Source organism: Pseudoxanthomonas sp. LARHCG66, from assembly GCF_052871755.1.
Map to the genome: position 1 here is coordinate 1 of NZ_JBIXJW010000009.1, position 57,671 is coordinate 57,671.

General features: G+C 66.4%; 45 protein-coding genes (1 of these 45 running past the window's edge). 15 read left to right on the top strand and 30 right to left on the bottom strand.

What is annotated here, in order from left to right:
* Positions 1–123 precede the first annotated feature (123 nt).
* The 3 genes from ACIPRS_RS18025 to ACIPRS_RS18035 all read right to left on the bottom strand — a co-directional run bounded on the left by ACIPRS_RS18025 (position 124) and on the right by ACIPRS_RS18035 (position 2,594).
* Complete coding sequence (locus ACIPRS_RS18025) at positions 124–426, bottom strand: hypothetical protein (protein WP_446539542.1); 303 nt, start codon at positions 424–426, stop codon at positions 124–126.
* A 63-nt stretch (positions 427–489) separates the two neighbouring features.
* Positions 490–924, bottom strand: a complete 435-nt coding sequence (locus tag ACIPRS_RS18030) for a hypothetical protein (RefSeq protein ID WP_446539543.1) — start codon at positions 922–924, stop codon at positions 490–492.
* A gap of 509 nt (positions 925–1,433) precedes the next feature.
* Positions 1,434–2,594 (bottom strand): IS30 family transposase, encoded by a 1,161-nt coding sequence (locus ACIPRS_RS18035; RefSeq protein ID WP_446539544.1) that lies wholly within the window; start codon positions 2,592–2,594, stop codon positions 1,434–1,436.
* 330 nt (positions 2,595–2,924) lie between these two features.
* Here ACIPRS_RS18035 and ACIPRS_RS18040 point away from each other — a divergent pair, with 330 nt between their 5' ends.
* Positions 2,925–3,707 carry an autotransporter outer membrane beta-barrel domain-containing protein gene (locus ACIPRS_RS18040; protein WP_446539545.1) on the top strand — a complete coding sequence of 261 codons (783 nt, stop codon included), beginning with the start codon at positions 2,925–2,927 and terminating at the stop codon, positions 3,705–3,707.
* Between the two features lie 241 nt (positions 3,708–3,948).
* Here ACIPRS_RS18040 and ACIPRS_RS18045 read toward each other — a convergent pair whose 3' ends face one another.
* The 5 genes from ACIPRS_RS18045 to ACIPRS_RS18065 all read right to left on the bottom strand — a co-directional run bounded on the left by ACIPRS_RS18045 (position 3,949) and on the right by ACIPRS_RS18065 (position 8,581).
* A complete protein-coding gene (locus ACIPRS_RS18045; protein WP_446539546.1) occupies positions 3,949–4,362 on the bottom strand; it encodes a (R)-mandelonitrile lyase in 414 nt (137 codons plus the stop codon).
* 155 nt (positions 4,363–4,517) lie between these two features.
* On the bottom strand, positions 4,518–5,039 hold the full coding sequence (locus ACIPRS_RS18050) for a cyclophilin-like fold protein (protein ID WP_446539547.1): 522 nt from the start codon (positions 5,037–5,039) through the stop codon (positions 4,518–4,520).
* 27 nt (positions 5,040–5,066) lie between these two features.
* On the bottom strand, positions 5,067–6,278 hold the full coding sequence (locus ACIPRS_RS18055) for an MFS transporter (protein ID WP_446539548.1): 1,212 nt from the start codon (positions 6,276–6,278) through the stop codon (positions 5,067–5,069).
* A gap of 205 nt (positions 6,279–6,483) precedes the next feature.
* A complete protein-coding gene (locus ACIPRS_RS18060) occupies positions 6,484–7,518 on the bottom strand; it encodes an alpha/beta hydrolase (protein ID WP_446539549.1) in 1,035 nt (344 codons plus the stop codon).
* Positions 7,519–7,531: 13 nt separating this feature from the next.
* The gene (locus ACIPRS_RS18065; protein ID WP_337731829.1) at positions 7,532–8,581 is read right to left on the bottom strand and encodes an NAD(P)-dependent alcohol dehydrogenase; all 1,050 of its coding nucleotides are present in this window, start codon (positions 8,579–8,581) and stop codon (positions 7,532–7,534) included.
* A gap of 139 nt (positions 8,582–8,720) precedes the next feature.
* Between ACIPRS_RS18065 and ACIPRS_RS18070 the strand changes: the two genes are divergently transcribed.
* The 5 genes from ACIPRS_RS18070 to ACIPRS_RS18090 all read left to right on the top strand — a co-directional run bounded on the left by ACIPRS_RS18070 (position 8,721) and on the right by ACIPRS_RS18090 (position 14,974).
* Positions 8,721–9,608 carry a LysR family transcriptional regulator gene (locus ACIPRS_RS18070; protein WP_446539550.1) on the top strand — a complete coding sequence of 296 codons (888 nt, stop codon included), beginning with the start codon at positions 8,721–8,723 and terminating at the stop codon, positions 9,606–9,608.
* 89 nt (positions 9,609–9,697) lie between these two features.
* Entirely contained in the window at positions 9,698–10,723 is a 1,026-nt protein-coding gene (locus tag ACIPRS_RS18075) for an XdhC family protein (RefSeq protein ID WP_446539551.1), read from the top strand.
* A 331-nt stretch (positions 10,724–11,054) separates the two neighbouring features.
* The gene (locus tag ACIPRS_RS18080; RefSeq protein WP_446539593.1) at positions 11,055–11,798 is read left to right on the top strand and encodes a 2Fe-2S iron-sulfur cluster-binding protein; all 744 of its coding nucleotides are present in this window, start codon (positions 11,055–11,057) and stop codon (positions 11,796–11,798) included.
* Positions 11,785–12,777 carry an FAD binding domain-containing protein gene (locus ACIPRS_RS18085; RefSeq protein WP_337731832.1) on the top strand — a complete coding sequence of 331 codons (993 nt, stop codon included), beginning with the start codon at positions 11,785–11,787 and terminating at the stop codon, positions 12,775–12,777. The genes ACIPRS_RS18080 and ACIPRS_RS18085 overlap by 14 nt, the downstream gene beginning before the upstream one ends.
* A gap of 10 nt (positions 12,778–12,787) precedes the next feature.
* Positions 12,788–14,974, top strand: coding sequence for a xanthine dehydrogenase family protein molybdopterin-binding subunit (locus tag ACIPRS_RS18090; RefSeq protein WP_446539552.1), 2,187 nt, complete (start codon positions 12,788–12,790; stop codon positions 14,972–14,974).
* A 290-nt stretch (positions 14,975–15,264) separates the two neighbouring features.
* Here the strand turns inward: ACIPRS_RS18090 and ACIPRS_RS18095 are convergent, their stop codons facing one another.
* The 7 genes from ACIPRS_RS18095 to ACIPRS_RS18125 form a co-directional block, all read right to left on the bottom strand.
* The gene (locus ACIPRS_RS18095; RefSeq protein WP_446539553.1) at positions 15,265–15,774 is read right to left on the bottom strand and encodes an HIT family protein; all 510 of its coding nucleotides are present in this window, start codon (positions 15,772–15,774) and stop codon (positions 15,265–15,267) included.
* Positions 15,775–16,199: 425 nt separating this feature from the next.
* Positions 16,200–17,555, bottom strand: coding sequence for an NTP/NDP exchange transporter (locus ACIPRS_RS18100; RefSeq protein ID WP_446539554.1), 1,356 nt, complete (start codon positions 17,553–17,555; stop codon positions 16,200–16,202).
* Between the two features lie 61 nt (positions 17,556–17,616).
* Positions 17,617–18,558, bottom strand: a complete 942-nt coding sequence (locus ACIPRS_RS18105) for an SDR family oxidoreductase (RefSeq protein WP_337731836.1) — start codon at positions 18,556–18,558, stop codon at positions 17,617–17,619.
* Positions 18,559–18,671: 113 nt separating this feature from the next.
* Positions 18,672–19,526 carry a DUF2306 domain-containing protein gene (locus tag ACIPRS_RS18110; protein ID WP_446539555.1) on the bottom strand — a complete coding sequence of 285 codons (855 nt, stop codon included), beginning with the start codon at positions 19,524–19,526 and terminating at the stop codon, positions 18,672–18,674.
* A 124-nt stretch (positions 19,527–19,650) separates the two neighbouring features.
* Entirely contained in the window at positions 19,651–20,706 is a 1,056-nt protein-coding gene (locus tag ACIPRS_RS18115; protein ID WP_446539556.1) for an SDR family oxidoreductase, read from the bottom strand.
* 106 nt (positions 20,707–20,812) lie between these two features.
* Entirely contained in the window at positions 20,813–22,228 is a 1,416-nt protein-coding gene (locus ACIPRS_RS18120) for an NTP/NDP exchange transporter (RefSeq protein ID WP_446539557.1), read from the bottom strand.
* 39 nt (positions 22,229–22,267) lie between these two features.
* The gene (locus ACIPRS_RS18125; protein ID WP_446539594.1) at positions 22,268–23,272 is read right to left on the bottom strand and encodes an SDR family oxidoreductase; all 1,005 of its coding nucleotides are present in this window, start codon (positions 23,270–23,272) and stop codon (positions 22,268–22,270) included.
* 344 nt (positions 23,273–23,616) lie between these two features.
* On the opposite strand from ACIPRS_RS18125, the gene ACIPRS_RS18130 reads away from it, so the two are divergent.
* The 5 genes from ACIPRS_RS18130 to ACIPRS_RS18150 all read left to right on the top strand — a co-directional run bounded on the left by ACIPRS_RS18130 (position 23,617) and on the right by ACIPRS_RS18150 (position 36,363).
* Positions 23,617–24,282 (top strand): response regulator transcription factor, encoded by a 666-nt coding sequence (locus ACIPRS_RS18130; RefSeq protein WP_446539558.1) that lies wholly within the window; start codon positions 23,617–23,619, stop codon positions 24,280–24,282.
* Positions 24,282–25,682, top strand: coding sequence for a HAMP domain-containing sensor histidine kinase (locus ACIPRS_RS18135; RefSeq protein ID WP_446539559.1), 1,401 nt, complete (start codon positions 24,282–24,284; stop codon positions 25,680–25,682). The genes ACIPRS_RS18130 and ACIPRS_RS18135 overlap by 1 nt, the downstream gene beginning before the upstream one ends.
* 216 nt (positions 25,683–25,898) lie before the next feature.
* The gene (locus ACIPRS_RS18140) at positions 25,899–34,601 is read left to right on the top strand and encodes a GH36-type glycosyl hydrolase domain-containing protein (RefSeq protein WP_446539560.1); all 8,703 of its coding nucleotides are present in this window, start codon (positions 25,899–25,901) and stop codon (positions 34,599–34,601) included.
* Positions 34,598–34,852, top strand: a complete 255-nt coding sequence (locus ACIPRS_RS18145) for a hypothetical protein (protein WP_446539561.1) — start codon at positions 34,598–34,600, stop codon at positions 34,850–34,852. Before ACIPRS_RS18140 ends, ACIPRS_RS18145 begins: the two co-directional genes overlap by 4 nt.
* An 86-nt stretch (positions 34,853–34,938) precedes the next feature.
* Positions 34,939–36,363 carry a nicotinate phosphoribosyltransferase gene (locus tag ACIPRS_RS18150; protein ID WP_446539562.1) on the top strand — a complete coding sequence of 475 codons (1,425 nt, stop codon included), beginning with the start codon at positions 34,939–34,941 and terminating at the stop codon, positions 36,361–36,363.
* 4 nt (positions 36,364–36,367) lie between these two features.
* Here the strand turns inward: ACIPRS_RS18150 and ACIPRS_RS18155 are convergent, their stop codons facing one another.
* The 15 genes from ACIPRS_RS18155 to ACIPRS_RS18225 form a co-directional block, all read right to left on the bottom strand.
* Positions 36,368–36,967 (bottom strand): NapC/NirT family cytochrome c, encoded by a 600-nt coding sequence (locus tag ACIPRS_RS18155; RefSeq protein WP_337731845.1) that lies wholly within the window; start codon positions 36,965–36,967, stop codon positions 36,368–36,370.
* A 3-nt stretch (positions 36,968–36,970) separates the two neighbouring features.
* The gene (locus ACIPRS_RS18160) at positions 36,971–37,528 is read right to left on the bottom strand and encodes a nitrate reductase cytochrome c-type subunit (protein ID WP_446539563.1); all 558 of its coding nucleotides are present in this window, start codon (positions 37,526–37,528) and stop codon (positions 36,971–36,973) included.
* Between the two features lie 10 nt (positions 37,529–37,538).
* Positions 37,539–40,031, bottom strand: coding sequence for a periplasmic nitrate reductase subunit alpha (gene napA / locus ACIPRS_RS18165; protein ID WP_446539564.1), 2,493 nt, complete (start codon positions 40,029–40,031; stop codon positions 37,539–37,541).
* Positions 40,028–40,345 carry a chaperone NapD gene (locus ACIPRS_RS18170; RefSeq protein ID WP_337731848.1) on the bottom strand — a complete coding sequence of 106 codons (318 nt, stop codon included), beginning with the start codon at positions 40,343–40,345 and terminating at the stop codon, positions 40,028–40,030. Before ACIPRS_RS18170 ends, napA begins: the two co-directional genes overlap by 4 nt.
* Positions 40,342–40,854 carry a ferredoxin-type protein NapF gene (gene napF / locus ACIPRS_RS18175; protein WP_446539565.1) on the bottom strand — a complete coding sequence of 171 codons (513 nt, stop codon included), beginning with the start codon at positions 40,852–40,854 and terminating at the stop codon, positions 40,342–40,344. Before napF ends, ACIPRS_RS18170 begins: the two co-directional genes overlap by 4 nt.
* 3 nt (positions 40,855–40,857) lie before the next feature.
* Positions 40,858–41,028, bottom strand: coding sequence for a periplasmic nitrate reductase, NapE protein (locus tag ACIPRS_RS18180; RefSeq protein ID WP_337731850.1), 171 nt, complete (start codon positions 41,026–41,028; stop codon positions 40,858–40,860).
* Positions 41,029–41,126: 98 nt separating this feature from the next.
* On the bottom strand, positions 41,127–41,687 hold the full coding sequence (gene mobA, locus ACIPRS_RS18185) for a molybdenum cofactor guanylyltransferase (RefSeq protein ID WP_446539566.1): 561 nt from the start codon (positions 41,685–41,687) through the stop codon (positions 41,127–41,129).
* A complete protein-coding gene (locus ACIPRS_RS18190) occupies positions 41,684–42,928 on the bottom strand; it encodes a molybdopterin molybdotransferase MoeA (protein WP_446539567.1) in 1,245 nt (414 codons plus the stop codon). Before ACIPRS_RS18190 ends, mobA begins: the two co-directional genes overlap by 4 nt.
* 121 nt (positions 42,929–43,049) lie before the next feature.
* Positions 43,050–43,799, bottom strand: coding sequence for a uroporphyrinogen-III C-methyltransferase (cobA, locus tag ACIPRS_RS18195; protein WP_446539595.1), 750 nt, complete (start codon positions 43,797–43,799; stop codon positions 43,050–43,052).
* 64 nt (positions 43,800–43,863) lie between these two features.
* Complete coding sequence (locus tag ACIPRS_RS18200; protein WP_446539568.1) at positions 43,864–46,626, bottom strand: nitrate reductase; 2,763 nt, start codon at positions 46,624–46,626, stop codon at positions 43,864–43,866.
* A complete protein-coding gene (gene nirD / locus ACIPRS_RS18205; protein ID WP_446539569.1) occupies positions 46,626–46,991 on the bottom strand; it encodes a nitrite reductase small subunit NirD in 366 nt (121 codons plus the stop codon). The genes ACIPRS_RS18200 and nirD overlap by 1 nt, the downstream gene beginning before the upstream one ends.
* 1 nt (position 46,992) lies before the next feature.
* Positions 46,993–49,449, bottom strand: coding sequence for a nitrite reductase large subunit NirB (gene nirB, locus ACIPRS_RS18210; RefSeq protein ID WP_446539570.1), 2,457 nt, complete (start codon positions 49,447–49,449; stop codon positions 46,993–46,995).
* 11 nt (positions 49,450–49,460) lie between these two features.
* Positions 49,461–50,630 carry a nitrate/nitrite transporter gene (locus tag ACIPRS_RS18215; RefSeq protein WP_446539596.1) on the bottom strand — a complete coding sequence of 390 codons (1,170 nt, stop codon included), beginning with the start codon at positions 50,628–50,630 and terminating at the stop codon, positions 49,461–49,463.
* Between the two features lie 418 nt (positions 50,631–51,048).
* Positions 51,049–52,128 (bottom strand): CmpA/NrtA family ABC transporter substrate-binding protein, encoded by a 1,080-nt coding sequence (locus ACIPRS_RS18220; RefSeq protein ID WP_446539571.1) that lies wholly within the window; start codon positions 52,126–52,128, stop codon positions 51,049–51,051.
* A 24-nt stretch (positions 52,129–52,152) separates the two neighbouring features.
* Positions 52,153–52,725, bottom strand: coding sequence for an ANTAR domain-containing response regulator (locus ACIPRS_RS18225; protein WP_337731933.1), 573 nt, complete (start codon positions 52,723–52,725; stop codon positions 52,153–52,155).
* Positions 52,726–52,821: 96 nt separating this feature from the next.
* On the opposite strand from ACIPRS_RS18225, the gene ACIPRS_RS18230 reads away from it, so the two are divergent.
* The 4 genes from ACIPRS_RS18230 to ACIPRS_RS18245 form a co-directional block, all read left to right on the top strand.
* Positions 52,822–53,799 carry a precorrin-2 dehydrogenase/sirohydrochlorin ferrochelatase family protein gene (locus ACIPRS_RS18230; RefSeq protein WP_446539572.1) on the top strand — a complete coding sequence of 326 codons (978 nt, stop codon included), beginning with the start codon at positions 52,822–52,824 and terminating at the stop codon, positions 53,797–53,799.
* Positions 53,800–53,902: 103 nt separating this feature from the next.
* Positions 53,903–55,300 carry an oxygen-independent coproporphyrinogen III oxidase gene (gene hemN, locus ACIPRS_RS18235; RefSeq protein ID WP_446539573.1) on the top strand — a complete coding sequence of 466 codons (1,398 nt, stop codon included), beginning with the start codon at positions 53,903–53,905 and terminating at the stop codon, positions 55,298–55,300.
* A gap of 19 nt (positions 55,301–55,319) precedes the next feature.
* Positions 55,320–56,075 (top strand): helix-turn-helix domain-containing protein, encoded by a 756-nt coding sequence (locus ACIPRS_RS18240; RefSeq protein WP_337731858.1) that lies wholly within the window; start codon positions 55,320–55,322, stop codon positions 56,073–56,075.
* Between the two features lie 210 nt (positions 56,076–56,285).
* Positions 56,286–57,671, top strand: partial view of a nitric-oxide reductase large subunit gene (locus tag ACIPRS_RS18245; protein ID WP_446539574.1) — the 5' portion only. 888 nt of this gene lie beyond the right edge of the window; the window shows 1,386 of its 2,274 coding nt (coding positions 1–1,386); the start codon lies at positions 56,286–56,288; its stop codon lies beyond the right edge, outside the window.

Consider the following 57,671-nt stretch of genomic DNA (forward strand, 5'->3'; position numbering starts at 1 on the left):
GCAGAACATGAGGATGAGTGCGGTGCGTGCAGCCTTGATCACAGGAAACTCCGTGTCACTTGCATAGGTGCCTAACGCCTGAATTAAGCCGACCCGCGAAGCGGGTTCGGCTTGAATGAATTGTTAGGCACCATACTCGTCTTGGTAGTAGTTCTCTAGAGCTTGGCCAGCCGCGTAGAGCTCCGTTGAAACGCCAAACTCTCCTAGTGCGCGAGTGATGCCGAGACCTGCACCTTTACTCGGTGGGAGACGGCCAGAAGCAGCCTGCTCACGGATGGCGCGAAAGTTGGCGATGGTGAGATCGCAGTCCTCGACCAGCCAAGTCTGTCCGGCGGTAGCTGCCGATGATTGCGCCTTCTGAGCAGCGTCAATTGCCGCGTCAGCGAGTTGAATCATGCGGATAGCTTTTGGATCGCCTAGATGCATGGAATGGTGCCTAACACCTTGAGTTAAGCCGACCCGCGAAGCGGGTTCGGCTTGAATGAATTGTTAGCCATCAGCCCGACGAGCCTCACGAACTGCAATCTTGTAGGTGACCGGGAATGGCAGTTCGCTAGATGTTTCATTACACGAAATCTGGAAGGGATGTTTAGCTCCGGGCAACACCCTGCCGAAGATAGTTGTTTCGCACTCACTAATGCTTTTCCCAGATGCAGAGATATCAATGACGATTCTTGGCGCGTACCACTGAGAAGTGCCTGAGTTGTAAAGAACACCGATGACGGTGAACTTGTCTACATCATTCACTAGAGAGTGGCGAGTGATCCTAAGTCCAGTTGGACGAGCGACCAAAGACGGGTCGGATGTGACAGATCGTTGCTTGTCTGTGTAGGCCGTGTAACCAAGAATGCTGAGGAACAGAATAAGCATGAAGGTCAGCGCACCGAGGGCTGTTCCGGCAACTGAGATGAGTACTTGTCTCATATGATGGCTAACACCTGAATTAAGCCGAGCCGCGAAGCGGCTTCGGCTTGAATGAATTGTTAGGTGTCTTGCCGACCATGTCTCAACCCTCGCCAACCGAAGCCGATGATAAGGGCGGAGCCGATCAGCACTGCGCCATAGATTACTGCTGCCTCCATGCCGTGAGCAGTGAATCCGTACTTGCTGGACGAGAACTGCAACGTTCCCGCGGCGAATGACGTTACGGCTTGGCTGAGTGCCATGAGCATAGCTGCGGAGCCGCCTGCAATGTACGTCCAGCTCCAGAATTTGCTTGAACTGCCGGTGGCTTTCATAGACACCTAACTACCCAATAGCCGGATCCCTGGGTCCGGTTATACGACTTATCCACAGCACACCGTATGGTGGACTATCCCCTTGATACGGCTCGATCTTAGGGCGACTGGCTCCGGCTAACAAGCCGATGCATAACCGGACCGAGCAAGGTTCAGAGCTTGCGCAGCCGCGAATGTCCGCTTTGGGTCTTGGATTCAACCGATCGACGCAACAGTTTTCCGATATCGCTGTGCCGGTGTTTCGTAGCCCAGCGTCTTGCGTGGCCGCTCGTTGAGTTGGCGTGCCACGGCATCCAGCTTGGCCTGCGAGACGTCTGCCAGGCTGATGCCCTTCGGGAAGTACTGACGGAGTAGACCGTTGGTGTTCTCGTTGGAGCCACGTTGCCAGGGATGATGCGGGTCGCAGAAGTAGACCTGTATGTCCGTGGCCAAGGTGAAGCGACGGTGTCCTGCCATTTCCTTGCCCCGGTCCCAGGTCAGCGATCGGTAGAGCTGCTTCGACAGGCGACGTGCGTTCTTGATCAGTGCATTGACCACGGTCTCGGTGTCCTTGCCTGCCACCTTCACCAGCATCAGGTAGCGGGTCTGTCGCTCCACCAGCGTAGCGATCTGACTGTTCCGGTCACCGAACAGCAGATCGCCCTCCCAGTGTCCCAGCACAGCCCGATCTTCGGCATTGGCCGGCCGCTCGCTGATCGAGACGGTGTCGGTGATCCGACCGTGGTTCTCTGTCTTCTGGGTGTGGTGTCGCGAGCGACGCATCGCCCGCGTGCGCCTCAGATGCGCGAGCAGTTCCTGTTTCAAGGCTCCGCGCGATTGGATGTAGAGCGTGCGATAGATCGTCTCGTGGGACACCTGACGGCTCGCATCATCGGGATAGGTGCGTTTGAGCCAGCCGGCCACCTGCTCAGGCGACCACTGCCGCTGAATCTTCTCTGCCACGCGAGCGGCCAAGGCTCGATGCAGCGCCAGCTTACAGGGCTTGGGACGCCGCGCCCGGTCCCAAGCAGCCCGGTCGGCCTGGCTGGCGCGGTAGCCTTCAGCGCCTTCGTTGCGACCGATCTCGCGGCTGATCGTGGATGGCGCCCGCTCGAGTAACGCAGCGATCATGCGGATCGATCGTCCCGCTGCCAGGCCACGGGAAATCTCCTCACGCTCGGCCAAGCTCAGCACCCTCGCGGACCGTCGCCTTGTCGGCGGACGAATGCCGCCGTGCTCGGCCAGGATGTTCCGGACTGAGCTGTGGTGCCGGTCAAACAGGGACGCGATCTGGTGCAGCGACTCGCCCTGCTGCCAGCGATCCCACATCAGTGCCTTCTGGGTGTCGGTGTAATAGATCCTCTTCCTGCGCTTCATCCGCAACACTCCTGCTGCCTATGCAGCTATCCGTGTGTTGCATCGATCATATGAATCCGCGGTCGGAAGCGGACATCCCTGGCGTGTGCAGCGCAGACGGCGTGCAGCGTCTGGCGTGAGACATGCGTCGCCCCATGCACGTCGGATGCAGCAGCCGAACCAAACCGTGGTGCGCGGACAAACGGCAAGTGCGTACAGCAACGTGGACGCGGTGTGAGGACTCTGAAAGGGCGCTTACGTCCGGCGCCTCGTTGAATCCACATCCACCCTTCTTGCGTAAAGCACGTGCCTACAGTGGGTAGGCGTCACCCGTTCTGATGGGAGAGGCACATGCAGATCAAACTTCTTGGCGCTGCCTTGCTGATGGCGGCAGGACCGGCATTCGCGGCAGGTCCCGCGCAGGGAAAATTCTCGATGTCGGTGTTGGGCGGCGTCGACATGCCGGTCAGCGGTGACGTCCATTCCGGCGCCGTGGCGCCGGTGCCGGATCTCGGTCCATTGAATCCCGCGCTGGCAGGCGTCAGCGCGGAATTGCGCATTCGCTCCCGGAGCCACGACCAGATCTACGGCACGGCCAGGTCGTTGGGCCTGGAGGCGGCCTATGGACTGAGCAACCGGAGCGAAGTATTCATTCAGGCTAGGGAGACCAGCGCCGATGAGGGGCGCGTGCGCGTCGGTGCCGCCTACGTGCCGGCGCTCGATACCGAGCTCGACGTCTTCGGCCGGTTCTCGGACTATGACGCGTACACGTGGGAGGTGGGTTACCGGCACTTCTTTCGAGACGGTGGCCGGGTCAGGCCATTCATCGCGGCGCGACTGGGTGCTACCGAAACCGATGTCATCCGGGCCACCTTCGAGATTCCCGACGCCGCGATCACGATCCCGAACGCGCCGTTCTACGAGAAGGACTGGGCGCTGAGCGGCGGGCTCGAAGCCGGTGCGCAGATCTCGTTCACCGAGCACTTCAGCATGACGCTCGCCGCAGGAGTGAACTACATCGGCGATCTTTCCGACGACGATTCCGCGATCGCCGGGCTCGGCCTGGCGGCCATCAACGATACCGGCAGCCGCGTCTCGATGCCGCTGTCCATCACCGGCCGCTGGGACTTCTGAAAACGTCCAACGGCGGGCACGATAACGTGCCCGCCGCCCACGCCTGACGTTATCAGCGAGGATCAAGCTGCAGGGGTCATCCCGGTTTCCACGGACGGTAGGCTAAAAGCCAAAGCTCAACGTCAATTCCTGACGCAATGGAGGCGCCTACCAAGCAGGTGCCTCCGTTCAACTGGATCAATGTCCGCTCTCGGTCTTGGATTCAAGCGGACATCGCACTCAAATGGCGTTCCGGTCTCCCTTAGTCGCTCATCGGCGGGCGAATTCGATATTCTTCGTCGCTCACACGTTCCATCCATGTGACCACCTTCCCATCCAGTGCTTCATGGATAGCAACATGGGGCATTGCAGTAGTGGGCGTGGCGCCATGCCAATGACGGTGACCAGGCGGGCACCATATGTGGTCTCCGGGGTTGATCTCGATGATCGGTCCGCCTTCGCATTGCGTCCAGCCCTTGCCGGAGATGACTATCAGCGTTTGACCCAGCGGATGGCTATGCCAAGCCGTACGTGCGCCCGGCTCGAACCTTACTGTTGCCCCGGAGACACGGGAAGGTACTTCTCTCTGGAACTGCATGTCTATCCTGACACTTCCGGTGAAGTACTCCGAAGGGCCCGCGCTGGACGGCAACGTTCCGTTCCGATCTATACGCATGTTTTCGGCCCCCTCCGATGATGCGAGCGAGAGTGGAATCGTCCCAAGGCCAACCAACAGGACGAGAAGTGCTGAGTAAGGCGACCGTGAGGTTGGAATCCGCATAGGAACCGACACTCCATTCCGATAAGGTTTGTAAGGCATGGAGGGCCGGCTTAGTTGGCGGAGAACACCACTCGGCTATTGCGCGTTCCCAGCACTTGGCTGAGGCCGTTGGGGTCGTCAACACGCCCCAGCCGTGTATACGAGTACGACGAGCGGAATGTCTTGTAGAAGATGACAACCGTACTGGAGCCGTAGAGCATCAGATCGCCGTTCTGTATCGTGCCTGGACGTGCTGCGTGGGTTGGTAGCGCTTGCGGCAGATCGGCGTGCTTCTCATTGCCATTGAGCTCTGCCATATCGAGCGTCAAGGGAAGTCTGTCCACGAACGCGCGCGCGGCCGCAGTATCGGCCAAGGCTATGGCGAAACGACGTTCTCCGACGGTCATCCACATGCGAGCATCCTCCGAAGTAGGGGATGCACGACCTGCATCCTGGGCAACGATGACGGGTGCCTCGAACTGGCTGGCCTTGCAACCCCCGAGGATCGTCAGACCGAGCAGAACGCCCAGCCCGCGCGGGCATCCACGTTTCGCTGAGCGGTTCTGAGTGGGAACAGTGGTACTTGAGCTCATGACACGATTCCTTGAAGGATGAACCGCTTACACCGAGAGCTGCATGTGTGAGCGCGCGACCAACCGTGTCAGAAGGGCAGCAACCAGCAGCAAGGCGGCGCTCACTACGAAGGTGGCCTGGTAGCCGGCGTGGTCAAACAGCAACCCGCCCACGGTTGAGCCTAGGGCGATGGCCAGTTGGACCACTGCCACCATCAATCCGCCCCCAGCTTCGGCATCCTTGGGCAACTCCTGCGCAATCCAGCTCCACCAGCCAACGGGGGCGGCAGTGGCCATCAGCCCCCAAAGACCAAAAAGGGTCGCTACGCCAGTCACCCAGGCACCCAGCGGGATGAGCGCAAGCGCGATGAATGCCATCACCAACGGGATGCCAATGAGGGTTCGATACAGGCCGCGCTTCAGGAAGGTGCCGATGACGGCGGTGCCGATGAAGCCGGCCACACCGATCACCAGAAGGATGAGAGAAAGCGTGGACACCTGCACGTGCGTGACCGTTTCAAGGAATGGCCGAACGTAGGTGAACAATGCGAACTGCCCCATGAAGAACGCTCCGCACGCGGCCATACCCAGTGCAACGGGTCGACGCCAAAGCAACCGGAATGCGTTGGCAGACGTGGACGCGCTCGCGGAGGGCATGGTCGGCAAGCTGACCCATTGCCAGACCAGTGCGATGACCGCCACGGGCACAAGGCAATAGAACGCACCGCGCCAGCCGATGATCGAGCCCAGATAGCTACCCAATGGCGCAGCAATCACGGTGGCCAGCGCGTTGCCGCCGTTGAAGATGGCCAAGGCACGCGGCACTTGCGGTGGTGGCACCAGGCGCATGGCGGTGGCGGCGGACATCGACCAGAAACCGCCGATCACCACACCCAGGAGTGCGCGGCCGAGCATGTAGGTGGGGTAGTTGGGCGCAAACGCCACGACAGCACCTGAAACAGCCATCAGGCCCGTCAACGCCAGCAGCAGCGTCTTGCGGTTGATGCTGCCGGCCACGATGGAGATCGACAGGCTGGTCAGCACCGCGAACGCGCCGGAAATCGCGATACCGTATCCCGCCCACCCCTTGCTGACCGCAAGGTCGGCGGCGATTGGCGTGAGTAGACTGACGGGCATGAACTCGGAGGCGATCAGAGCGAACACACACAGCGTCATGGCGAAGACACCTCCCCAGTGGGCGGATTGCGGGGCAGCGCCGGTGCGTTCGGCGTCTGCTTGGATGCCTGTCAGAAGGGTCATGGTTTCGCTCTGCATGATGATGGGTGAGTAATTCGTAACCGCATGGAGGCGAGTGCGGCGGGAGCGCTCTCAGTCCTGGCCGATCTGATCCATGTGCTTGGCATCCATGCGACCGCCATGAGCGGTGAGCACGGCGAACGCTGCCCTGATCTCTCGCAGGTCTACGTCCACTGTCTCGTCTCCGGGAGATGGCAAGGCTAATGCCTCAGTTCGCGCCCAGGTTCTGCTTGAAGAAGGAAGTCAGCTTGTCGAACGGAATCAGGTCCGTGCGGTCATAGAGATCCACGTGGCCAGCACCCTTCACCCAGTAGAGCTGCTTGGGTTGACCTGCCAGTCGATAGGCTTCTTCGCTGAATTCCTTCGAGTGCGCCTGATCGCCAGTGATGAACAGCATGGGCCGTGGCGAGATGGTCTCGATGTCGTTGAACGGGTAGAAGTTCATGAACTTGACATTGCTGGTGACGGTCGGCTTCGTGGTTCTCTGGTCCGAGGCGCCAGGAGGGGTGAACTCGCCTCGCGAGGTGCGATAGAAATCGTAGAATTCGCGCTGGATGGGATGGGTATCCTGGGTCAGCTCCAGGTCCGTGCCGCCCGATACCGCAACTACCCCGCCTTCGAACTCTGCGTAGCGTTGTTCCGCCGCTGCGGCGATGATCTGCTTGCGCTGATCGAGCGTCTGTGAGTGGTTGAGCGCGTTGCGGTTGGCGGCCCCCATGTCGTACATGCTCACGGTGGCGATGGCCTTCATGCGCGGGTCGATCTTTGCCGCACTGATGACGAAGCTGCCGCTACCGCAGATGCCGAGCACGCCAATCCGCTCGCGGTCCACGAACGTCTGGCTGCCCAGGTAGTCCACGGCTGCACTGAAGGCTTCCGCATAGAGATCCGGCGCTACCGCGTTGCGTGGCTGACCCTCGCTCTCGCCCCAGAACGGCAAGTCGATCGCCAGGGTAATGAAACCCTGCTCGGCCAACTTCTGCGCGTACAGATTGGAGCTTTGCTCCTTCACCGCGCCCATCGGGTGGCCCACGATGATTGCCGGATACCGGACGCCCGCTTTGCGGTCCTTGGGCAGGAACAGGTTGCCGGCGACTTTCATCCGGTACTGGTTGTCGAAGGCGATCTTCTCCGCGACCAGTCGATCACTCTTGTAAAAGTTGTTTGCACCATGTGACATGTCTTGCCCCAACGCAGTGAATGAGCTGGCCAGCAGGGCCAATGACAGCAATGTCTTCTTCATGTTTGTTCCTCGATTACTCGGACAACGTGGCGCTGTCGATGACGAAGCGATACTTGACATCGCCCTTGAGCATCCGCTCGTAGGCATCGTTGATTTCATCGGCGCGGATGAGCTCGATATCCGCGACGATGCCGTGCTCAGCACAGAAATCGAGCATCTGCTGGGTTTCCGGGATGCCACCGATGGCCGAGCCCGCAATCGATCGGCGCTTCAGGATCAGATTGAAGACCCCGGGCGACGGGTGCGGGATGGCAGGCGCACCGACAAGGGTCATCGTCCCATCGCGCTTGAGCAGCAAAAGGAAGGCATCCAAGTCATGCGGCGCGGCCACGGTGTTGACGATCAGGTCGAAGCTGGTGGCGTGCGCGGCCATTTCCTCAGCGTTACGCGAGACCACCACCTCGTCGGCGCCGAGATCCAGGGCTGCCTGGCGTTTGGAATCGGAGGTGGTGAAGGCCACGACATGGGCACCCATTGCATGTGCCAGCTTCACGCCCATGTGGCCCAAGCCACCAATGCCGACGATTCCCACCTTCTTGCCTGGGCCGGCGTTCCAATGACGCAGAGGCGAGTAAGTCGTGATGCCTGCACAGAGCAGCGGAGCGACAGCGGCCAACTGCTCCTCCGGATGACGCACGTGCAGCACATATCGCTCGTGCACCACGATCTGCTCGGAGTAACCGCCCAGCGTGTGGCCAGGCGCATCGGCGGAAGGCGAGTTGTAGGTCAGCACCGTGCTGTCGCAATAGTTCTCCAGCCCGCGCTCGCAGTCCTCGCAGTGCTGGCAGCTGTCGACCAGGCAGCCCACGCCGACCAGGTCGCCGACGGCGAAGCCCGACACCTGCACACCGACGGCGGACACCCGACCCACGATCTCGTGGCCCGGCACGCAGGGGAACAAGGTGCCGGCCCATTCAGCGCGGACCTGGTGCAGGTCGGAATGGCAGATGCCGCAGTAGGCGATGTCGATCTGGACATCGTGGAGACCAGGGGCCCGGCGGGTAATCTCGATGGGTTCCAGCGGCTTGTCGCCTGCGTGGGCGCCATAGGCGTTGACAGTCATGTCGGCTCCGGAGGGATGGCGTGCCTGGTGGCACGGGTATCGGAGGTCATTCTGTCGGGCGCGCGCCGCTTTGATTAGATAATAAATACTGATTTACCCTATAAGCGCACCTAATCAATAGTGGTGGCAGACTAGCCTCATGGCTAAGCGCAACCTCAATGATCTTGTCGCCTTCGTGACCGTGGCCCGGGAAGGCAGCTTCACCCGCGCCGCTGCGATCCTGGGGGTTACCCAGTCGGCGTTGAGCCAGGCGATCAAGGCGCTGGAGGCCAGGCTGGAGATCCGGCTGCTGACGCGTACTACACGCAGCGTGTCTCCCACGGCTGCGGGCGAGCGCCTGCTCAAGGCAATCGGCCATCGTTTCGATGAAATTGAAGCAGAACTGGACGCCATTACGGAGCTGCGAGACAAGCCCGCCGGCTCGGTGCGGATCACCTCGAGCGATCAGGTCCTCAAGTCGGTGCTTCTGCCCAAGCTTGTTCCGCTGATGAGGGAGTATCCGGACATCAATATTGAGTTCGATGTCTGCTATGGCTTTCGCGACATCGTGGCCGACAGGTTCGATGCAGGCGTTCGTCTTGGCGAGGCCATCGATCAGGACATGATCGCCGTGCCGATCACCCCACCGCTGAGGATGGCCGCCGTTGCGGCACCGACCTACTTTGCCACTCGCTCGCTGCCCAAGAAGCCGCAGGATCTGGTCAACCACAACTGCATCAACATCCGTCAATCCACGCGCGGCGGTGTTTACGTCTGGGAATTCGAGAAGAAGGGTCGAGAACTCAACTTCAGGGCAAGTGGGCAGGGCATCTTCAATACCTCGCCGCATATCGTGGAGGCTGCAGTGATGGGATTGGGTATCGCCTTCCTGCCCGAGGGGGAATTCGCGCCTTATCTGGACGATGGCAGGTTGATGCGGATCCTCGAGGACTGGTGCCCTCCTTTCCCCGGATACCACCTGTACTACCCCAGCCGTCGGCAGCCTTCTCCTGCCTTCACGCTTGTCGTTGATGCCCTTCGACTCTGACGCGGCACGCGAGCACAGACGCCGACAGCGTTCTGGCTTTCGTGGGTATGCCTTCACCGGAACGATCACTCCAAGGAACCTGCGCTGCCGTGCTACCCAACGCTCACACCGACGAGCTCCCGCCGCGCGGCGGTATCCCCGTTTCCCGGCAGGACGTACTGACCGACGATGCGCTGGAGATTCTTCAGTACGCAGCAGACGCAGTCGCTGCTGGCATTCCCGCTGCGCTGGTGACCCTGGTGGAAGTACATGGCGGAGCTGCCCGTCAGCCTGGCGCGCAGATGGTCGTCCTGGCTGATGGCCGCTATTGCGGATTCGTCTCCGGCGGTTGTGTAGAAGCGGCAGCGGCCCGTGAAGCATCTGAAGCCATTGCCGCTGGACGGGACCGTGTCGTTCGATTTGGCGAGGGCTCCGATTATTTCGACATCGTGCTGCCCTGCGGAGGAGGCATCACGCTCGCCATCCACGTTATCCGAAGCGACGCCCCCCTCCTGCACACCCTGGAGTGGCTCTATCGACGGCAGTCGGCAGGCCTGGCATACGCTCCGTCCGACTCGACCCTTGCCTTTGCTCCCCACGCTGTATCTACAGGCTGGAGAGGCGGCCAGTTCCTTCTCGCCCTGCCCCCAAGGCCCAGGCTGGTGATCTTCGGAAGCTCCATCGAGGCTTCGTGCACAGCATCGCTCGCACGGGCTGCAGGGTACGAGGTGGCCTTGGCCAATGACGCAGCGCCGTTGCCGTCGATCGATGAGTTCACCGCGATCGCGCTGCTGTTCCACGACCTGGACCGTGAGGTACGACCGTTGCAGACAGCCTTGGACGCAGCGCCCTTCTACATAGGCGCGTTGGGAAGCACGCGAACCCACGAGCGCAGAACACATGCGCTGCTCGCGTTGGGCTACCGGGCCGAGGATATTGCGAGAATCAAGGCACCGATCGGTATCTTCCCCAAGGCAAGGGATGCGAGCTCACTGGCGATCTCCATCCTGGCAGACATTGCAGTGGCTTGGCAGAAACGCGTCTGTGGAGGAACCGGCGATCAGCTGCGCGGAGACGCTTTGCCGGCGGCTACCCAGCCCGACGCCGTCCCTGAGCACACGAGGATGGAAGCGTGAGTGTACCGGGCACCATATCCACCGTCCGACTCACCTGCTTTATCCGAGGGGCCCACTTCGCCCCGGATACCGCACCCTTCATCGCAAGCCCGATTGATTAGCCCGGCTTATAGGGGCTAGTTTCGGACGGATATGCATTATTTAACCAGGAATTGGATAAGTTCCGGATTGGTCCCTGCACGTGCCGTACTTGCGACCGATCCATCCTGGGCCAGCCACATCGCCGACGCTTAGCGCGTTCCAGAGAGGACACCTCATGCCGCACACGCCCCCGAACGAGCCCGTCGAGTTGAATGAAGACGAGGCGGCCCTTCTCGAAGAAATGCCAACACTGGATGGGGTGGGCCAGTCGCGTCGCGACTTCATGGTTACCTCGGCCGTCGGTGGCATCGGTCTGTTTGCCGCCAACCTTCTTGTCCAGGAATCGGCGCTCGCGCACATGCCCCTGGCCGAGGGTGCAGCGATGGCACCCATCAAGGCCCAGAATGTGGTCAAGGTGAGCCTGACCATCAACGGGAAGCCTCAATCGTTGGAACTGGACTCCCGCGTGGTACTGCTGGATGCCCTGCGTGAGCGGCTGGGCATGACCGGCACGAAAAAGGGATGCGACCAGGGCCAGTGTGGTGCGTGCACCGTGCTCATCGACGGCGAGCGCGCCCTGGCCTGTTTGACGCTGGCCGCCACGCTGGAGGGTCGCAAGGTCATCACGATCGAGGGGCTGGCCGAGGGCGATCAGCTGCATCCCATGCAGGCCGCCTTCATCAAGCACGATGCCTTCCAGTGCGGCTATTGCACCCCGGGCCAGATCTGCTCGGCCGTCGGCGTGTTGAGCGAAGCCCGTCGCGGCCACGTCAGCCATGTCACCGCTGATGTGGGTACTGGCACGACGTCATTGAGCAACGATGAGATTCGCGAGCGGATGAGCGGCAATATCTGCCGGTGCGGTGCTTATCCCGGCATCGTGGCCGCCGTCCAGGAAGCGCATTCTGGACGTCAGAGCGCCCAGACATGGCAGTTCGCGACCGAAACCCAGCTGGCTGCAGTACGCAAGGAGACGGGCCATGAGACCGTTTGAGTACGTCCGTGCCGAGAACGCGGGTGCCGGGGTGGACGCTGTCGTCGGCGCTCCCGGGGCGAAATTTCTGGCCGGTGGCACCAATCTGGTCGACCTGATGAAGGAGGACGTGGAGCGGCCCACACGCCTGGTGGACATCTCCCATTTGCCGTTCCACAAGATCGAGCGTTCCCGTGCGGGCCTGTCGCTTGGGGCCCTGGCCACCAATACGCAGACGGCCAACCATCCGCTGATCCGCGAGAACTATCCGCTGCTGACCCAGGCTATCGTGGCCGGGGCCTCCGGCCAACTGCGCAACATGGCCACCAATGGCGGCAACCTGCTCCAACGCACCCGCTGCAACTACTTCTACGACACCGCCATGCCGTGCAACAAGCGCGAACCAGGCAGTGGCTGTGGCGCGCGCGAGGGCCTGAACAAGATCCACGCCATCCTGGGCTGGAGCGAGGGGTGCGTGGCGACCTATCCCGGCGACATGGCCAATGCGCTCTACGCCTTGGATGCGAGCGTGCGTGTCCGTGGTGCGGGCGGGAAGGAACGCTTGATTCCCATTGGCGACTTCCATCGCCTGCCAGGCGAAGAGCCGCACAGGGACACTGTGCTGGGGCATGGCGATCTGATCATGGCCATCCAGTTGCCGGTGGCCTCGGCCGAATTTGCCCGCCATTCGTATTACCTGAAGGTTCGCGACCGCAGTTCCTACGCGTTCGCCCTGGTGGCCGTGGCTGCTGCACTCCGCGTGGAGAACGGCGCCATCAAGGATGCACGGGTGGTCTTGGGTAGCGTGGCGCACAAGCCGTGGCGCAGCGCCGAGGCCGAGGTGGCATTGAAGGGTCAGCGACTTGGTGAAGCCGTGTTCCAGCAGGCCGCCCAAGCGGCGCTGCAGCAGGCGAGGCCCCTGGCCCACAACGCCTACAAGGTCGAACTGGCTCAACGCTCCATCGTGCGCGCTCTGACGCGTGCGGCGCACCTGGCTTAAGGAGAACACCATGGCTCGTTACCTGGGCAAGGAAACACCACGCGTAGACGGGATGGCCAAGGTCACCGGCAAGGCCAAGTACGCCGCCGAATTCCAGATCCCACACCTGACGTACGGTTTCATCGTCCTGAGTACGATCGCCAAGGGGCGGATCACCCAGATCGACACCCGTGCGGCCGAAGCCTCTGCCGGCGTGATCAAAGTATTTACCCATCTCAATGCCGGCAAACTGGGCAAGCCGCCGGCGGCCGATGCGTCGCCCACGTGGGCCTGGCCCCTGCAATCGGACCAGGTCTTCTTCAACGGCCAACCGATCGCCCTCGTTGTGGCAGAGACCTACGAGCAGGCGCGTCACGCCGCGCGGCTGGTGCAGGTGAGTTACCAGGCGCAGCCGCATGAGACCAACGTGGCCACCCTGCTGGATCGGGCCAAGCCGGCCCCACAGGAAGCGCCGCCGCGCGGCAATCCGCAGGCCGCCATGCAGGCCGCTTCGGTCAAGGTCCAGTCCGAGTACCGCATTCCGATCGAGCACCACAATCCGATGGAGCCGCATGCCGCCATCGCATTCTGGGAAGGCGATCAACTGACGATCTTCGACAAGACCCAGAACGTCTACGGCGTACAGCAGCACTTGTCGCAAGGCCTCGGGGTGCCGACGGGCAATATCCGCGTGGTGTCTCCCTTCGTGGGCGGTGCCTTCGGTGCCTCGCTCAAGCCCAACTACTACCCTTCGCTGACCGCCCTGGCCGCGCGCGAGCTCAAGCGGCCGGTCAAGGTGGTCTTCACCCGCGCGCAGATGTTCACCGGACACGGATACCGCCCCGAGACGATCCAGAAGGTTGCACTGGGCGCAGCACCCGACGGCAAGCTGCAAGCCATCATCCATGAGGCTTTCCACAACACCTCTTCCTTCGAGTCCTTCTCGGACAACACCACGGGCTTTCTCAAGCAGGTCTATGCCTGCCCCAATTTGCACGCGCCTCTGAAGATTGCCGCCACAGACCTGGCCACGCCCACGTGGATGCGAGCTCCCGGAGCGGTGAGCGGCATGTTCGCCCTCGAAAGCGCGATGGACGAGCTGGCCTACGCGCTGAAGATCGATCCGCTGGAACTGCGCCTGATCAACTACGCCGAAGTGGATCCGGAGAGCGGCAAACCTTTTTCCAGCAAGGCGTTGCGCGAGTGCTACCGACTGGGTGCCGAAAAGTTCGGCTGGAGCAAGCGCAATCCCGAGCCACGCTCGATGCGCGATGGCAACCTGCTGGTCGGTTGGGGTATGGCCTCCAGCGTGTGGGGCGCCATGCAGATGCCGGCCAGTGCACGGGTGACATACCGGGCCGATGGCACTGCCAGCGTCGCCAGTGCGACCAGTGACATCGGGCCCGGCACCTATACGGTCATGACCATGATCGCCGCCGAGTTTCTGGGCTTGACGCTGGAGAAGGTGAAGTTCGAGTTGGGTGATACCGACCAGCCGCGCGCGCCTGCGCAAGGCGGCTCCTGGACCACGTCCAGTGTGGGGTCCGCAGTACGCGGAGCTGCCTTGACGATCACCGAGAAGCTGCTGAGCCTGGCCAACCAGGATGCAGGCTCGCCACTGCGAGGTGCCTCGATCGATGAGGTGGAGATGTTCGAGAACCGCCTGCGCCTGAAAAGCGACGCGGCGCGTTCGATCGACATCGCCGCGATCATGCAACGGGCTGGAACGCAGGAGCTGACCGAGGTCTACGACTCCAAGCCTTCCCCCGAGCGCGAGAAGTACGCATCGCTCGCCCACGGCGCCCAGTTCGTCGAAGTCAAGGTCGATCCCGAACTGGGGACGGTCCGCGTCAGCCGCGTCATCGAGATCACCGCGTGCGGCAAGATTCTCAACCCCCTTGCCTCGCACAGCCAGGAGATCGGCGGCGTCGTCTGGGGCATCGGCATGGCACTGGAAGAAGCCACCGAGATCGACCACCGCTACGGCCGCATCATGAACGCAAGTCTGCAGCACTACCACGTGCCGGTGAATGCCGACATCCACGCCATCGAGACGATCTTCGTCGAGGAAGACGACACCGTCGTCAACCCGCTGGGTGTCAAGGGCATGGGAGAGCTGGGAATGGTCGGCATTCCGGCTGCCATCGCCAATGCGGTGTACCACGCCACAGGCAAACGCATTCGTGATTTGCCCATCACACCCGACAAACTGGTCTAGCCAGCCCGCAACTCGCTTGTAGCCGAGCTCAGGTGCAGGGGGCGGTCAGCCAGAAGCTACATACCGCCGAGAAGTTGGACTGCGTGGCTTTAGAAGCTGGACACGGTCGGAGGTGGCCTCCTAGCAACAGCAGGAGAGGCGACGACAGAAGCGAGCGTAGCGGTTGGCTCATGTCCGTCATGCGGCTTTCGCGAGTGCGGCCTCTACTCGGTTGACGATGGTCCACTCCCAGATTGCCAACGGTCTGTTTCCGCAGTGAGCCCGGCGCCCCTCGTACCTGAGCCACAACACTACTCCGGCAGGTTGGAACGGATCAGGTCCACGGTTTCAGCAAGTTGCCTGGTGGAAACCTGAACTCGCTCTCGACGTTGTGCATCCCCGCGGGGATCGTGTGACGTACCCCGTGTGCGTCCTGCGCCATCGAAGGTAGCGAGTTGAGGTGGGCCCACGCCCCAGTCACTGCCCTTCTGTCGGGGGACGACATGGAAATGGAAGTGCGGTGTTTCCTGTCCGCTGAAGACTCCGTTGTTCTGGAACGTCAGTATTCCCAGCGGCCGATACGTCTTGACGAGCGCCTCTGCGACTCTTTTGGCCGAGACCATGATGGCCGCGCATTCCAGGCCAGAAAGATCGAGCAGCGTCGCGACATGCCGACGGGTGATGACGCAGCACTGGCCAACTTCGAATTGCCATGGATTGATCACGGTCAGGGTATGTTCGCTCTCATCGATGACTTTCCATCTTTCTTCGCGCGCCGCCACGCAAAGGTCGCACGGCTCTCTTGTGGGAAGTTCGATCATTTGCCCTCTCCGGTTGAGCTGATGTTTCGCAGGCGGCCGATGCATGGAACAGACCGCACCGCGAGCGGCATCGGCCTGGATGGATCACCAAGCCACACTCCAGCGACGCCTCGGCCTCGCGCTCGATGCGCCAGCACACGGTCTCGAAGCGACCAGTCCCCTGGGTAGTCGGTCCCTTGCAGGACACGTCGCCAACACTGCAATTGGCCGGTTACACGACTTGCCCACAGCGTAGCGCATGGTGGGCTGTGACGAGGACGCGGCTCGATCCTGAGACCGCCGATCCCGACTACCTGCCGTGGCGAGGCGGCAAACGGTAACGGTCCGTCGAACCCCGGTTGAATCCGGTTCCAGGCGTAGATGCCGCACCTGTCCGGTGGGCATTCCAGTCCGACGTCTTCGCGTGCGAAGGCACTCCTGGCCGATCACCGTGCCCCGGGAAAAGGGCCGGCACCGGATGGCGCGAGGTTCCCGCGTTTGCGATGGAGGCGACCGAGCCACATCGCCAGTGCGGCCCATGCCAGCGCCAGTGGGACGGCGACGCCCGCGAGGCCGCCCACGGCCCACCCAGCTCCCGCCAACGTTCTTTCCATCTGCGCGCCCAGGACATCACCCATGCGATACACGAACGTATCGATGAAGGCCTTCGCCTTGTACTTGTCATTGCGCGGGACCACGGTGAACAGCATCTCGCGCGCAGGCCGGGCGACGCCACGCTGCACTGCCCTGTTGGCGGCATCGAGCAGGAACAGAACGAGGAGGGCGCCCTGCACCGCCAGGCTCGCGAACCCGAGCGCGGTGGCCAGTGGCAGGAGCACCAGCGCGTGTCCTGTGTCGACACGCCGGGTGAACCGGGTCGCCATCGCGAGCTGCAGCGCGAGGAAGACCACCTGGGTCCACATGTCGATGCGTGCCAGCAGCGCCGCCATCGCATCAGGCTCTGCCGCGACACCGGCAACCAGTTGCAGGCGCGTGAGATAGACGAACGTCGCCATCATCGCCATCAGCAACACATAGCCCGCGATACCAGCGAGGTAGGGCGACCGCACCACCGCATGCAGGCCGTCCCACGCACCGCCGCCGATCGGCTCGGGGTCATGCGATGGGTGCGCCTCCCCTTCCATGCGCGCTTCCATGGGACTTGGCGTGATGCGCGCCAGCCGCCATGCGGCCAGGGCACCCAGCGACAGGAACAACGCCGAAACCGGCAGGAGGTGGGTGGCGCCGAGAGGTTCCGCGAGCCTGGACGTCAACCAAGGACCGAACACCGCGCCCAGCGTGCCGCCGATCGCGATCAGTGCGAACAAGCGAGCGCTTTGCTCGCGGGTGAAGTGGTCGGACACCAGCGCCCAGAACACCATGGTGCCGAACACATTGATGACGCTGAACCAGACATAGAACGCCTGTCCCCCTCCCTGGGCGATGGCGAACGGGGCGAACGTCAACAGAACCCAGAACACCACCAGCGTCAGGCAGAAGAAGCCGTAAGTCGCCGCGACGAACAGCGGCCGTCGAAGACGACCCACCAGGAAACCGAACACGGGATTCAACGCCAGCGTCACCACCGCGGTCGTCATGAACAGCCACCGGATGGTCTCCACCCCGCGCACCATGCCGATGGCGTCGCGCACCGGCCGGAGCAGCATCAGGGCGGTCAGCACGAAGAAGAATCCACACGCGGCGGTCACCACCGGACCGGCTTCGCTCCGGCGTACGTCGAAGAGCGTCTTCATCCAGCGCAGCGGCCGCCCCCACGATGCGCGGGGGATGGACCCGGTCATGCGAACCTCCTGCGACGCCCCGTCGTTCCGTGCGCCCCGTGGATATCCGCGCGGCGCGGCATCAGGACGTTGCGCGGTGTCCGCCACCCTGGTCGAAGACGGATGCCGTCAAGCGTTCCGATGCCTGCCACAAGCGCTCCGCCACGTCGGTGTCCCTGGCCTGCGGAGGAATCGCGGCCAGCCGGGGGTGACCGCGCGTCTCCCCGAGTTTGTCCGGCCCGTAGTACGCGCCCGCTGCCGCACCCGGCGCAGTCGCGGCGAACAGCGGCGGCAAGGCACCCTGTTCGGCGGGCTGGAAGAGGAACCACAGGTATCGCCGCGCCATTCCCGGCACGCTGCGGGCGCCCGCTCCATTGGGCAGGAGGTCCGTGCGCGAGATGCCCGGATGCGCCGCGATGCTCTGGATGCCCCACCCTTCCTTCGCGCTGCGGCGCTGCAGTTCGAACGCGAACATGAGGCAGGCGAGCTTCGACTGGCTGTAGGCCGCCATCGGCGTGTACCGACGCTTGGATTGCAGGTCGGCGAAGTCGATCGCTCCATTCCTTGCCGCCACGCTCGACAGGCTAACGACGCGCGCTTCGCGTCCCTGTCGCAGCAGCGGCAGCAAGTGCGCGGTCAGCGCGAAATGCCCCAGGTGATTCGTGCCGAACTGGAGCTCGAATCCATCGGCGGTTTCCCGCCGTTGCGGCGGTGCCATCACCGCCGCATTGTTGACCAGCAGATCGAGACTGCCGTGCGAGCGGCGCAGGGTGTCGGCGAACGCCTCGATGGACTCCAGGCTCGCCAGGTCCACCGCACCGAAACGCACGTGCGCGAACGGGACATGCTGGCGCACCTGCTCGACTGCCGCCGCTCCTTTCAGAGGATTCCGGCCCGCCACGATCACGTTGGCGCCGGCCCGGGCCAGCGCGAGGGCGACCTGGAAACCGATGCCGCCGGTGCCCGTGACGACGGCGGTCCGCCCGATCTGGGAGGGAATGTCTGATGCTGTCCAGCCTGTCATGTCGATCACCTCGAAGGTTGTTGGGGGTAAGGGGGGTCGATGCGCGCGTACCACGGCTCTGGGGCCGGCATGGTCAACGAGGACGCATGCCGTACTCCGGCGCGCGACCCTGTCTAGAGCGAAGCTTCCATGAGGCCACTGATCATGCGTCGCCCCCAGGCGCCGTTGACGAAGATCCACGTCACGAACGCGATGAAGATGCTGGCGGCGACCATCAACGTCGCGGACCCGATCCTGGCCAGTGCGCCCTGGCTACTGCGATGCGAACGGATGACGTGCTCGGCAACGATGAGGTTGGGGATGTAGAAGAAGAACGCCATGACCATGTCGAACCACCCCGTGAATCCCCTTCCCGTGCCGGCGCCGCCGGCCACGAGGAACCACGCGCCGTATTCCATCCGGTAGAGCCAGGAGCCGACGGTCAGCGCGAACAACCGGATGGCCCAGGCACGGTGTTGCGTGACGCGGCCGGCACGGGCATGGACGAACGCCAGGCCCGCGCACATCACCATCAAGGCCCCGTAGAGACCGAATCCGATATCCATCACCGGACCTCCCACCGTGCCCTTCGCGAGGATGAACGCGAGTCCGCCGACACCCGCCAGCGCGGCCGAGACAACGTAGAGACGACCGAGCCAGCGGTGCAGCGCAGGAACGCTCCGCCGCAGACTGCCGATGAACTGCACCGGTCCAAGCAGGAGCAGCACGGCACCCGCCACGAAATGCACGCCGATGGCGCCGATGGCCATCGGCGATGCCCTGTCGTAGAGACCGGGCAGGGATTCGTTCCACCGCTCGCCCGCGCCCGCCAGCAGGACGCCGCCGAAGAACGCGACGATATACGCGGCAAAGACAAGGCCACTGACCCAGCTTGTGGTGAACAGCAACGCCGTGCTCCATCGCGATGCGGCGCCCTGCACGACATCGGTGCCAGCGGACCCGAACGGTCTGCCCGATTTCCTGCTCATGTCCATGCGGATGTTCCTGTCGCGTGTTGTGTGCCTGCGAGGCGCAAGGAAGCTGCTTGAGCCTCACCGCCCTCGCCATGCGTGCCTGCGCCGCGCCGACCGCGTGCTGCCGATGCGTCCGCGATCAGCGGCCGCGCGTCGGGAAACGCGTGCCCGTGATCTCTTCGGTCAGGTCCCACAGACGGGCCGCCGTCGCGGCATCGCGGGCGACGGCCGGAACCGTGGCCACGCCCAGGGGGCCGGCGATTTCGTTGGGGCCCGTCGGTCCGTAATAGACCCCGCCTTGCGCAGTGGGTGCGGTGGCGGCGTACAACGTTGAAATGGCCCCCATCGCTGCGGTCTGCAGATGCGCGCGGTTGCTGGACCACTGGCGTCCCTGTTCGCTGTCGAGTCCGGGACCGCGGGCGACCAGTTCGGTCACTGCGACACCGGGATGGGCGGCCATGCTCTGGATGCCCCAGCCGCCGGCCTCGCTGCGCCGCTGCAGTTCGAACGCGAACATGAGGCACGCCAGCTTCGACTGGGCGTAGGTCGCCATCGGCACATAAGCACCGGTGGACTGCAGGTCGTCGAGGTTGATGGAGCCGCGGTGGATGGCGATGCTCGACAGCGTGACCACGCGCGGCGCGTCGCTCTTGCGCAGCAGCGGCAGCAGCTCGGCGGTCAGGACGAAGTGTCCGGCATAGTTGGTGGCGAACTGCATTTCCAGTCCGTCCACGGACGTGCCGCGCTCCGGCGGCGCCATGATCGCCGCGTTATTGATCAATCCATCCAGTCGCGGCAGCGTGGCGCCCAGGCGCTTGCCCAGGTCGCGCACGGATGACAGGTCGGCCAGGTCGACGGCTTCGAACTGCACCTGTGCATCCGGAACGTCCTGCTTGATTCTGTCGATCGCTTCGCGCCCGCGCTGCGGGTTTCGTGCGGCAATGACGACACGGGCACCGGAAGATGCCAGCGCCTTCGCGTCCTCGAATCCCATGCCGCTGGTGCCGCCGGTGACCAGGAAAATGCGCCCCTTCTGCGAGGGCATGTCGGCCGTGCTCCAGGTCGGCGGCGGCGGCGTTTGCGCGATGGCATCCGTCGCCATCACGCTGCCCAGCAGCAGGCCGAAGGCAGCGAGCCGCCCCCGCCATGTCGACGGGGTGGCGGAGCCGGATGGGACGTTTCGTTCAGTGATCATGGGTGTTTCCTTGCAGTGGGGTTGGGGGTGGTCGTGGGAAGGCATCAGAGGTGCCTGCTCAGGTCCGGCACTTCATGAAGGTCGGGGGAGTTGCATCCACCATGTTTCAGCCCTCAGGGTGGGCAGTGGTGGGACGTGGAGCGCGCTGCACAGGAGGCATCGCGTCGTGCTGCGTGGAAGGAGTCGTTTCATCCGCCATCACCGATGCGGCGCGCCGTGCATGCGCGCGCCCCAGCCAGATCCCGATCGCGGCCCACGCAAACGCCAGTGGCACGACCACGCTGGCCAGTCCGCCCAGGGCCAGCCCCAGTCGGCCGAGCGCACCTTCGGTCTGCGCACCGACCACATCGCCGGTGCGGTACATGAACGTATCGACGAAGGCTTTGGCCTTGTATTTTTCTTCGCGGCTCACCACGGTGAACAACGCCTCGCGCGCCGGTCGCGTGATGCCGCGCTGCACGGCGCGGTTGGTGGCCTCGAGCAGGACCAGCACGACGAACGACCCGTAGATCGCCAATCCGATGAAGCCGAGCGCGGTGGCGACCGGCAGGATCGCCAGCGCCACGCCGAGACCGAAGCGCTGGATGATCTTGCCGGTCAGCGTGAGTTGCAGCACCAGCACGGCGACCTGGGTCCACATGTCGATGTTGCCGAGGATCGCCGCGCGCGCATCCATGCTGTCCGACACCGCCGCGACCATCTGCAGTCGGGTGAAGTAGATGAACGTGGCAAGCACGGTCATCAGCAGAACGTAGCCCGCGATGGCGGTCAGATAGCGCGACCGGAACACGGCCACGAGGCCGGCCCACGCACTGCCTCCGATGCGTTCGGATTCGGCAGCGAACCGGGGCGCGTGGACAGCAGCGTCGGCGGTCGCGCGATCCGGCACCACATGCACCAGCAGCCATGCCGCGAACAGCGCCACCAGGAGAAAGCCGCCGGCGACCAGCAGCAGGCTGGGTGTGCCGAGGGGCACGGCGAGTTGCGACGTGAGCCACGGCCCGAGTATCGCCCCGAGCGTGCCGCCCACCGAGATCAGTGCGAAGAAGCGCTTGCCCTGCTCGCTGGTGAAACGATCGGCCAGCAAGGCCCAGAACACCATGGTCACGAACAGGTTGAACACGCTGAACCACACATAGAACACCTGGCCGCTGCGCTGGCCGATGGCACCCGGTGCGAACATCAGCAGCGCCCAGAACCCGACCAGGCTGGCGATGAAGAAGCCGTAGGTCACGCCGATGAACTGCAGTCGCCGCAGGCGTCCGACCAGCCAGCCGAACAGCGGATTGACCGCCAGCGTCGCCACGGCCGTACCGACGAACAGCCAGCGGATGCTCTCGATGCCGCGCTCCATACCCAGCGCATCACGCGCTGGCCGCAACAGCATCAATGCGGTCAGTACACAGAAGAAGAACACCGCGCCGATCAGCACCGGCCCGACTTCCTCGCGGCGGAGATTGAACAGGGTCTGCAGCAGGCGCGGGCGGCGCGATGCAGGCGACGTTGTCGTGGTGGGGGGCATCGAGGGATCCTGGGTCGAGAGTGCCGGATGGCCGGGTCGTCAGCGGGAGGGACGATCCACTACCGGGAGGGACGCGCTCATGCGGTCGGATCCCGAGGGAAACCGGGTGGCGCTGAGGGCTTCGCTCAACGTCCACAGGCGTGACGCCGCCTGCGCATCCGTCGCCGTCTCGGGCACGCGGGCGAAGCCAAGCGGGCCACGCAGTTCCATCATCCCGGTCGGCCCGTAGTAACCGCCGCCACGCGCATCGGGTGCAGTCGCGGCATACAGCGTCGGCAATGCGCCGCGCGCGGCCGGCTGCAACACCAACCTCATCACGCTGCGGCGTACGAAACCGTTGTTGACCTGCAGGTTGGTGCGCGCCACCCCCGGATGGGATGCGATGCTCCGGAGGCCCCAGCCCTGCGCATCGCTGCGACGCTGCAGTTCGCGGGCGAACATCAGGCACGCCAGCTTGGACTGCTGGTACGCGCTCGCGGGATCGTAGTCCTGTTCGAACTGGAGATCGTCGAAGTGGAGCGCGCCGCGGCGGGCGGCGATGCTGGACAGCGTCACCACCCGCGGGGCATCCGACTTCCGCAACAGCGGCAGCAGCTCCGCGGTCAATGCGAAGTGGCCCAGGTAGTTGACCGCGAACTGCATCTCGTAGCCGTCAGCGGACGTGTCGCGTTGTGGCGGCTCCATGATGCCTGCGTTGTTGATCAGGCCATCGAGGCGCGGCAACGTCGCATTGAGGCGGGTGGCCAATGCATGGACCGACGCCAGATCGGCGAGGTCCAGTGATTCGAAGCGGATACTGGCACTCGGCGTTTCCCTGCGGATGCCCGCGATCGCGGCTTCACCTCGTTCCGGGTGGCGCGCCACGATGATCACCTGCGCGCCCGCCGCCGCCAGCGCCTTGGCGCTTTCGTAACCGATGCCGCTCGTTCCACCCGTTACCAGGAACACCCGCCCGACCTGCGACGGCATGTCGGACGTGCTCCAGTCCGGCCTGGGCGCATCCTGTGCGACCGAACCACTTGCCGCGCAGGCGGAAAGAAGCAGTGCGCCGACCGATGCCAGGAGCGTCCGCCACCCGACACGTGCCGGTCGCGACGTGCGCCTGGGCGTGACGATCGCCGTGGTCGTTCGATGGTGAAAGGGAAGACGGGACGCAAGCCGGTTGAACACGGGCGGCACCTCACGGTGAAGAGATGGTTCGGGGGAGAGGCCTGCGTGAGAGCAGCAGGCACTGCAGTGTCAGAGGCCGCGATTAAGATGCGTTTAAGGCGCACGGTGGCGTCGCGCCGTCGCGCAACGCGTGCGATGGAACGCTTCGGGGTGGGCATTAATCCGGTCTTAAAACCGGCGGGCGACCATCGCCGGTCGCTTCGCAGACCGCCTCCACCATGGACACGATCCTCCTCGTCGAAGACGACCACATGCTCGGCCGGGCATTGACGGCAGCACTCGGGCAGGAAGGGTGGCGCGTGGTGCGCCACGAGGACGCGCGATCGGCGCAGGCCGTGCTCGTCGACCACGGTTTTGTCGCCGTGCTGCTCGATCTCGGCCTCGCGCGCGGTTCCGGACTGGATGTGCTGGCGACAATGCGCGAGCGCCACGACGCGACGCCCGTCCTGATCATCACCGCGCGCGACCAGCTGAGCGACCGCATCCGCGGCCTCGATGCGGGCGCGGACGACTACATTGTCAAACCGTTCCAGCGCGACGAAATGCTGGCGCGACTTCGCGCGGTGCTGCGTCGCACGCGCGGCAAGGTGACGCCGGTACTGCGTTGGCGCGACGTCGAGGTGGACCCCGGCGCGAGCACCGCGTATCTCAACGGCAAGCGCATCGGCCTGAGCGCCAACGAGTTCCGCATCCTGCAGGTGTTGTTCGAGGCGCGTGGCCGCGTGCTGAGCCGCGACCAGTTGCAGCACTGCCTCTGCCGCGGTGGCACGGAGGTCGGCAGCAATGTGGTCGCGGTCTACGTGCACCAGCTGCGGCGGAAGCTGGGTGATGGCGTGGTGGTGACGGAAGTCGGTCTCGGTTACCGCGCCGGGGACGAAGCGTGATGCGCGCGCTGCGTACGCGGCTGCTTGTCGCGATGGCTGCCGTCCTGCTGGTTGCCTGGTCCACGGGGTTCGCGCTGCAGTACCTGGACATGTCCGCGCGGCAATGCGGCGAGGCCGATGGCATGTTGCGCAATGTCGCCGAGCAGATCCTGCAATCCCTGCCCTCGGACATCACGGCCGCCGGCCAGCAGGCGCCGTTCGAACTCGATACCGCCTCGATGCCCGCGAACGGAAAGTTCGCCGCGCTCGGCTTCCAGGTCTGGGAGCACGGCACCGGCCGGCGCCTGATGTCGTCGCGACCGGCGCCGGAGCATGCGATGGTCGCGAGCCTTGTGGACGGCTTCTCGGAGGTCACCATCGCCGGCGCCGCCTGGCGCGTGTTCGCCGTCAGCGACGCGCAGCATCGGGTGCAGGTGCAGGTCGGCCTGCCGCAGTCCGCATTGCAGGCGGAGTTGCGGAAGTGGCTGGGCGCGAGCCTGGGCACGGCGCTCCTCCTGCTCTGCGCCATCGGCCTGGCGATCTGGTCGGTGATCCACTGGTCGTTGCGGCCGGTGCTCGTCCTCAGCGACGCCATTGCGACGCGGACATCGCTGGACCTGGCGCCGATTCCAGAACGCGGCCTGCCGGATGAGTTCGCGCCGCTGATCCGTGCGTTCAACCAGTTGATGATGCGGCTGGCACAGGCGCTGCAGCATGAGCGCGCCTTCCTTGGCGAAGCGGCGCATGAGCTGCGCACCCCGCTGGCGGCGCTGCTGGCCCAGGCGCAGGTGTTGCAGAACGCTGACGACCGCGACGACGCGCGCGACGCCCTCGATCACCTCATCGCGGGCATCGAGCGCACCTCGAGGCTCGCGCAGCAACTGCTCGATGCAGCACGGGTGGACGCCGGTGTCGCCAGCACCCGCGCGCAGGACGTGGACCTTGCGCTGGTCGCCGGGATGGTGGCCGATGAGTTCGGCCTGTCTGCAGCGCGGAACGGTCAGTCGATCGAGCTGGACGTGGGCCATGCCCCCGTGCACGGCGACATCGACGATCTGGGGATCCTGCTGCGCAACCTGATCGACAACGCCCTGCGCCACGGCGGGCCGGGTACGCGCGTGCGCGTCGAAACGCGGATCGGGAGCAGTGGATCGGAACATGCGGCCACCCTGGTCGTGGCCGACGATGGCCCCGGTATCCCCGAAAGCGAACACGCGCGCATGTTCGAGCGCTTCTACCGTGTCGGTCGCGGCCATGGCGTGCAGGGCATCGGCATGGGCCTGGCGCTGGTGGAACGGGTGGTCGCATCGCACGGTGGCCGGCTGCACTGCGGTACCGGACTGGATGGCCATGGCTTCGGCATCGAGATCCGGTTTCCCCTGGCGGCGACACAACGTCATGCCGCCCCCGCAACCATGTAGCGGACATTCGGATCACCCTGCCCCGTCCCGGGGATGGAACGAGCAGCAGCAGCGGGGCACCCCGCACTCTGGCAAGAATCCCAGCTCGTGGGCGGCGGGGTCCGAGGCCCGCTGCCGCAGCTTCCGCCTCACGCACTGACCCCCTTCACGTCAGCGTCCCGACGTGCATGCAAGGATGGGCTCCACGTCGGTTGCCCCGCCCTCACAGGATTTCCGATGCCCCAGGTCTGGAGGGTCTTCAGCCACTGGTTGCGCCTGCGTCGACGCTTGTGGCGATGGCGCCGCGCGGCCACCAAGAAGCCCCTGGGTGCGGAAGCACCCTTGCGCTCGCAGCTGTTCAACGTCGAGCAGATGGAAATGCACGGCCGCGCGCTGGCGCGCGCGCACCGGATACACACGCGTCCGGGGCCGGAACGGCTACTTGACCGTCTGGGCGAGAACGAAGGCCTGCTGGATGACGTCTGCGCACTGCTCACGCGGATGGTCCAGGACGACATGCGCATCACGCCGGCCGGCGAGTGGTTGCTGGACAACTACTACCTGGTGGAAGAACAGGTACTCACCGCGCGGCGGCATCTGCCCAAGGGCTACAGCCGCCAGCTTCCCTCGCTGAGCCAGGGTCCTTCATCCGGCCTGCCGCGCGTCTACGACCTCTCGCAGGAAGCGATCGCGCACGGCGACGGCCGCATCGATGCGGAAACCCTCAGCCGCTTCTTCGCCGCCTACCAGTCCATCACCCCGCTGAAGCTCGGCGAGCTGTGGGCCATCCCGATCATGTTGCGGCTGGCGCTGATCGACAATCTGCGCCGCATGGCGGTGCGCGTGATGCGCGATGGCGCCGACCACAGGCTGGCCAGCGAATGGGCCGGGCAGCTCAACCGCACCGCAGCGGAGAGCCCCAAGGACGTGGTGCTGGTGATCGCCGACATGGCGCGCTCGGATCCACCGCTGACAGGCGCGTTCGTTTCCGAACTGATGCGCGGCCTGCAGGGGCGTGGCGGCGTGTCGTCCATGCCGATCACCTGGCTCGAACAATGGGTCGCCGACGGCGGCCAGCGCATCGAGGAACTGGTCCACCTGGAAAGCCAGCAGCAGGCGGCGGACCAGGTGTCCATCAGCAACAGCATCGGCAGCCTGCGCTTCCTGGCGAACATGGACTGGCGGGAGTTCGTGGAGGACATGAGCGTGGTCGAGCGCACCCTGCGCGAAGACCCGGCCCGCACCTATGCGCTGATGGACTTCAGCACGCGCGACAGCTATCGGCATGTGGTCGAGAAAATCGCCCGCCTGGCCGACGTCGGCGAGAAGGAGGTGGCGGACATCGCCCTGCAACTGGCGCAGTCCGCCGCCGCGTCCGATCCGATGGGCTACCAGGCCCATGTCGGCTTCTATCTCGTGGACGACGGCGTTGCCCGTACCCAGGCTGCGGTGGCGGAGTTCCTCGCCGACGGGCGACGGGTACGCCTGCGTCCGCGCCGCATTCCCCTGCTGGCCTATCTGACGCCCATCGCCGCGATCATCGGACTGTTCACCTACGGTCTGCTGACGGCCGGGTCCCCCCTCCAGGGCGTGCCGGTCTGGCTGTTGACCGCACTCGCCCTGCTCGCTTTCAGCGAACTGGGCATCGCGCTGGTGAACTGGGCGGCGACCTTGCTCGTACCGCCAAGGCCGTTGCCCAGGATGGATTTCTCCAAAGGCATCCCGGCGACATCGCGCACGCTGGTGGTAGTGCCCAGCATGCTGGGCAGTGCCGAAGGCGTGGACAGTCTCGTCGAGGCGCTGGAAGTGCGCTTCCTGGCCAACCGCGACCGCCACCTGCATTTCGCGCTGCTCACCGATTTCCTGGATGCGGACGATGCCTCGTTGCCGGGCGATGCCGCCCTGGTCGCGCGTGCGGCGGAACGGATCGAACAACTCAACCGGCGCTATGCACCGGAGCGGGCGGAGGTTGGCGGCGGCGACCTGTTCTTCCTGTTCCACCGGCCACGCCAGTGGAATGCGCGCGAGCGGCGCTGGATGGGCTACGAACGCAAGCGCGGCAAGCTGGCGGCCCTGAACCGGCTCCTGCGCGGTGGAAACACGGACGAGTTCCTGCAGGTGACCGGCAACACCGGCGTGCTGTCGCAGGTGCGTTACGTGATCACCCTGGACACGGACACGCGCTTGCCGCGCGATGCGGCGCGCGAGTTCGCCGGCACGTTGTCGCACCCGCTCAACCAGGCGGCATTCGATCAGCATCATCGCCGCGTCGTGCGCGGCTACGGCATCCTGCAGCCCAGCGTCGGCACCAGCCTCAGCGGGCGGCCGAACTCGCGCTACGCGCGCATGTTCGGCAGCGAGCCCGGCATCGATCCGTACACGCGCACGGTCTCGGATGTGTACCAGGACCTGTTCGGCGAAGGCTCCTTCGTCGGCAAGGGCATCTACGACGTGGATGCGTTCGAGCACGCGCTCGCCGACCGCTTCCCCGACAACCGCATCCTCAGCCATGACCTGCTGGAAGGCTGCTATGCGCGTGCCGGCCTGGTCAGCGACGTGCGCCTGTTCGAGGACTATCCGTCGCGCTACGCGGCCGACGTGAAACGGCGCTATCGCTGGATCCGCGGCGACTGGCAGTTGTTGCCATGGTTGCTGCCCTGGGTGCCGCGCCACGGGGGCGGGCGTGAGCGCAACCCGCTGTCGTGGCTGTCGCGCGGCAAGTTGCTCGACAACCTGCGCAGGAGCCTGGTGCCGGCGGCGACCACGGTGCTGCTGGTGCTGGGCTGGCTGTTCTCGCCCGATCCGCTCGTGTGGACGGCATGGCTGCTGAGCCTCTGGGCGCTGCCCGTGCTGGTTCCCGCCCTCCGCGATGTCTTCGCCATCCCGGTGGACATGCCGCTGGAAACGCACCTGCTGCAGGTGGGCCGATCGAGCCTGCGGCAACTGCTGCGCGCCGCGGTGAACGTGGCCTGCCTCCCTTACGAAGCCTTCTTCAGCCTGGGCGCCATCGTACGCACGCTGTGGCGCCTGCTGGTCACGCGCAGGCATCTGCTGCAATGGAATCCGTCCAGCGAGGTGGAGCGCAGCCTGGGCAGCGGCATCAAGGCCGAACTGCTGAGCATGGCGCCGGCCCCTCTGATCGCCGCCGCCATCGCCGCGTTGCTGGCGTTGAAACAGCCGGCGGCGCTGTGGGTCGCCGCCCCGCTGCTGACGCTCTGGCTGGTGTCGCCGGCCATCATGGCGTGGCTGGGGCGCCCGCCCGGCCAGCGCGACGGGAAGCTGTCCGCCACGCAGCTGGTGTTCCTCGGGAAGCTGTCGCGCCGCACCTGGGCGTTCTTTGAAACCTATGTGCGCGCGGAGGATCACTGGCTCCCGCCCGACAACGTGCAGGAACATCCCACGCTGGTCGTGGCGCGGCGCACGTCACCCACCAACATCGGGCTGTCGCTGCTGGCCAACCTGGCCGCCCACGATTTCGGCTACCTGCAGACCGGCGGCGTGATGGCGCGTACGCGGCTGGTGTTCGACACACTGGATGCGCTGCCACGCCATCGCGGGCACTTCTACAACTGGTACGACACCGCGACGCTGCAACCCCTGCCGCCGGCGTACATCTCGACCGTCGACAGCGGCAATCTGGCAGGCCATCTGCTGACGCTGCGCCAGGGCCTGCTGGCCTTGGTCGACGCGCCGGTGCTGGCGCCCGGCACGTTCACCGGACTGGCCGACACGCTGGCCGTGCTGGACGACGCGCGCCAGGGCGTGCGTGAGGAAGGCGACACGCTGCCTGCTGCCCTGGACGCATTCCGTACGTCACTGGCGCAGGCGCAACGGGAACCGCCCGCGACCGTCGAGGAAGCCGAACGCGTGCTGGCCCGGCTGGCGGCGCATGCCGATGACATCGCGCTGGCATGGCCGATGCCCGACACCGACGGTGGGCATCCCCATCATTGGCCGACGGCACTGGTCGAAGGCTGCCGATCCGCGCATGCGGAACTGCAGTTCCTGCTTCCCGACGCCGGTACCGGCGATGGCCAGCGCATTCCGACCTTGCGTGAACTGCAGGACGGGTCCGCCAGCCCGCTGGCAGGCCGGCGCGCGCGCGAACGGATCCATCAGCTGGAACGCCTGGCGCACATCGCCGGGCAGTTCTCGCTGATGGAATACGACTTCCTCTACGACCGCGCGCGCCACCTGCTCGTGATCGGCTACAACCTGGACGAGCACCGCCTCGACAGCGGCTTCTACGACCTGCTCGCCTCGGAGGCGCGCCTGTGCAGTTTCGTCGCGATCGCGCAGGGCCAGTTGCCGCAGGAAAGCTGGTTCGCGCTGGGCCGCCTTCTGACCGAGGTCAACGGCGACGCCACGCTGCTGTCGTGGAGCGGTTCGATGTTCGAATACCTGATGCCTCAGCTCGTCATGCCCAGCTACCCGGACACGCTGCTGGACCAGACGTCGCGACATGCCGTGGACGCGCAGATCGCGCACGGTGCGCGGCATGACGTGCCGTGGGGCATTTCGGAGTCGGGCTACAACACCGTCGACGCACGCATGAACTACCAGTACCGTGCGTTCGGCGTGCCGGGGCTGGGCCTGAAGCGGGGGCTGGGCCAGGACTTGGTCATCGCGCCGTACGCCAGCATGATGGCGTTGATGGTGGCGCCGGAAGCCGCGTGCCAGAACCTGCAGCGGCTCGATGCACTGGGGTTCGGTGGACACTTCGGACTGTACGAAGCCATCGACTACACGCCGGCCCGCGTTCCGCCCGGACAGGAGTGCGTGGTGGTGCGCTCCTTCATGGCCCATCACCAGGGCATGGGGTTCCTTTCGTTCGTCCACCTGCTGCGCCAGCAGCCGATGCAGCGGCGCTTCGTCGCCGATGCCGAGTTCCAGGCCACCCTGCTGTTGCTGCAGGAACGCATCCCGCATACGGGCGTGTTCCACCCGCACGAAGCCGAAACGCTCGGCACGCGCGCCGCGCCGACCGAGTCGGAAACCCAGCTGCGGATCTTCCGCGACCCGGGCACCTCGCGCCCCGCCGTGCAGTTGCTCTCCAACGGGCGCTACCACGGCCTGCTGACCAGTGCCGGCGGCGGGTACAGCCGCCATCGCGACATGGCGGTCACGCGCTGGCGCGAGGACGGCACGCGCGACAACTGGGGCAGCTTCTGCTACCTGCGCGACGTGGAGAGCAGCGAGTACTGGTCCACCTCACTGCAGCCCACCTGCGTGCCGGTCGACCAGTACGAAGCGATCTTCTCCGATGCCAAGGCCGAGTTCCGCGGACGCAAGCGCGGCTACGAAAGCCATCTGGAGATCGCCATCTCCGCCGAGGACGACATCGAACTACGCCGGTTGCGCCTGAGCAACCGCAGCCGGCGCACGCGCACCATCGAGATCACCACGTATGCCGAGGTGGTGCTGGCGCCCGCCATTGCCGACGAACTGCACCCGGCCTTCAGCAACCTGTTCGTGCAATCGGAGATCGTGCGCGAGAAGCAGGCACTGCTATGCACGCGCCGGCCGCGCGCGCACGATGAAGTGCCGCCGTGGATGTTCCACCTGGTGGCGGTGCACGATGCCGACATCAGCACGATCTCGTACGAGACCGACCGCGCACGCTTCCTGGGCCGAGGCAACACACCCCGCTCGCCGCATGCGCTCACGGACCAGGAGGCACTCTCGGACAGCGAAGGCTCGGTACTGGATCCCATCGTGGCGATCCGATGCCGGATCGAACTCGCGCCGGGACAGACCGCCATGATCGACATGGTCCACGGCGTGGGCCTGGACCGCGATGCGTGCACCGACCTGATCGACAAGTACCGGGACCGCCGCCTGGCCGACCGCGTCTTCGACCTGGCATGGACCCACAGCCAGGTGGTGAGGCGCCAGATCAACGCCTCCCAGGCCGACGCGCAGCTCTACGAGCGGCTGGCCGGCCTCATCGTGTACGCGCATCCGCTGCTGCGCGCCGATGCCGACGTGCTGCTGCAGAACCAGCGCGGCCAGTCCGGGCTGTGGGGCCACGCGATCTCCGGCGACCTGCCCATCGTGCTGCTGCAGATTTCCGATGCCGACAACATCGACCTGGTCCGCCAGATGGTGCAGGCGCACGCCTATTGGCGTCTGAAGGGCCTGCGCGCGGACCTGGTGATCTGGAACGAGAGCCAGGCCGGCTATCGCCAGCAGTTGCAGGACCAGATCCTGGGCATGATCTCGGCCGATCCGGAGGCGAACGTACTGGATCGACCGGGCGGCATCTTCGTGCGCCCCGGCCACCAGATGTCGCAGGAGGACCGCATCCTGCTGCAATCGGTGGCGCGGGTGATCGTCAGCGACCAGTCGGGCTCGCTGGCATCCCAGATCGGCCGTCGCGAACCGGCCGAACGCCTGATGCCGACGCTGTTGGCCGAGGGACCGCGGGAAGAACGCGCAGCGCTTCCGGAACTGGAAGCCGCGACCGGACTGCCCCCGCCCGCCGATGTCGACGAAGGCGACGATGCGTGGCCATTCGAAGCGGTGGCCACCGCCTTCCTGCACGACAACGGCACCGGCGCGTTCGCTGCCGATGGACGCGAGTACGTGATCGTCACGCGCGAAGGCAGTCCGACACCGGCACCGTGGTCCAACGTACTCGCCAACGACCGGTTGGGCACGGTCGTCAGCGAAAGCATGGCCGGCTACACGTGGTTCGAGAACGCCCACGAATTCCGTCTCACGCCGTGGCACAACGATCCGGTCGCCGACAGCGGTGGCGAAGCGTTCTACCTGCGCGACGAGGACACCGGGCAGGTGTGGTCGCCGCTGCCGCTGCCATGCCGGGGACGCGGTGCATACCGCACGCGCCATGGCTTCGGCTACAGCGTGTACGAGCATGTCGAGGACGGGATCGCCAGCGAACTGTGGGTGTACGTGGCGGTCGAGGATGCGGTCAAGTACTCGGTACTGAAGGTGCGCAACCTGTCCGGCCGCGCACGCCGGCTTTCCGCCACCGGTTACGTGGAATGGGTGCTGGGCGACCTGCGCGTGAAGTCGCAGATGCACGTCATCACCGAACAGGATGCCGGCAGCGGCGTACTGACCGCGCGCAACCCGTACAACACGGAGTTCGGCGGCCGGGTCGCCTTCTTCGACACCGACGCCAGTGGCTGCAGCTTCACCGGCGACCGCACGGAGTTCCTCGGACGCAACGGCAGCATGGGCGCTCCGGCGGCGATGCAGCGCGAGCGCCTGTCCGGCCGCCTGGGCGTGGGGCTCGATCCTTGCGCCGCCATCCAGGTGCCGTTCTCCCTGCTCGATGGCGAAGTGTCGGAGACGGTGTTCCGGCTGGGCATGGGCAAGGACCACGAAGAAACCCTGCAACTCGCGCGGCGCGTGCAGGGCGTGCAGCGCGCGCACGATGCCCTGGACGCCGTGCGCATCCACTGGCGCGGGCTGCTCACCTCGGTGCAGGTCAGCACGCCGGATGCCGGCGTGGATGCGCTGGTGAATGGCTGGCTGATGTACCAGACGCTCGCATGCCGCTACGTGGCACGCAGCGGTTACTACCAGTCCGGTGGCGCGTTCGGCTTCCGCGACCAGCTGCAGGACACCATGGCGACGCTGCATGCCAGGCCCGCGTTGACCCGCGCGCACCTGCTGCTGTGCGCCGCCCACCAGTTCCCGCAGGGCGATGTGCTGCACTGGTGGCATCCCCCGCAGGGACGCGGCGTGCGGACGCGCTGTTCGGACGACTACCTGTGGCTGCCGTTCGCGACCTGCCGCTACCTGGAAGTGACGGGCGATGCCAGCGTGCTGGACGAGGACGTGGGCTTCGTCGACGGACGCCCGGTCAATCCCGACGAGGAGTCCTATTACGACATGCCGGCGACGTCGTACCTGCGGCAGTCGTTCTACCGGCATTGCGTGCTGGCGCTCCGGCGTGGCTGCAGCCTGCTCGGCGAGCGCGGCCTGCCCCTGATCGCGACCGGCGACTGGAACGATGGCATGAACCGCGTCGGCGAAGCGGGACGTGGCGAAAGCGTATGGCTGGGCTTCTTCCTGTACGACACGCTGCAGCGCTTCATCGCCGTTGCGCGCCTGCGCGGCGATGAGGCATTCGCCGACGAATGCGCGGAACACGCCGAGCGCCTGCGCGGGAACCTGGAAGCGCATGCGTGGGACGGCGAGTGGTACCGGCGGGCCTGGTTCGACGATGGCACGCCGCTGGGCTCGCGCCAGAGCGATGAATGCAGGATCGATTCGATCTCGCAGAGCTGGTCGGTCCTGTCGGGTGCGGCGGATGCGGCCCGCGCCACGCAGGCCATGGCGTCGCTGGACCGCTACCTCGTGAAGCGCGAGGCGGGCCTGATCCAGCTGCTCGATCCTCCCTTCGACAAGACGCCGAAGGATCCCGGCTACATCCGCGGCTACGTGCCGGGTGTGCGCGAGAACGGCGGCCAGTACACCCACGCTGCGGTGTGGGCCGCGATGGCGTTCGCGCGCCAGGGCGACACGGAGCGCGCATGGGAACTGGCGCGCATGATCAACCCCATCAACCACGCGCAGGATCCCGCCTCGACCGCCCTCTACAAGGTGGAGCCGTACGTGCTGGCCGCCGATGTGTACGGCGTGGCGCCCCATGTGGGCCGCGGCGGCTGGACCTGGTACACCGGTTCCGCCGGCTGGATGTACCGCCTGCTGACCGAGTCGCTGCTGGGACTGCAGCGCATCGGTGGCGAGCTTGCGCTCGCGCCCTGCCTGCCACGCGACTGGCCGGCGTACGAACTTCGCTACCGCTTCGGGAGCAGCCTCTACCTCATCTCCGTGCAGCAGGTCGATGGCGGCATGGCGACGTTGCGGGTGGACGGCGCGGAGCAACCCGGTGTCCGGTTCGCGCTGGTGGACGACGGCAGCGTGCATCGGGTGGAGGCGCGCTGGCCGCGCGCACCGGCATGAAATCGCGCGCGCAACTCGACGCGGACCTGGATCGCCTGGCGGCAATGCTGCCGCCCTGGCTGCAGCACCTCCGCCACGAGGCGCAGTTCTGGCCGCAGTTCGAAGCGCTGGCGCTTGACATCCTGGGCGACGCCACCCACCACGACCGCCACCATGTGCAGCAGCGGCTGGATGCGATGCTTGTCGCCCACGGCAAGGCGACGCCCGATCGAGGTGCACGCGGAACATCGCCGCGGGAAGGGAAGCAGTAGGCGCCACGGCGCGAACGCCACCAACGCGTGGCATCGCGCGGCAGCGGCTGCGACACTGTGCACCCCACGGTCGCGGAACCCCCGCCATGCGATGCCTGAGCAACCTCCTGCTCAACACCGACAGCTACAAGGCCAGCCACTGGCTGCAGTACCCGCCGGGCACCGACGCCACGTTCTTCTACGTGGAATCGCGCGGCGGCATCCATGACCGCACGGTGTTCTTCGGCCTGCAGGCAATCCTGAAGGAGTATCTGGCGCACCCCGTGACCCACGCCGACGTGGACCAGGCGCGCGATGTCTTCGCCGCGCACGGCGAGCCGTTCAACGAGTCCGGCTGGCGCGATATCGTGGACCGCCATGGCGGCCGCCTGCCCCTCCGCATCCGCGCGGTGCCCGAAGGCTCGGTGGTGCCCACGCACCAGGCGCTGATGACGATCGAATCCACGGATCCGCAGGCATTCTGGGTTCCGTCGTACGTCGAGACGATGCTGCTGCGGATCTGGTACCCGATCACCGTGGCCACCATCAGCTGGCACGCCAAGCAGACGATCCGGCAGTTCCTCGAACGCACCAGCGACGATCCGGCCGGCCAGCTGCCTTTCAAGCTGCACGACTTCGGCAGCCGCGGCGTCTCGAGCGTCGAGTCCGCCGCCCTCGGCGGCGCGGCGCATCTGGTCAACTTCCTCGGTACCGACACCGTGTCGGGCCTGCTGCTGGCGAAAGCGCATTACCATGAGCCGATGGCCGGCTTTTCGATCCCGGCGGCCGAACACAGCACGATCACCAGCTGGGGCCGCGAACACGAGGTGGATGCCTACCGCAACATGCTGCGGCAGTTCGCGAAGCCCGGCGCGATCGTGGCGGTGGTGTCGGACAGCTACGACATCTTCCATGCCATCAGGGAACACTGGGGCACCACGTTGCGGCAGGAGGTGATCGCATCGGGCGCGACGGTGGTGATCCGCCCCGATTCCGGCGACCCGGTCGCGGTGGTGCACCAGTGCCTGGAACTGCTGGACGACGCCTTCGGCCACACGGTCAATGGCAAGGGCTACCGGGTACTCAACCATGTGCGCGTGATCCAGGGCGACGGCATCAACCCCACCAGCCTGCGCGCGATCCTGGAACGCATCACCAGTGCCGGCTACGCCACCGACAACCTCGCCTTCGGCATGGGTGGCGCATTGCTGCAGCGTCTCGACCGCGACACGCAGAAGTTCGCGCTGAAGTGCTCCGCCGCGCGCGTCGACGGCGCATGGATCGATGTCTACAAGGATCCCGTCACCGACAAGGGCAAGCAGAGCAAGCGTGGCCGGATGACGCTGCTGCAGCACCGCGAGTACGGCGGCTTCCGTACCGTGCCCGTGCCACCGGCCGCCGCATCGCTCGATGACGTGGAAAAGCCCTCTGGCTACGAGGACGCCATGGTCACCGTGTGGGAAGACGGCCGCCTGCTGCGCGACTGGACCTTCACCGAGATCCGCGCCCGCGCCGAAGCCGCGCGGCTGTAGGCCATCACCCCTGCGGCACGCCCGTCATGTCGGGCAGGTGGTGCGCGACGCCCTTGTGGCAGTCGATGCAGGTCTTCTTGCCGGTGCCGAGCCACAGCTTGTGCACCTGCGCCGCGCGCGAGCCCTGGCGGGTCAGGTCCATCGAATCGTAGTCGTGGCAGTTGCGGCACTCCAGCGAATCGTTCGCCTTCAGCCTGTTCCACTCGTGCGTGGCCAGGATCAGGCGCTCGTCCAGGAATTTCTCGCGCGTATTGATGGTGCCGAAGAGCTTGCCCCAGACCTCCTTCGATGCCTGCATCTTGCGCGCGATCTTGTCGGTCCAGTTGTGCGGCACGTGGCAATCGGGGCACGTGGCACGCACGCCCGAGCGGTTGGTGTAGTGGATGGTGGTCTTCAGTTCCTCGAAGACGTTGTCCTGCATCTCGTGGCAGCTGGTGCAGAACGCCTCGGTGTTGGTCGCCTCCAGCGCGGTGTTGAACCCGCCCCAGAACATCACCCCCGCCAGGAACCCGGCCACCGTCAGGAAACCCAGGCTGTAATGGCGGCTGGGCAGGCGCAACGTGCGCCACAGGCCCGACACCCGCTGCTTGGTCCGTGACCACATGGGCTACTCCTTCGCGGCCGGCGGCGACGACAGCACGCTGTCGACGTCGCGGAACTGGTTCGCCACCAGCACCGGCGCATCGGTCTGCACGACATGGCACTGGTTGCAGAAGTAGCGTCGCGGCGAGATGGTCGCCAGGAACTGGTCGTCGCGATCCATGTAGTGCGTCACGCTGACCGGCGGCGCCTGGAAGGTGGCCGCATTGGCGCGGGCGTGGCACAGCATGCAGCGGTTGCTGTTCCTGTCGACCTGGTAGCCGTCGATCGCATGCGGGATGGTCGGCGGCTGCATCGGGTAGGCGCGCGCACGCTTCAGGTCGGCGTTCTCCACGTGCGCCATCGGCGGGGGATGGCCCTCCTTGTCCACCGGCACGCCGCGGCGGAGGGCATCGATCTGACCCGCGCCGGGCACGAAGACCGCGCGCGCGTCCACGGGCGTGGATACCGCCGCCACCGGCGCTTCGTGCCGGTCCGGGCGACCTGTCATCCATCCCGCCACGAAGACCAGCGCCATCAGGGCGACGGTCAGCCCAACCGCGATCCAGAGATGCTTGTTCTGCACGGGCGTACTCCTAGGCGGCCACGACTCTGACGGCGCACTTCTTGTAGTCGGTCTGCTTGGAAATCGGATCGGTCGCGTCCAGCGTGACCTTGTTGATCAGCTGCCCGGCATCGAACCACGGCACGAACACCAGCCCGCGCGGCATCCGGTTGCGGCCGCGCGTCTCCACGCGCGAGCGCATCTCGCCCCGCCGCGACGCGACGATGATCTCGTCACCGCGCTTGAGCCCGCGCGCCTTCGCATCGTCCGGGTTCATGAACACCACCGCCGCCGGAAACGCCTTGTACAACTCCGGCACGCGCATCGTCATCGACCCCGAATGCCAGTGCTCCAGCACGCGGCCAGTGACCAGCCACAGGTCGAACTCGTCATCCGGCGATTCGGCGGCCGGCTCGTACGGCAGCGCCCAGATCACCGCCCTGCCGTCCTTGTTGCCGTAGAACTCGAAGCCCTTGCCCGGCTTGACGTACGGATCGGCGCCCTCGCGATAGCGCCAGCGCGTCTCCTGGCCCTTCACCACCGGCCAGCGCAGGCCGCGCGCCTTGTGGTAGTCGTCGAACGGCGCCAGGTCGTGGCCGTGGCCGCGACCGAACGCTGCGTACTCCTCGAACAGCCCCTTGTGCACGTAGAACCCGAACAGCGCGGACTCGTCGTTGGCGTAGCCGGCTTCGATGTCGGTCGTGGGGAACCTGTCCACGTTGCCGTTGCGGTACAGCACGTCGAACAGCGTCTTGCCCTTGTACTGCGGGTTCGCGGCCAGCAGGTCGGCCGGCCAGCACTCGTCGGTGGTGAAGCGCCTGGAGAACTCCATCAGCTGCCACAGGTCCGAGCGCGCCTCGCCGGGCGCTTTCACCAGTTGATGCCAGAACTGGGTGCGTCGCTCGGCGTTGCCGTAGGCACCCTCCTTCTCCACCCACATCGCCGCCGGCAGGATCAGGTCCGCCGCCTGTGCGGTCACCGTGGGATAGGCATCGGACACGACGATGAAGTTGTCCGGGTTGCGGTAGCCCGGCCAGGTCTCCTCGCGCAGGTTCGCGGCGGCCTGCATGTTGTTGTTCACCATCACCCAGTACGCGTTGAGCTTGCCGTCCTTCAGCGCGCGGTTCTGTTCGACCGCGTGATAGCCGACCTTCGGATTGACGGTACCGTGCGGAAGCTTCCAGATCTCTTCCGCGTGCCTGCGATGCTCGGGATTGGTCACCACCATGTCGGCCGGCAGGCGGTGGCTGAAAGTGCCCACTTCACGCGCCGTGCCGCAGGCGGACGGCTGGCCGGTCAGCGAGAACGGGCTGTTGCCCGGGGTGGCGATCTTCCCGGTCAGCAGGTGGATGTTGTAGACCATGTTGTTGGCCCACACACCGCGCGTGTGCTGGTTGAAACCCATGGTCCAGAACGACATCACCTTCGTCTTCGGGTCCGCGTACAGCTCGGCCAACTGTTCCAGCCAGCCACGCTCCGCGCCGGTCATCTCGACGGCCTTGTCCAGCGTGTATGGCGCGACGAAGGCGGCGAACTCCTCGAAGCTGATCGGCTGCCCGCCGTTCGGGTCCTTGGCATTCTTCGCCTTGACCTCCAACGGATGTTCCGGGCGCAGGCCGTAGCCGATGTCGTCGTTGCCGCGCTTGAACGTGGTGTGCCTGTCGACGAACGCCTGGTTGACCTTGCCGGTGCGGATGATGTGGTTGGCGATGTAGTTGAGGATGACCAGGTCGGTCTGCGGCTTGAAGATGATCGGAATGTCGGCCAGCTCGAAGCTGCGGTGCTCGAAGGTGGACATCACCACCACCTTCACGTGCGGGTGCGAAAGCCGCCGGTCCGTCACCCGGGTCCACAGGATCGGATGCATTTCGGCCATGTTGGAGCCCCACAGCACGAACGCATCGGCGGCTTCGATGTCGTCGTAGCAGCCCATCGGTTCGTCCATGCCGAAGGTCCGCATGAACCCCGCCACGGCCGACGCCATGCAGTGGCGCGCGTTCGGATCGATGTGGTTGCTGCGGAACCCGGCCTTCATCAGCTTGTTGGCGGCATAACCCTCGAAGATCGTCCACTGGCCCGAGCCGAACATGCCGATGGCGTCGCTGCCTTTCTCCTTGAGCACGCGCTTGAACTGCGCGGCCATCACGTCGAAGGCCTCGTCCCAGCTCACGGCGGTGAAGTCGCCATCCTTGGCGTACACGCCGTTCTTCTTGCGCAGCAGCGGCTGGGTCAGGCGGTCGGCGCCGTACAGGATCTTGGACAGGAAGTAGCCCTTCACGCAGTTGATGCCGCGATTGACTTCCGCATGCACGTCGCCGTGGGTGGCCACCACGCGCCCCTCCTTCACGGCGACATTCACCCCGCAGCCCGTGCCGCAGTAGCGGCACGGCGCCTTGTCCCACTTCAGCGTCGTCCGGTCGCCTTCGGTGACCACGTTGCTGCCGCTGCCGGCAAGCGGCAGCCCGGCAGCCGCCGCGGCCGTCGCCAGCGCGCTGTGGCGGATGAACTCGCGGCGTGTGCTCATGGCGTGGCTCCGGTCGCGGACAGGATGGAGAGGCTGGGAAGGGGCTCGTCGAGCGCATGCGCGGGCTCGGCATGGTGGTAGACCAGCAGCACGTTCAACACCCCCGGCACCGACTGCAGCTGGTCCACGCGCTCCATCACCGCATGGCGGTCGGCGGATTCGCAGATCACCACGCTGCGCGTATCGCCGGCCAGTGCGAGTTCGAGATCGTCGTGCGTGTCGATCATTGCGGCGAGCGCCTTGGATGCGCTTTCGCGGTGCTGGACCACGAAGCTGGCGATGTGGATTTCGGGTTCAGGGCCTGGCGGGCTCATGCGATGGCCTCCGTGGCCTGTGCGTGCTGCAGGGTGATGGCATCCACGGGACACGTGCCGACGCAGGCACCGCAGCCCGTGCATCGTTCCGCGTCGACGGTGGCCGCGCCCCGGGCCGCGGGCGGCACGTGGATGGCGGACGCGGGACACACGTCGTGGCAACTGGCACAGACCACGCCGTGCGCGGACAGACAGCGATCCGCCACCTGGGCCAGGAGGATCCACGGGGGATCGAGGGAAGGAGCGAACGCGTCGCTGTCGCAGGCGGCCACGCATTCGCCGCAGAACGTGCATTCGCCCGCCGTCGCGTCGAAACGCGGCAGGCCGTCCGCGCCACGCACCAGCACCTGCTGCGGGCACTGCCGCACGCAGGCATCGCAGCGCGTGCAGGCACTCGTGAATTCAGCCTCGGGCCTGGCCCAGGGCGGACGGAAGACGACGGATGCCGGTATGGGCGCCGCGCGGCCGAACAGCAGGGCACGACGTGAAATCGAGCGGACATCGTCCATCGCTCAGGGTCCCGTCGGCGGACCGGCGAACAGCAGCTGCCACATCCACACGAGGAAGCCGTATCCCGCCACGATCAGCACGGCCATCAACGGGAAGATGACCATCGTCAGCAACAGGAACGCGGTGCGCTCCTGCTGTTTGCTCGCAACGGCTGATCCTTCGCTCTGCTCCATGTTGCCTACCTTGCGGGTGGGTACTGGTGCGACGATGCTGCGGCTGCAGGCTATCACATTCGCGTAGTGGCCCTGTCCCGGTCATCGGAAGGCGATACTCAGGACATCGGATGCTGCAGCGCAACCCAGTCTTCCGGCGTATTGCAGTTGCGCAGCACCTGCTTCCATGGCGATGACGGCAGATGGACGGTGTGCAATCGCTGCTGCAGCGCGCGCAGCGAGCACGCACGTCCCGTGAGGCCGCCGATCTCCTCCAGCGTGGCGCGCACGCCGGCCTCCAGGCGCAATGCCATCGGCAGGGCATGCGCTTCCACGCAGGCGCAATCCGCGTCCGTTCGCATCAGCGCCTGCAGCAATCCAGACGACAGCAGCGGCATGTCCACCGGCACCACGATCCAGGCGCCGTCCCGCAGGCGGGGAGCGAGTTGCGCCAGTGCGCCCATCGGACCGGTATCGGGCTGCGTGTCCGGCACGCTGTCGAAGCCGGGATGATCGCCGCTGACGATGACCTCGCGTGCGCCCGCCGTCCGCAGCAATGCATGCATGTGCGTCAGCAACGTGCCGTCGCCCCATGGCAGCAGTGCCTTGTCCGTGCCCATCCGCGACGATCGCCCACCTGCAAGCAGGACGGCACGCCACGTGGGCAACGGCCGATTCATGCCGGGATCCACGGCGGGGGCCGCAGATGGCTGTAACCATGTACCTGCACGCGCGTGCCTGCTTCGACGTGCTCCGCTTCGGCGGGCAGGGTGATCCATGCGGACGATTGCGAGAAAGGCAGCAGGCGGAACGAGGCCTGCTCCGCGCCGACATGCACGCGCATGCACCCTTCCTCATCGCAGCGCAGCGTGGCATGGAAAGCGGCATGCAGCCCGGCACGCTTGCTGCAAGCGGTGGCAAGCGGCAACCGGCATTCCTGTTCCACGGACATGCCCAGCCATGCGCGCAGCAGCGGCTCGACCAGGAAGCGGAAGCCCACCGCCGTCGACAGCGGATTGCCCGGCAGGCCGACGCACAAGGGCCCCTCGCGCAACCGCGCACAGAACACGGGCTTGCCGGGGCGCAACGCCACGCCGTGGAAACGCCGCTCCGCGCCGCGTGCATCCAGTGCGGACGGAATGAAGTCGTAATGGCCCTTGGACACCGCGCCCGTGCTCAGCACCAGGTCGACACCGTCCGCGAGCGCCGTATCGAGCGCAGCCTGGAAATCCGCCACTTCATCGCCGACGCGCACGACGCGGACGGCTTCCGCGCCCGCAGTCGCCAGGGCGGCGGCGAGATACGGCGAGGTCGCGTCATGGATTCCACCCGGCGGCAACGGCTGGCCCTGCGCCACCAGTTCGCGGCCCGTCGCCAGCACTGCAACGCGCGGACGGCGCGCCACGTCGACCCGATCGATACCGAGCCCGGCGAGCAGCAACATCTGCGCGTCGCCGACGAACGTGCCCTGCTTCAGCACCACGCATCCCGCCGGCACGTCTTCGCCCCGGCGCCGGATGTTCGCGCCCGGCTCGGCCTGCGCCAGCAGACGGATGCGCGGTGCCCCTGCGTCCCGCACGGCGAGTGCCTCGATGCGCTCCACCGGCACCACGATGTCCGCGCGCGCAGGAAGCGGCGCACCGGTCATGATCTCCCATGCGGATGCCGCATCGTCCCGCGGCATGTCGCCCGCGCCGATGCGGGCCGCGAGCTCCCACTCGCTCCCGGCCGCCTGTGGCTGTGCACCCGATGCAAGCGCGACGCCGTCCATCGCCGCATTGTCGAACGGCGGCAATGCGATGCCGCTCACCACGTCACGGCCCAGCACGCGACCTGTCGCTGCGGCGAGCGCGACCTGCTGTACGGCGAGCAGGCGCGCGCCCTCCCGCATCCGCGCCAACGCCTCGTGGTATCCGATCACTGCGCCTCCCTGTCCATGCCGCGACTTCGTCGGCCGTTCCCTGAAGGCCGACGGCGGATCGTCGACAGCCTAGTGCGCGCGCGCGGCGATTGCCAATCACCGCCACACAGGCATGCGGTGCTCAGCCGCAGACCGCCATCGCCCCGGCGGCAGGCTGCACGTGCCCCGCGACGTGCAATGCCTCCGCCAGTGCGGGCCCCACCAGGACCACGCCGGGCTGCCGCGCGTCGAACACCGGCGGCGCATCACGCAGGGCCTGCAATGTGGTCAGTTCGCGCCGTTCATCCCCGCGGCTGGCGCCCTGCACGATGGCGACGGGCGTGTCCGCGCGCAGGTGCGGCAGCAGCCCCGCCGCCAACGATGCGAGCCTCGACATGCCCATGTAGATGGCCAGCGTGGTGCCGCTGCGCGCCAGCGCCGCCCAATCCGGCTCGCCGTGGTCGTGCGTATGCGCGGTAACGAAGGTGACCCCGTGGCAATGCTCCCGATGGGTCAGCGACACGCCCAGCGCCGCCGCCGCCGCGAAGGCCGCGCTGACGCCGTTGACGATACGCACGCCCACATCCGCCGCACGCAGGAATGCGATCTCTTCGCCCGCGCGCCCGAACATCAACGCATCGCCGCCCTTCACGCGCACCACGTTCAAGCCCTGCAGTGCGTAACGGCGCATCAGCCGGCAGATGAAGGCCTGCGGGGTGGAACGGCATCCGGCCCGCTTGCCCACGCGCACCACGCGCGCGTACGGCGCGAGCGTGACGATCTGCGGGTCGACCAGTTCGTCCAGCAGCAGCACGTCCGCGGCGGCCAACGCCTTGACGGCCTTGAGGGTCAGCAGGTCCAGGTCGCCCGGACCTGCCGACAGCAGCACCACTTCGGCCGGTTGGCGCATGCGAAGGGAGTCGTTGTGCATCGGCATCCTCAGAGGGTGGTTGATGTCACGCGCGTGCCGGCACGGCGGCAAGGCGATGGAGTTGCGGCAGGCAGGAGCCGCACACGGTTCCGCACCCGAGCTCACGCTTGAGGTCCGCGACATCCGCGCCGGCTTTCACTTGCGCGCGGATGGCGGATTCGCCCACTTGCCGGCAGACGCAGACGATGGGGTCGCGTGCCTGCACGGGGGCGCCGGCGAACGCGGACAGGCGCGTCGCCTGCCAGGACTGGCCCGCGATGGCCGTCGCCAACAGCGACGCGGCCTGTGCGGCGGGTTGCGTGTCGATCCACTGCAGACCATCGATGAAGCTGTCCTGCACGTGCTCGCGCCACGCGACGCGGCGCAACAAGCCGCGTCGCGCATCGCGGTATTCCAGCGTGTCCGGCCCGGTGCGGAGCGCCAGCGCCGACTCCAGCGCCGCCAGCCATGGCTGCGGAAAAGCAGACGCGGACGCCGCGCGCACCACCAGCCATGCAACACCGTCGGATGCGTTGGCCTCTGCCTGCAGGCTGAGCGCGGCGTAGCCGCATTGAGTGAGCAGGGGCTGCACGGCGGCGCGCATCGCCAGCGCATCGCCGCGGCGCGCGGCGAGCAGGTGCCAGCCGAAGTCCGCACGCTCCACGCGCACCGCCGCATGCTTGAGTTCCGGCTGCCGCGAACGTGCATCGACGGCGGGCAGGCTGACTTCGTTGATGCCGCCGCTGGACAGGAACTGGCCATTCCAGTGCATCGCCGCGAACACCGTGCCCGAGCCCATCTCGTCGGACAATTCCAGCGGCAGCACCAGTTCGCCGCGCTTGCTGGCCACGCGCACCAGCTCGCCTGCCTTCAGTCCGCGCCGCGCCGCGTCCTCCGGATGCATGCGCAGGCCCGGCTCCGGCGCATGCGCGAACAATGCCGGCACCCGACCGGTGCGCGACATGCCGTGCCACTGGTCGCGCAGGCGGCCGGTGAGCAGGCGCAGCGGAAAACGCGCGGACGTCGGCTCGGCGACCGGCCTGTACGGCGTGGCATGGAAGCGCGCGCGTCCGTCCGGCGTGGCGAAGCGGCCATCTTCATAGCGGCGCGCCTGTCCCTGCACGGCACCGGCGGGGAACGGCCACTGCTGCGGCCCACCGTCATCCAGGCGCGCATGATCCAGGCCGCTCATGTCCAGATCACGCCCTGCGGTCAGGCGGCAGTGCTCGTCGAACGCAGCGCCGGCATCGTCGAAATCGAACAATGCCGGCGCGCCCGGCATCGTCAGCCTCGCCTCCAGCCGGCGTGCGACTTCGCGTGCGATCCAGAAATCCGCCTTCGCCTGCCCCGGTGGCGGCACCGCGGCGCGCACGCGCGTCACGCAGCGCTCGGAGTTGGTCACCGTGCCGTCCTTTTCGCCCCACGTCGCCGCCGGCAGCAGCACGTCGGCGAAGGGCACGGTGTCCGTGCCGCGGAAAGCGTCCTGCACGATCACGTACTCGGCGCGCTGCAATGCTTCGCGCACGCGGCCGATGTCGGGCATGGAGTGCACCGGATTGGTACAGGCGATCCACACCGCCTTGACCTTCCCGCTGCGCAGGCCCTCGAACAACTCCACCGCCGCGAGCCCCGGCTGCGCGGACAAGTGACCGGCCGGCAAGCGCCACAGCGCTTCCAGCTCGGCACGGTCGCCATCGCTGGCGATCTCGCGGTGCGCCGCCAGCATCGTGGCCATGCCGCCGACTTCACGCCCCCCCATCGCATTGGGCTGGCCGGTCAGCGAGAACGGACCCGCGCCGGGACGACCGAGCTGCCGCGTGGCCAGGTGCAGGTGGATCAGCGCGAGATTCTTGTCCGTGCCGTGGACCGACTGGTTCAGGCCCATGCAGTACAGCGACAGCGCCGCGCGGCTGCGACCGAACCATTCGGCCGCAGTGACAAGGTCGGCCACCGGAATACCGCAGATGTCCGCGGACATGCGCGGCGTGTAGTCGCGCAGCAGCTGCTTGAGGTCGGCGAAGCCCGTGGTGTGCGCGTCGATGAAGTCCGCATCGATGCAGCCTTCCCACACCAGGTGATGCAGCATGCCGTTGAACAATGCCACGTCCGTGCCGGGCTGGATCGCCAGGTGCAGGTCGGCCATCGCGGCGGTATCGGTGCGGCGCGGGTCCACCACGATCCAGCGCACATCAGGGTCGCGCGCGCGCGCCTCTTCCAGACGCCGGTACAGCACCGGATGCGCATACGCCGTGTTGCTGCCGGCGAACAGCACCGTCTTCGCCGCTTCCAGGTCGTCGTAGCAGGTGGGCGGACCGTCGGCGCCGAACGCCAGCTTGTAGGCCGTCACCGCACTGGACATGCACAAGCGCGAATTGGTGTCGATGTTGTTGGTGCCGATGAGCCCCTTCGCCAGCTTGTTGAAGACGTAGTAGTCCTCGGTCAGCAACTGGCCCGACAAATAGAACGCCACGCTGTCCGGCCCGTGCCGCGCGATGATGTCCGCCAGCCGGTCGGCGACCGTGTCGAGCGCGAGACCCCAGTCGACCGGACGACGTTCCTCGCCGCGGTGATGGCGCAACTCCGGCAGCAATGCACGCCCCTGCAAGCTGCGTGCGCTGTCGGCCAGCGCAAGGCCCTTGCTGCACAGGCGACCCCGGTTGGCAGGATGTGCGGGATCGCCTTCCACGCCGATGATGCGTTCGCCGCCGGCATCATGCTCCGTCTGGATCAGCACACCGCAACCGACACCGCAGTAGCAGCAGGTCGAACGCGTCGTCCGGCGCACACTGACTGTGCCTGCGCCGTCCATCAGGCCAACGCCTCCGCCGCTGCAGCCTGGATGTCGGACGCTGCCGCCAGGCAGAGCCAGACCATGCCGTCACGCACTTCCGCGTCGAAACGGCGCGCGCATCCCACGTCGGGTGCGCATGCCTGGCCACTGTCCAGCGCGATCTGCCATGCGTGCAACGGACAGGTCACGGTGTCGCTGGCCACGATGCCCTGCGACAGCGGTCCACCCTTGTGCGGGCAGCGGTCGGCGAGCGCGAACACGCGGTCCTCGGCGGGGCGGAACAGGGCGATGTCGTCCTGCCCTGCGCGCACCAGCACACGCGCGCCCAGCACCGGGATGTCATCCAGCGCGCACACCTCGACCCACGACATGATGACGCCCATGTCAGTCCTCCACCATGACGGGGATCTGGCGATCCAGCCGCAGCGGTGCATACTCGCGCGCCTGCGTGCCGGCGATGCGTGCGGCCCACGGATCCGGCAGCCCTTCGAGCGCGAACAGCAAGCGCTCGAACAGGGCGCGGCGGTTGGCCGCGTCGTCGACCACCTGCTGCTTCACGTAGTCCAGCCCCACGCGGTCGATGTAGTGCACGGTGCGGTCGAGGTAGTAGGCCTGCTCGCGGTACAACTGCAGGAAGGCGCCCGTGTACTCCTTCACCTCCTCGGCGGTCCTCACTTTCACCAGGAAGCGTGCGACTTCGGTCTTGATGCCGCCGTTGCCACCCACGTGGATTTCCCAGCCTGATTCCACCGCGATGATGCCCACGTCCTTGATGCCCGATTCGGCGCAGTTGCGCGGGCAGCCGGACACCGCCAGCTTCACCTTGTGCGGGCTCCACATGTTGGCCAGCATCGTTTCCAGGTCGATGCCCATCTGCGTGCTGTTCTGCGTGCCGAAGCGGCAGAACTCGCTGCCCACGCAGGTCTTCACCGTGCGTATCGATTTGCCGTAGGCGTGCCCGGATTTCATGCCGAGGTCGCGCCACACCTCCACCAGGTCTTCCTTCTTCACGCCCAGCAGGTCGATGCGCTGGCCGCCGGTCACCTTGAGCATCGGCACCGCGTATTTGTCGGCGACGTCGGCGATGCGCCGCAACTCGGAGGCGTTGGTCACGCCGCCCTTCATCTGCGGGATCACCGAGAAGGTGCCGTCCTTCTGGATGTTGGCGTGCGCGCGCTCGTTGATGAAACGGCTCTGCGGGTCGTCGACCGCTTCGCGCGGCCACGTCGACAGCATGTAGTAGTTGATCGCGGGCCGGCAGGTGGCGCAGCCATTCGGCGACCGCCAGCCCATGAACGCGTAGGCCTGCGCGTGCGTCACCAGCCGGTGCTCGCGGATCGCCTGCCGCACCTCGCCATGGCTCAGGTCGGTGCACCCGCAGACGGCCTTGGTCTTCGGCGTTTCCTGGAAGTTGGAGCCCAGGCAGTTCATCAGGATCTGCTCCACCAGGCCCGTACAGGACCCGCAGGAGCTGGCCGCCTTGGTGTGCTTCTTCACTTCGTCGACGGTGAACAGGCCCTGCGCGCGCACCGCCTTGACGATGGTGCCCTTGCATACGCCATTGCATCCGCACACCTCGTCGCTGTCGGCCATGCTGGCCGCGCGATCCTGGCCCGCGGTACCGGCGTCGCCCAGCGCCTTCTCGCCGAACACCAGCTGGTCGCGGCGATCATCGATGCCGGCGCCGTCCTTGATCAGCTTGAAGTACCAGCCGCCGTCGCCCGTGTCGCCGTACAGGCACGCGCCCACCAGCCTGTCGTCGCGGATCACCAGCCGCTTGTACAGGCCACCCGCCGGATCGGACAGCACGATCTCCTCGGTGCCCTCGCCGCCCATGAAATCGCCGGCCGAGAACAGGTCGATGCCGGTGACCTTGAGCTTGGTCGACACCGCCGAGCCCTTGTAGATGCCGATGCCGTAGGTGGCCAGGTGGTTGGCGCAGATCTTGGCCTGCTCGAACAGCGGCGCGACCAGACCGTAGGCGATGCCGCGATGACTGGCGCACTCGCCTACCGCATACACGCGCGGATCGAACGTCTGCAACGTGTCGTTCACCACGATGCCGCGATTGCAATGGATGCCCGCCGCCTGTGCCAGCGCCGTGTTGGGCCGGATGCCGGCCGCCATCACCACGAGGTCGGCGGGAATCTCCTCGCCGTCGGAAAAGCGCACGGCGGTAACCTCGCCGTCGGCATTCCCGATCAGCGCACTGGTCGAGGTATCCAGGCGGAACTGCAGGCCGCGCGCCTTCAGCGAGGTTTCCAGCAACGCACCCGCGACCGGATCGAGCTGGCGTTCCAGCAGCCAGCCGGCCAGGTGCACCACGGTCACGTCCATGCCGCGCAACTTCAGTCCATTGGCGGCCTCCAGCCCCAGCAGGCCGCCACCGATCACCACCGCATGCCGCTTCACCTTCGCGGTGTCGATCATCGTCTGCGTATCGTGGATGTCGCGATAACCGATCACGCCCTTCAGCTCCTTGCCCGGGACCGGAAGGATGAAAGGCAGCGAGCCGGTCGCGAGCAGCAGGCGGTCGTACTCGGCTTCCGTGCCGTCGGCCGCGATCACGCAGCGGCGCACGCGGTCGATCTTCACCACTTCCTTGCCCAGGTGCAGGCGGATGCCGTGTTCCGCATACCACGACAGCGGATTGAGCACGATGTCGTCGAAGTCCTGCTCGCCTGCGAGTACCGGCGACAGCAGGATGCGGTTGTAGTTCGGATGCGGCTCTGCGCCGAACACGGTGATGTCGTACATGTCCGGCACCAGCTTCAGCAGCTCTTCCAGCGTACGGATGCCGGCCATGCCGTTGCCCACCACCACCAGCCGTGGCTTCTTCATCGTCGTGCTCCTCAGACGCGCGCGGCGCCGAGCGCCGCCCACTGGTTGCGCCACTGCCGGGTGACGCCGCGCAGCAGCCCCCATGCGAGCAGGGCGATGCAGGCGAAACCCCACAGGCCAAGTCCGTATCCGCCGGTCTGCTGCTTCAGCACGCCCAAGCCGGCGGCAAGCAGGAAACCGCCGACGCCACCGGCCATGCCGATCAAGCCGGTCATCACGCCGATGTCGGCACTGAAGCGCTGCGGCACCAGCTGGAACACCGCCCCGTTGCCCGCCCCCAGGCACAGCAGCGTCAGCACGAACAGGCTCACCGCGCCCAGCGGTCCGCCAATGCCGATCCCGGCCGCCGCGACCAGCAGCGCCACCGACAGATAGACCGCCAACAGCGTGCGCGTGCCGCCGACGCGATCGGCGATCACGCCTCCCAGCGGACGCATCGCCGACCCGGCAAGCACGCAGGCCGCGGTCGCCCAGCCGGCCAGCTTGGGATCGAAACCGAACTCGTCGTGGAAATAGCCGGGCAATGCGCTCGCGAAGCCGGCAAAGCCTCCGAAGGTGATCGCGTAGAAGAACATGAACCACCACGCATCGCGGTTTCCGACCAGCACGCGGCCATAGTCGGCCCACCCTTTGCGCACCACCCGCCCGGGCGCCTCCTTCGCGCATGCGGCGAACACCAGCAGGGTCAGCGCCAGCGGAATGCATGCCAACCCGAACACGGCCTGGTAACCGAACGCCGCAGCGAGCGCGGGTGCGAACAGCGCCGCCAGCACGGTGCCCGAGTTGCCCGCACCGGCAATGCCCATTGCCGTGCCCTGGTGTTCTGGTGGATACCAGCGCGATGCCAGCGGCAATGCGACCGCGAACGATGCGCCCGCGACACCCAGCATCATCCCGAGCAGCAGCACCTGGCGGAAGTCATGCACGCCCAGTTTCCACGCGCACAGCAGCGCGGCGATCACCAGCGCCTGCGCCAGCAGGCCGGTGCGCTTGGCGCCGATACGGTCCGCAAGGATGCCCAGTACCAGGCGCAGCAGCGCACCGCACAGGATCGGCACCGCCACCATCAGGGCGCGCTGCTGGGTGTCCAGTTGCAGTGCTTCGGCGATCTGCACCTGCATCGGCCCCAGCAGGTACCACACCATGAAACTCAGGTCGAAGTAGAGGAAGGCCGACAACAGCGTGGGCGTGTGCCCGGCCTGCCAGAACGATCGGTTCATTCACGCCATCTCCAGGTGGGGACGCGGACGGTGGACACCGGCCGCGGCAAGGTGGACGACTGCAGCGAGGGAACAAAAAAAGGCGCCTTCCGGTTCGCACCGGAAAGACGCCGTTGTCTGCGCGATCGGACCGCCATTGGCCCTACCGCGATATCGGGTTGTGATGGGCACGCCGTTGTGCCCATGTGGATTACCTACGCAAGCGCCGTGCCAATTCCGTGGCTTGCGATGTCGCGGCGTGAATGATGAAAGAATTCAATCCGTTAGCGTTGAACTCCGCTTGGACACGCCACGCGCCATCGATCCGGTAACCCGCGCGACGCACTCCGCAAGTGCAAGGGCGCACCGCGATCGTGCACCGCGACAAACGTGTCGGGGCTCAGCCCCAGGGCGCGCCGTCGAACAACACGCAATGGCGCTCGTCGCCCGCGGGCACTGTCACGCCAAGCGTGCGTGCCGCCTGCCGGTAGGTATCCAGGCGATGCACGTCGTGCAGCCAGTCGTCGTCGTCGGCATGGCGTGCCGAGGGCAACCAGCCCCAGCGCCGGAACTGGCGCAGGAAACCGCGGCCATCGGACAGCCACGGGAAATTCGCGTCTCCATCCGCGTGGAAGCGCAAGCCTTCGCCGGGTTGTTCGCCGTCGCGTGGCCGCAGGCAGGCCGCGATGCGGTCGGCGGGCAGGCCGATCGCATCGGGCTCCGCCAGCCATGCCACGACATCGGCATGGTGTGCGGGATCGTCCAGCCAGCGGCAGGCTTCCAGCACCGTGGTCGTCAGCGCCAACGCCACCTCGGGCTGCAGCGCAGCGAAGTCGCGCCGGCACGCGAGCACCTTCTCCGGGTGCCCCGGCCAGAGCTGTCCGCTGCGGATCACGCGACGTCCCGCGCCGATGGCTTCGGCCTGCGCGCCCCACGGTTCGCCCGCGCAGAAGCCATCCAGTTCGCCACGCGCCAGCGCATCGGGCATCTGTGGTGGCGGCAGCGTCACCACGTCGATCCCGTGCATGGGGTCGACACCCTGCGCGGCGAGCCAGTAATACAGCCACACCGCATGCGTGCCGGTGGGAAAGGTCTGCGCGAACACCGGCGTGCGCGGCAGCGCGCGCACGGCATCCGCCAACGGACGACCGGCCGCGACCGCCTCGGCCAGCAGCGGCGACAGGGTGATCGCCTGGCCGTTCTGGTTCAGGCCCATCAGGATGGCCAGGTCGGCGCGCGGTCCGCCGATGCCGGTCTGCACGCCATAGACCATCGCCGCCATCGCGTGCACCGCATCGAATTCGCCCGACAGCACGCGGTCGCGGATCGCGGCCCACGAGGCCTGCCGGTGCAGGCGCAGGTGCAGCCCGTGCCGGTGGTCCAGGCCCAGCCGCGACGCGGCGATCAGCGGCGCGCTGTCGATCAGCGGCATGAAGCCGATGTCGAGCGTGCGGTGCCCCGGGGCGGTGGTCGGTGTCATCGTCGTGCCTTCATCGACATGTCTTCATCCCAGCAGGTCGGCCATCGCGATGATCCGCCGCGCCACATCGGCCAGGCGGAGGCCCTGTTTCATCGCCTGCTGGCGCAAGGCGGCATACGCGTCGGCCTCGCTCATGTTGCGCTTGTCCATCAGCAGCCCCTTGGCACGATCGATGTCCTTGCGGTCGCGCAGCTGCTGCTCCAGGTCGTCCAGCTTCTGCCGCACGTGCGACTGCTGTTCGAAGCGCGCCATCGCCACGCGCAGGATCGGCGCCAGCCGCGCGGGTGCGAGGCCGTCGACGATGTACGCCGCCACGCCCGCACCCAGTGCATCGCGGATCAGGCGGTCGTCGCCGTCGGACGCGAACATCACCACCGGCTTCGGTGCCTCCCGGTGCAGCATCGCGAGCTGTTCCAGCATGTCGCGCGACGGCGAGTCGACGTCGAGGATGATCACGTCGGGCTGCTGCAGCTGGACCGCCTTCAGCAGCCCGGCGGCGGTCGCTACCTGCGGCAGCACGTCATAGCCGACCGCCAGCAGCGCCTCGCGCAGTTCCGCGATCGGCTTGTCGGTGTCGTTGACCAGCAGGACGCGCAGCATCGTGGGGGATGGCTCGGTGGCTTGACGTGGCTCTCGCCCGCATGTTGCCATGCAACAAACGCCACCGCGAGCCCCTTCGCCGGGAAGATGCCGATGCCGCTGTATCCGCTGTTCGCCGACCTGGACCAGCGCGACGTGCTGGTGGTGGGCGGCGGTGACGTCGCCACGCGCAAAGTGGAAGCGCTGCTGCGCGCGGGCGCTCGCGTGCGCGTGTGCGCGCCGCGCGTGTCCGCGCAACTGGCCGACTGGATCGCGACCGGGCGCGTGCAGCATCTCGCGGATGCGTTCGAGCCCGACTGGCTGGACGACGTGTGGCTGGTCGTCGCTGCGACCGACGACGGCGTGCTCAACGCCCGGCTCGCCGGCGAAGCCGCGGCGCGCAAGCGGCTGGTCAATGTCGTGGACGATGCGGCGTTGTCGACGTTCCAGGTGCCGGTGGTGGTCGATCGCGATCCGCTGCTGGTGGCGATCTCCTCCACCGGCGCGGCGCCGATGCTGGCGCGGCGACTCGGCCGGCAACTGGAATCGCAGCTCGACGACGCCTGGGGAGACCTGGCGGCCCTGTTCGCGCGCCACCGCGAAGCGATCCGCCAGCGCTTCCCCGACCTGGCCGAACGACGGCACTGGTACGACGCGCAGATCGACGGCGAGGTGATGGCGCGGCTGCGCCACGCCGATACCGGGGGGGCGGAACGGGCGCTGCTGACGGCGCTGCAGTCGAGGGACGCACCGCCACCGCGCGGCACCATCACGCTGATCGCGCTGCCCGGTGGAAATGCACCCCAGCTCACGCTGCACGCATTGCGCGCGATGCACCAGGCCGATCATGTCCTGTTCCACGACAGCATGGGGGACGCGGTCGTCATGCTGGCACGCCGCGATGCCGTGCGCAGCGTCGCGGCAACGCTGGACGGCGACGTGCCCGGTTCGCTCGGCGCCCAGGCGGCGGCGGGCAGGCGTGTCGTCGTGCTGTGGCCGGACACGTCCCCGCTGTCCGTGCTGGATGACGCCACCGCCGACGCGATGCTGGAACTGATCGAATGCGGCGGACAGGCGCGGCGCCTGCGCTGATCCGCCGAGGCGTGCCCTCACGACCCTGAAGCCTGCGACGGAAAGCCGCGGCCGATTGACCCATATCAAGGACAGCCCCGAGGCGCCTGCCTAGGCTGCACCCATGGCCAGCCTGTCCTCCCTGTTCGATCCCGAGCTGCTGCGGCGTTACGACACGCCGGGGCCGCGCTACACCTCGTATCCCACCGCGCCGCAGTTCTCGCCGGGCTTCCAGGAAGCCGACCTGCGCGAGATGGCGGCGATCACCAACGGCGATCCGATCCCGCGCCCGCTGTCGCTCTACCTGCACATCCCGTTCTGCACCAGTCCGTGCTTCTACTGCGGCTGCAACCGCATCATCACCCGCGATACCGCGCGCGGCGCCGCCTACCTCACCCGGCTGTACCGCGAAGTAGCGATGACGTCGGCGCTGTTCGACCGCGACCGCGACGTGGAGCAGGTGCACTTCGGCGGCGGCACCCCCAACTTCCTGTCGCCCGCGCAGATCACCGAAGTGATGGACGTGCTGCGCCGGCAGTTCTCGTTCGCGCCCGCCTCAAGGCTGGACTGCTCGATCGAGCTCGACCCGCGCTTCATCACGCCGGACGAGGTGGGCGAACTCGCCGCCGCAGGCTTCAACCGCGCCAGCCTGGGCGTGCAGGATTTCGATCCGGACGTGCAGCGCGCCGTCAACCGCATCCAAAGCGTCGAACAGACGCTGGCGATCATCGACGCCTGCCGCACGCATGGCCTGCAGTCCGTCAACGTGGACCTGATCTACGGCCTGCCGAAGCAGAGCCTGGAGGGATTCTCGCGCACGCTCGACATCACCCTCGAGGCACGACCCGATCGCCTGGCGATCTACAGCTACGCGCACCTGCCGTCGATGTTCCGCCCGCAGCAGCGCATCAACGCCGACGACCTGCCCTCGCCCGAGGTGAAGCTGGGCCTGCTGCAATGCGCGATCGACAAGCTGGGCAAAGCCGGCTACGTCTACATCGGCATGGATCACTTCGCCCTGCCCGGCGACAGTCTGGCGCTGGCGCAGCAACGCGGCGACCTGCACCGCAACTTCATGGGCTACACCACCCACGCCGAGAGCGACCTGCTGGGGCTTGGCGTCAGCGCGATCAGCCACATCGGCCCGAGCTTCAGCCAGAACCCACGCGATCTGGGCAGTTGGGAGCAGGCCATCGACCAGGGCCATCTGCCGGTGTGGCGCGGCATGCGGCTGGAAGAAGACGACGTGATCCGTGCCGACGTGATCCAGCGGCTGATGTGCGACGGCGCATTGGACTACCGCGACCTCGGCCGGCGCCACGTGATCGACTTCACGACCTATTTCGCCGATGCCCTGGCGCGCCTGCGCCCGCTCGAAGACGACGGCCTGGTGGAGCTGGCGGCCGACGGACTGCGCGCGACCTCGCACGGGCGGTTGCTGTTGCGTATCATCGCGATGTGCTTCGACCGCTACCTGCCCACTGCCGCAGCCTCGACGCCTCGCTTTTCGCGCACGGTGTGACCTCGACGGGAGTATCCGCATGACCTCGCCGCTGGTCTTCCCGCGCACCGACGCGAGCGTGGTTGCCGACGATGGCGATGCCCTGCACTTCTGCTCCACGTGTGCGTTCTCGCAGGCCTGCCTGTCCGAGGGCATGGACAAGCGCGCGCTCATGGACCTGCACGTACTGGTCGAACACGTCGGCCCGCTGCGCGCGGGCGAGCACGTGTTCCGCGAAGGCGATCCGTTCGGCGCCATCGCCGCGGTGCGCGCGGGCACGGTGAAGACCTACCAGATCGACCGCAACGGGCACGAACAGGTGCTCGGCTTCCACCTGCCCGGCGAAGTGATCGGCCTCAACGCCATCCACGGCGACCGCTACCCATGCAACGCCATCGCGCTGGACACGGTGATGCTGTGCCGCTTCTCGTTCCCCAAGATCGCGCTGCTGGCCGCGCGCCTGCCCAACCTGCAGCAGCACCTGTTCAGGCTGATGAGCCATGACATCGGCGTGGCCTCGCTGTTCGCGCGCGACAACACGGCCGACGAACGCATGGCCGCGTTCCTGATCGGTCTGTCGCGCCGGCTGGCCGCACGCGGCTTCTCGCCGCGCCGCTTCCAGCTGACCATGGCACGCACCGACATCGCCAACTACCTGCGCCAGGCCCCGGAAACCGTCAGCCGCGTGCTGCGCCGTTTCGAGAAGGACGGCCTGCTGCACATCAAGCAGCGCGACGTCGAGATCCTCGACCTCCCCCGCCTGGAAGCCCTCGCGCTCGCCGTGCTGCGGGATTGAGGGCGGCGGATCCCTTGTAGGAGCGACGTGAGTCGCGACCGGACGGTCTCCGGTTTACGTGTGGCTGATCGGCAGTCGGGCCGTGCGGTCGCGACTCACCTCGCTCCTACAGAAAACACGGCGTCCGATTCGCTGACCACTTGACCTGCGTCATGGAGCCCCCGGGCTGGCGCGCCGATGATGCGGCCGTTCCTTCAGGAGAGCCGCATCATGAATTCGACACGCAAGTTGTGGGCGGGGTTGGCGGCCCTGCTCATCGCGTCGTTCGCCGTCCTGCTCTGGGTCGGCAGCGAAGTGCATCGCCAGGCGCCACCATTGCCCGAGCAGGTCGTGGCGCAGGACGGCAGGGTGATCTTCACTCGCAAGGACATCGAGACCGGCCGCCAGGTGTGGCAGTCGATCGGTGGCCAGCAACTCGGTTCCATCTGGGGCCACGGCGGTTACGTGGCGCCCGACTGGGGCGCGGACTGGTTGCACCGCGAGGCCGAGGCCATCCTGGATGGATGGGCGAAGCGCGACGCCGGCGCGGACAGCTACAAGCAGCTGGATGCCGCCACGCAGGCGGCGTACGCCGCGCGCGTGCAGGCGCTGATGCGGCCGAACACCCATGACGCCGCGACGGGCACGATCACGCTGTCGAACGATCGCGCCGACGCCATCGCCACGGTCGGCCTCCACTACCAGAGCCTGTTCTCGGCCGATCCGGCCACAGGCGACCTGCGCGAGGCCTATGCCATGCGCAACGACACCGTGCCCGATGCCGAACACCGTCGCCGGCTGACCGCGTTCTACTGGTGGGCCGCCTGGTCGTCGGTGACCGAGCGTCCCGGCGAGAAGATCAGCTACACGGCGAACTGGCCGGCGGACGAGCTGGTCGGCAACACGCCGCCGCCGAGCGCCTTCATGTGGACGGTCTTCAGCGTGCTGTTCCTGATCGCCGGCATCGGCCTGCTGGGCTGGCACTACGCGGTCAACCACGGCGACGAGATGGCGCCGGTGCTGCCGAAGAGCGATCCGCTCGCGAAGATCAGGATCACGCCCTCGATGCGCGCGACCGCGAAGTACTTCTGGGTGGTCATCGCCCTGTTCGTGGTGCAGATCCTGCTGGGTGCGATCACCGCGCATTACCAGGTGGAAGGCCAGGAAGCCTACGGCTTCGCGCTGGCCGACATCCTGCCGTACTCGCTCACGCGTACCTGGCATACGCAGCTCGCGGTGCTGTGGATCGCCACCGCGTGGCTGGGCATGGGCCTGTACATCGGCCCGGCGATCTCCGGGCATGAACCGAAGTTCCAGCGCCTGGGCGTCAACTTCCTGTGGGCGTGCCTGTTGATCATCGTGGTGGGCGCCTTCACCGGCCAGTGGTTCGCGGTGATGCAGAAGCTCGGGCTGGAGCACAACTTCTGGTTCGGCCACCAGGGCTGGGAATACGTCGACCTGGGTCGCTTCTGGCAGTGGTTCCTCTTCATCGGCCTGACCCTGTGGCTGGTGCTGGTGGGCCGCGCACTGTGGCCGGCCATCCGCAACGGCGGCGAATCGCGCAGCATCGTCAGCCTGCTGTTCCTGTCCACGGTGGCGATCGGCCTGTTCTACGCG

Bases quoted from the DNA above. Each gene is read 5' to 3' on its own strand.
- ACIPRS_RS18140 (WP_446539560.1), top strand. From the start codon at position 25,899: ATGCCCCAGGTCTGGAGGGTCTTCAGCCACTGGTTGCGCCTGCGTCGA.
- ACIPRS_RS18100 (WP_446539554.1), bottom strand. From the start codon at position 17,555: ATGACCGGGTCCATCCCCCGCGCATCGTGGGGGCGGCCGCTGCGCTGG.
- ACIPRS_RS18115 (WP_446539556.1), bottom strand. From the start codon at position 20,706: ATGATCACTGAACGAAACGTCCCATCCGGCTCCGCCACCCCGTCGACA.
- napF (WP_446539565.1), bottom strand. From the start codon at position 40,854: ATGGACGATGTCCGCTCGATTTCACGTCGTGCCCTGCTGTTCGGCCGC.
- ACIPRS_RS18060 (WP_446539549.1), bottom strand. From the start codon at position 7,518: ATGAAGAAGACATTGCTGTCATTGGCCCTGCTGGCCAGCTCATTCACT.
- ACIPRS_RS18070 (WP_446539550.1), top strand. From the start codon at position 8,721: ATGGCTAAGCGCAACCTCAATGATCTTGTCGCCTTCGTGACCGTGGCC.
- ACIPRS_RS18230 (WP_446539572.1), top strand. From the start codon at position 52,822: ATGCCGCTGTATCCGCTGTTCGCCGACCTGGACCAGCGCGACGTGCTG.
- ACIPRS_RS18105 (WP_337731836.1), bottom strand. From the start codon at position 18,558: ATGACAGGCTGGACAGCATCAGACATTCCCTCCCAGATCGGGCGGACC.
- hemN (WP_446539573.1), top strand. From the start codon at position 53,903: ATGGCCAGCCTGTCCTCCCTGTTCGATCCCGAGCTGCTGCGGCGTTAC.
- ACIPRS_RS18145 (WP_446539561.1), top strand. From the start codon at position 34,598: ATGAAATCGCGCGCGCAACTCGACGCGGACCTGGATCGCCTGGCGGCA.
- ACIPRS_RS18085 (WP_337731832.1), top strand. From the start codon at position 11,785: ATGAGACCGTTTGAGTACGTCCGTGCCGAGAACGCGGGTGCCGGGGTG.
- napA (WP_446539564.1), bottom strand. From the start codon at position 40,031: ATGAGCACACGCCGCGAGTTCATCCGCCACAGCGCGCTGGCGACGGCC.
- ACIPRS_RS18110 (WP_446539555.1), bottom strand. From the start codon at position 19,526: ATGAGCAGGAAATCGGGCAGACCGTTCGGGTCCGCTGGCACCGATGTC.
- ACIPRS_RS18180 (WP_337731850.1), bottom strand. From the start codon at position 41,028: ATGGAGCAGAGCGAAGGATCAGCCGTTGCGAGCAAACAGCAGGAGCGC.
- ACIPRS_RS18150 (WP_446539562.1), top strand. From the start codon at position 34,939: ATGCGATGCCTGAGCAACCTCCTGCTCAACACCGACAGCTACAAGGCC.
- mobA (WP_446539566.1), bottom strand. From the start codon at position 41,687: ATGAATCGGCCGTTGCCCACGTGGCGTGCCGTCCTGCTTGCAGGTGGG.
- ACIPRS_RS18240 (WP_337731858.1), top strand. From the start codon at position 55,320: ATGACCTCGCCGCTGGTCTTCCCGCGCACCGACGCGAGCGTGGTTGCC.
- ACIPRS_RS18025 (WP_446539542.1), bottom strand. From the start codon at position 426: ATGCATCTAGGCGATCCAAAAGCTATCCGCATGATTCAACTCGCTGAC.
- ACIPRS_RS18030 (WP_446539543.1), bottom strand. From the start codon at position 924: ATGAGACAAGTACTCATCTCAGTTGCCGGAACAGCCCTCGGTGCGCTG.
- ACIPRS_RS18035 (WP_446539544.1), bottom strand. From the start codon at position 2,594: ATGAAGCGCAGGAAGAGGATCTATTACACCGACACCCAGAAGGCACTG.
- ACIPRS_RS18065 (WP_337731829.1), bottom strand. From the start codon at position 8,581: ATGACTGTCAACGCCTATGGCGCCCACGCAGGCGACAAGCCGCTGGAA.
- ACIPRS_RS18045 (WP_446539546.1), bottom strand. From the start codon at position 4,362: ATGCGTATAGATCGGAACGGAACGTTGCCGTCCAGCGCGGGCCCTTCG.
- ACIPRS_RS18055 (WP_446539548.1), bottom strand. From the start codon at position 6,278: ATGACCCTTCTGACAGGCATCCAAGCAGACGCCGAACGCACCGGCGCT.
- ACIPRS_RS18200 (WP_446539568.1), bottom strand. From the start codon at position 46,626: ATGGACGGCGCAGGCACAGTCAGTGTGCGCCGGACGACGCGTTCGACC.
- ACIPRS_RS18050 (WP_446539547.1), bottom strand. From the start codon at position 5,039: ATGAGCTCAAGTACCACTGTTCCCACTCAGAACCGCTCAGCGAAACGT.
- ACIPRS_RS18130 (WP_446539558.1), top strand. From the start codon at position 23,617: ATGGACACGATCCTCCTCGTCGAAGACGACCACATGCTCGGCCGGGCA.
- ACIPRS_RS18135 (WP_446539559.1), top strand. From the start codon at position 24,282: ATGCGCGCGCTGCGTACGCGGCTGCTTGTCGCGATGGCTGCCGTCCTG.
- ACIPRS_RS18170 (WP_337731848.1), bottom strand. From the start codon at position 40,345: ATGAGCCCGCCAGGCCCTGAACCCGAAATCCACATCGCCAGCTTCGTG.
- nirB (WP_446539570.1), bottom strand. From the start codon at position 49,449: ATGAAGAAGCCACGGCTGGTGGTGGTGGGCAACGGCATGGCCGGCATC.
- nirD (WP_446539569.1), bottom strand. From the start codon at position 46,991: ATGGGCGTCATCATGTCGTGGGTCGAGGTGTGCGCGCTGGATGACATC.
- ACIPRS_RS18120 (WP_446539557.1), bottom strand. From the start codon at position 22,228: ATGCCCCCCACCACGACAACGTCGCCTGCATCGCGCCGCCCGCGCCTG.
- ACIPRS_RS18095 (WP_446539553.1), bottom strand. From the start codon at position 15,774: ATGATCGAACTTCCCACAAGAGAGCCGTGCGACCTTTGCGTGGCGGCG.
- ACIPRS_RS18090 (WP_446539552.1), top strand. From the start codon at position 12,788: ATGGCTCGTTACCTGGGCAAGGAAACACCACGCGTAGACGGGATGGCC.
- ACIPRS_RS18040 (WP_446539545.1), top strand. From the start codon at position 2,925: ATGCAGATCAAACTTCTTGGCGCTGCCTTGCTGATGGCGGCAGGACCG.
- ACIPRS_RS18155 (WP_337731845.1), bottom strand. From the start codon at position 36,967: ATGTGGTCACGGACCAAGCAGCGGGTGTCGGGCCTGTGGCGCACGTTG.
- ACIPRS_RS18220 (WP_446539571.1), bottom strand. From the start codon at position 52,128: ATGACACCGACCACCGCCCCGGGGCACCGCACGCTCGACATCGGCTTC.